The 51,254-nt window shown below is 60.9% G+C and carries 43 protein-coding genes and 2 pseudogenes (1 of these 45 only partly in view); 23 read left to right on the forward strand and 22 right to left on the reverse strand.

Annotated features, from left to right (window positions below; translation table 11 throughout):
* The 8 genes from dbpA to betI all read right to left on the reverse strand — a co-directional run.
* On the reverse strand, nt 1–998 hold the 5' portion of the coding sequence (gene dbpA / locus F2S13_RS13285) for an ATP-dependent RNA helicase DbpA (RefSeq protein WP_246237887.1). Its footprint begins 340 nt before the window's first position; the window shows 998 of its 1,338 coding nt (coding positions 1–998); its start codon is at nt 996–998; the stop codon falls past the left edge of the window.
* Nucleotides 999–1,103: 105 nt separating this feature from the next.
* On the reverse strand, nt 1,104–2,531 hold the full coding sequence (mdtD, locus tag F2S13_RS13290) for a multidrug transporter subunit MdtD (RefSeq protein WP_166361449.1): 1,428 nt from the start codon (nt 2,529–2,531) through the stop codon (nt 1,104–1,106).
* Nucleotides 2,532–2,673: 142 nt separating this feature from the next.
* Nucleotides 2,674–4,011: a TldD/PmbA family protein gene (locus tag F2S13_RS13295; RefSeq protein WP_166361451.1), complete on the reverse strand. Its 1,338-nt coding sequence runs from the start codon at nt 4,009–4,011 to the stop codon at nt 2,674–2,676.
* Nucleotides 4,011–5,453: a TldD/PmbA family protein gene (locus F2S13_RS13300; protein ID WP_166361453.1), complete on the reverse strand. Its 1,443-nt coding sequence runs from the start codon at nt 5,451–5,453 to the stop codon at nt 4,011–4,013. Before F2S13_RS13300 ends, F2S13_RS13295 begins: the two co-directional genes overlap by 1 nt.
* A 41-nt stretch (nt 5,454–5,494) precedes the next feature.
* Complete coding sequence (locus F2S13_RS13305) at nt 5,495–6,190, reverse strand: RraA family protein (protein WP_166361455.1); 696 nt, start codon at nt 6,188–6,190, stop codon at nt 5,495–5,497.
* Between the two features lie 207 nt (nt 6,191–6,397).
* Entirely contained in the window at nt 6,398–8,101 is a 1,704-nt protein-coding gene (betA, locus tag F2S13_RS13310; RefSeq protein ID WP_166361457.1) for a choline dehydrogenase, read from the reverse strand.
* A 151-nt stretch (nt 8,102–8,252) separates the two neighbouring features.
* A complete protein-coding gene (gene betB / locus F2S13_RS13315; protein WP_166361459.1) occupies nt 8,253–9,725 on the reverse strand; it encodes a betaine-aldehyde dehydrogenase in 1,473 nt (490 codons plus the stop codon).
* 31 nt (nt 9,726–9,756) lie between these two features.
* Entirely contained in the window at nt 9,757–10,425 is a 669-nt protein-coding gene (gene betI / locus F2S13_RS13320) for a transcriptional regulator BetI (RefSeq protein WP_166361461.1), read from the reverse strand.
* A 367-nt stretch (nt 10,426–10,792) separates the two neighbouring features.
* Between betI and F2S13_RS13325 the strand changes: the two genes are divergently transcribed.
* Nucleotides 10,793–12,415: a BCCT family transporter gene (locus F2S13_RS13325; protein WP_178119011.1), complete on the forward strand. Its 1,623-nt coding sequence runs from the start codon at nt 10,793–10,795 to the stop codon at nt 12,413–12,415.
* 274 nt (nt 12,416–12,689) lie between these two features.
* Here F2S13_RS13325 and choV read toward each other — a convergent pair whose 3' ends face one another.
* From choV to F2S13_RS13340, 3 genes are all read right to left on the reverse strand, one after another.
* Complete coding sequence (gene choV / locus F2S13_RS13330) at nt 12,690–13,868, reverse strand: choline ABC transporter ATP-binding protein (protein ID WP_166361465.1); 1,179 nt, start codon at nt 13,866–13,868, stop codon at nt 12,690–12,692.
* Nucleotides 13,865–14,713, reverse strand: coding sequence for a choline ABC transporter permease subunit (choW, locus tag F2S13_RS13335; protein ID WP_178119012.1), 849 nt, complete (start codon nt 14,711–14,713; stop codon nt 13,865–13,867). The genes choV and choW overlap by 4 nt, the downstream gene beginning before the upstream one ends.
* A gap of 67 nt (nt 14,714–14,780) precedes the next feature.
* On the reverse strand, nt 14,781–15,728 hold the full coding sequence (locus F2S13_RS13340) for a choline ABC transporter substrate-binding protein (protein ID WP_166361469.1): 948 nt from the start codon (nt 15,726–15,728) through the stop codon (nt 14,781–14,783).
* Nucleotides 15,729–16,186: 458 nt separating this feature from the next.
* Between F2S13_RS13340 and F2S13_RS13345 the strand changes: the two genes are divergently transcribed.
* Nucleotides 16,187–17,563: an L-serine ammonia-lyase gene (locus F2S13_RS13345; RefSeq protein WP_166361471.1), complete on the forward strand. Its 1,377-nt coding sequence runs from the start codon at nt 16,187–16,189 to the stop codon at nt 17,561–17,563.
* Nucleotides 17,564–17,987: 424 nt separating this feature from the next.
* Nucleotides 17,988–19,091, forward strand: coding sequence for a choline metabolism transcriptional regulator GbdR (gbdR, locus tag F2S13_RS13350; RefSeq protein WP_166361473.1), 1,104 nt, complete (start codon nt 17,988–17,990; stop codon nt 19,089–19,091).
* Between the two features lie 128 nt (nt 19,092–19,219).
* Here gbdR and F2S13_RS13355 read toward each other — a convergent pair whose 3' ends face one another.
* The 5 genes from F2S13_RS13355 to choX form a co-directional block, all read right to left on the reverse strand.
* Nucleotides 19,220–19,483 carry a hypothetical protein gene (locus F2S13_RS13355; protein WP_166361475.1) on the reverse strand — a complete coding sequence of 88 codons (264 nt, stop codon included), beginning with the start codon at nt 19,481–19,483 and terminating at the stop codon, nt 19,220–19,222.
* A gap of 408 nt (nt 19,484–19,891) precedes the next feature.
* The gene (locus F2S13_RS13360; RefSeq protein WP_166361477.1) at nt 19,892–20,362 is read right to left on the reverse strand and encodes a thioesterase family protein; all 471 of its coding nucleotides are present in this window, start codon (nt 20,360–20,362) and stop codon (nt 19,892–19,894) included.
* A gap of 14 nt (nt 20,363–20,376) precedes the next feature.
* Nucleotides 20,377–21,342 (reverse strand): L-carnitine dehydrogenase, encoded by a 966-nt coding sequence (locus tag F2S13_RS13365; RefSeq protein ID WP_166361479.1) that lies wholly within the window; start codon nt 21,340–21,342, stop codon nt 20,377–20,379.
* Between the two features lie 30 nt (nt 21,343–21,372).
* Entirely contained in the window at nt 21,373–22,257 is an 885-nt protein-coding gene (gene cdhC / locus F2S13_RS13370) for a 3-dehydrocarnitine:acetyl-CoA trimethylamine transferase CdhC (RefSeq protein WP_166361481.1), read from the reverse strand.
* Nucleotides 22,258–22,342: 85 nt separating this feature from the next.
* On the reverse strand, nt 22,343–23,290 hold the full coding sequence (gene choX, locus F2S13_RS13375) for a choline ABC transporter substrate-binding protein (protein ID WP_166361483.1): 948 nt from the start codon (nt 23,288–23,290) through the stop codon (nt 22,343–22,345).
* A 187-nt stretch (nt 23,291–23,477) separates the two neighbouring features.
* Between choX and F2S13_RS13380 the strand changes: the two genes are divergently transcribed.
* Nucleotides 23,478–24,434: a GlxA family transcriptional regulator gene (locus F2S13_RS13380; RefSeq protein WP_166361485.1), complete on the forward strand. Its 957-nt coding sequence runs from the start codon at nt 23,478–23,480 to the stop codon at nt 24,432–24,434.
* 262 nt (nt 24,435–24,696) lie between these two features.
* Nucleotides 24,697–26,340 (forward strand): ArnT family glycosyltransferase, encoded by a 1,644-nt coding sequence (locus tag F2S13_RS13385; protein ID WP_166361487.1) that lies wholly within the window; start codon nt 24,697–24,699, stop codon nt 26,338–26,340.
* Between the two features lie 26 nt (nt 26,341–26,366).
* Here the strand turns inward: F2S13_RS13385 and rloA3 are convergent, their stop codons facing one another.
* Entirely contained in the window at nt 26,367–26,894 is a 528-nt protein-coding gene (rloA3, locus tag F2S13_RS13390) for a retropepsin-like aspartic peptidase RloA3 (protein ID WP_218583908.1), read from the reverse strand.
* A gap of 188 nt (nt 26,895–27,082) precedes the next feature.
* Here rloA3 and F2S13_RS13395 point away from each other — a divergent pair, with 188 nt between their 5' ends.
* A complete protein-coding gene (locus F2S13_RS13395; RefSeq protein ID WP_166361489.1) occupies nt 27,083–28,690 on the forward strand; it encodes a methyl-accepting chemotaxis protein in 1,608 nt (535 codons plus the stop codon).
* Nucleotides 28,691–28,700: 10 nt separating this feature from the next.
* Here F2S13_RS13395 and F2S13_RS13400 read toward each other — a convergent pair whose 3' ends face one another.
* From F2S13_RS13400 to F2S13_RS13410, 3 genes are all read right to left on the reverse strand, one after another.
* Nucleotides 28,701–29,117, reverse strand: coding sequence for a DUF3010 family protein (locus F2S13_RS13400; RefSeq protein ID WP_166361491.1), 417 nt, complete (start codon nt 29,115–29,117; stop codon nt 28,701–28,703).
* 74 nt (nt 29,118–29,191) lie between these two features.
* Nucleotides 29,192–30,016 carry a bestrophin-like domain gene (locus F2S13_RS13405; protein WP_166361493.1) on the reverse strand — a complete coding sequence of 275 codons (825 nt, stop codon included), beginning with the start codon at nt 30,014–30,016 and terminating at the stop codon, nt 29,192–29,194.
* Between the two features lie 104 nt (nt 30,017–30,120).
* Nucleotides 30,121–30,534: a lysozyme inhibitor LprI family protein gene (locus F2S13_RS13410; RefSeq protein ID WP_246237884.1), complete on the reverse strand. Its 414-nt coding sequence runs from the start codon at nt 30,532–30,534 to the stop codon at nt 30,121–30,123.
* Nucleotides 30,535–30,771: 237 nt separating this feature from the next.
* Here F2S13_RS13410 and F2S13_RS13415 point away from each other — a divergent pair, with 237 nt between their 5' ends.
* From F2S13_RS13415 to F2S13_RS13445, 7 genes are all read left to right on the forward strand, one after another.
* The gene (locus tag F2S13_RS13415; RefSeq protein ID WP_166361542.1) at nt 30,772–31,749 is read left to right on the forward strand and encodes a dipeptidase; all 978 of its coding nucleotides are present in this window, start codon (nt 30,772–30,774) and stop codon (nt 31,747–31,749) included.
* Between the two features lie 109 nt (nt 31,750–31,858).
* A complete protein-coding gene (locus F2S13_RS13420; RefSeq protein ID WP_166361495.1) occupies nt 31,859–32,389 on the forward strand; it encodes a DUF5943 domain-containing protein in 531 nt (176 codons plus the stop codon).
* A 15-nt stretch (nt 32,390–32,404) separates the two neighbouring features.
* Complete coding sequence (gene dgcA / locus F2S13_RS13425) at nt 32,405–34,465, forward strand: dimethylglycine demethylation protein DgcA (protein WP_166361497.1); 2,061 nt, start codon at nt 32,405–32,407, stop codon at nt 34,463–34,465.
* Between the two features lie 147 nt (nt 34,466–34,612).
* Nucleotides 34,613–36,574: a dimethylglycine demethylation protein DgcB gene (gene dgcB, locus F2S13_RS13430; RefSeq protein WP_166361499.1), complete on the forward strand. Its 1,962-nt coding sequence runs from the start codon at nt 34,613–34,615 to the stop codon at nt 36,572–36,574.
* On the forward strand, nt 36,574–37,794 hold the full coding sequence (etfA, locus tag F2S13_RS13435; RefSeq protein WP_166361501.1) for an electron transfer flavoprotein subunit alpha: 1,221 nt from the start codon (nt 36,574–36,576) through the stop codon (nt 37,792–37,794). The genes dgcB and etfA overlap by 1 nt, the downstream gene beginning before the upstream one ends.
* 10 nt (nt 37,795–37,804) lie before the next feature.
* The gene (gene etfB, locus F2S13_RS13440) at nt 37,805–38,575 is read left to right on the forward strand and encodes an electron transfer flavoprotein subunit beta (RefSeq protein WP_166361503.1); all 771 of its coding nucleotides are present in this window, start codon (nt 37,805–37,807) and stop codon (nt 38,573–38,575) included.
* Between the two features lie 666 nt (nt 38,576–39,241).
* The gene (locus F2S13_RS13445; protein WP_166361505.1) at nt 39,242–40,321 is read left to right on the forward strand and encodes an RHS repeat-associated core domain-containing protein; all 1,080 of its coding nucleotides are present in this window, start codon (nt 39,242–39,244) and stop codon (nt 40,319–40,321) included.
* On the opposite strand, the gene gbcA is transcribed toward F2S13_RS13445, so the two are convergent.
* Complete coding sequence (gene gbcA, locus F2S13_RS13450; RefSeq protein ID WP_166361507.1) at nt 40,298–41,590, reverse strand: glycine-betaine demethylase subunit GbcA; 1,293 nt, start codon at nt 41,588–41,590, stop codon at nt 40,298–40,300. The genes F2S13_RS13445 and gbcA overlap by 24 nt on opposite strands.
* 289 nt (nt 41,591–41,879) lie before the next feature.
* On the opposite strand from gbcA, the gene gbcB reads away from it, so the two are divergent.
* From gbcB to F2S13_RS29815, 5 genes and pseudogenes are all read left to right on the forward strand, one after another.
* The gene (gene gbcB / locus F2S13_RS13455) at nt 41,880–42,977 is read left to right on the forward strand and encodes a glycine-betaine demethylase subunit GbcB (RefSeq protein WP_425500227.1); all 1,098 of its coding nucleotides are present in this window, start codon (nt 41,880–41,882) and stop codon (nt 42,975–42,977) included.
* A gap of 288 nt (nt 42,978–43,265) precedes the next feature.
* Nucleotides 43,266–43,496 carry a hypothetical protein gene (locus F2S13_RS13460; RefSeq protein ID WP_166361511.1) on the forward strand — a complete coding sequence of 77 codons (231 nt, stop codon included), beginning with the start codon at nt 43,266–43,268 and terminating at the stop codon, nt 43,494–43,496.
* Nucleotides 43,493–43,792 (forward strand): cell division protein ZapA, encoded by a 300-nt coding sequence (locus F2S13_RS13465; RefSeq protein ID WP_166361512.1) that lies wholly within the window; start codon nt 43,493–43,495, stop codon nt 43,790–43,792. The genes F2S13_RS13460 and F2S13_RS13465 overlap by 4 nt, the downstream gene beginning before the upstream one ends.
* A 354-nt stretch (nt 43,793–44,146) precedes the next feature.
* Nucleotides 44,147–45,058 (forward strand): annotated as a pseudogene (locus F2S13_RS29810) (HAMP domain-containing protein); the annotation flags it as partial.
* 135 nt (nt 45,059–45,193) lie between these two features.
* The gene (locus F2S13_RS29815) at nt 45,194–45,922 is read left to right on the forward strand and encodes a methyl-accepting chemotaxis protein (RefSeq protein ID WP_425500229.1); all 729 of its coding nucleotides are present in this window, start codon (nt 45,194–45,196) and stop codon (nt 45,920–45,922) included.
* Between the two features lie 113 nt (nt 45,923–46,035).
* Here the strand turns inward: F2S13_RS29815 and F2S13_RS13475 are convergent, their stop codons facing one another.
* Nucleotides 46,036–47,076, reverse strand: coding sequence for a threonine aldolase family protein (locus F2S13_RS13475; RefSeq protein WP_166361516.1), 1,041 nt, complete (start codon nt 47,074–47,076; stop codon nt 46,036–46,038).
* Nucleotides 47,077–47,164: 88 nt separating this feature from the next.
* Here F2S13_RS13475 and F2S13_RS13480 point away from each other — a divergent pair, with 88 nt between their 5' ends.
* From F2S13_RS13480 to F2S13_RS13500, 5 genes and pseudogenes are all read left to right on the forward strand, one after another.
* On the forward strand, nt 47,165–47,890 hold the full coding sequence (locus F2S13_RS13480) for a TraX family protein (RefSeq protein ID WP_166361518.1): 726 nt from the start codon (nt 47,165–47,167) through the stop codon (nt 47,888–47,890).
* A 203-nt stretch (nt 47,891–48,093) separates the two neighbouring features.
* Nucleotides 48,094–49,347: a serine hydroxymethyltransferase gene (gene glyA / locus F2S13_RS13485; protein ID WP_166361520.1), complete on the forward strand. Its 1,254-nt coding sequence runs from the start codon at nt 48,094–48,096 to the stop codon at nt 49,345–49,347.
* Between the two features lie 21 nt (nt 49,348–49,368).
* The gene (locus tag F2S13_RS13490) at nt 49,369–50,619 is read left to right on the forward strand and encodes a sarcosine oxidase subunit beta family protein (protein ID WP_166361522.1); all 1,251 of its coding nucleotides are present in this window, start codon (nt 49,369–49,371) and stop codon (nt 50,617–50,619) included.
* Nucleotides 50,620–50,633: 14 nt separating this feature from the next.
* A complete protein-coding gene (locus tag F2S13_RS13495) occupies nt 50,634–50,963 on the forward strand; it encodes a sarcosine oxidase subunit delta (RefSeq protein ID WP_166361524.1) in 330 nt (109 codons plus the stop codon).
* Nucleotides 50,960–51,184: pseudogene (locus F2S13_RS13500) on the forward strand ((2Fe-2S)-binding protein); the annotation flags it as partial. The gene F2S13_RS13495 and the pseudogene F2S13_RS13500, both read left to right, overlap by 4 nt.
* Nucleotides 51,185–51,254 lie beyond the last annotated feature (70 nt).

Consider the following 51,254-nt stretch of genomic DNA (forward strand, 5'->3'; position numbering starts at 1 on the left):
GCCACCAGGCTGACCGCCAGGCCTTTCTCGCCGGCACGGCCGGTGCGGCCAACGCGGTGCACGTGGATTTCCGAGTCGCGGGCCAGTTCGACGTTGATGACCATGTCCAATGCATCGATATCCAGGCCACGGGCAGCGACGTCGGTAGCTACCAGCACCGAGGTGCTGCGGTTGGCGAACATCGCCAGGACCTGGTCGCGATCGCGCTGTTCCAGGTCACCGTGCAGGGCCACGGCCGAAATGCCCTTGGCGACCAGATGGTCGACCACTTCCTGGCACTGCTGCTTGGTGAAGCAGAACGCCACGCACGACTGCGGACGGAAATGCGCGAGGGTCTTCACCACCGCTTCCATGCGCTGTTCGGGATCGATCTCGTAGAAACGCTGCTCGATCTGGGTGTCGTCATGCAGTGCTTCGGCCTTCACCTGCTGCGGGTTGCGCATGAACTTCGAAGACAGTTGCTTGATGCCCGCCGGGTAGGTGGCCGAGAACAGCAGGGTCTGACGGCGCTCCGGGGTTTGCTCGATGATATCGGCAATGGCATCGTAGAAGCCCATGTCGAGCATGCGGTCGGCTTCATCGAGGATCAGCGTATTGAGGCCGTCGAGCACCAGTGAACCCTTGCGCAGGTGCTGCTGGATGCGACCCGGGGTGCCGACGATGATGTGTGCGCCGTGTTCCAGCGAGCCGATCTGCGGGCCGAGGGACACGCCGCCACACAGGGTCAGGACCTTGATGTTGTCTTCGGCGCGGGCCAGCCGGCGGATTTCCTTGGCCACCTGGTCGGCCAGCTCGCGAGTCGGGCACAGGACCAGTGCCTGGCAGCCGAAAAAGCGCGGGTTGATCGGGTTCAGCAGGCCGATGCCGAAGGCGGCGGTCTTGCCGCTGCCGGTCTTGGCCTGGGCGATCAGGTCCATGCCCTTGAGGATCACCGGCAAGCTCTGCGCCTGGATCGGCGTCATCTGGGCATAACCGAGGGAGTCGAGGTTAGCCAGCATGGCGGCGGACAGCGGCAGAGTATTAAAAGCGGTGGCAATGGTGGTCACGAGACTGGCCTGCAAAACAAAATGTCGCGCAGTGTACCAGCCTCATGGCCTTTAGCCCTAAGCCTCCATCTCCGGTTCCGGACGGACAGCACGCCTTCCGTCTGTCCTGGACAACTGCAGGAAAATCGCCGCGGCCATCATGGACATCACACCAACGGTCAAAAAGGTCAGCTGGAAGGCCTCAAGTGTGGTGCTTACGCCTTCGCTTTCGCCTGCCGCGCTAAAGCCGCCGAGCAGGGCGCCAGCGCAAGCGACGCCGAGGCTCAGGGCCAGTTGTGCGACGACGGAAAGCAGACTGTTGCCGCTGCTGGCGCTGGCATCGTCGAGGTCGATCAGGGTCACCGCGTTCATTGCCGTGAACTGCAGTGAGTTGACCGCTCCCAGTACGGCGAGCTGAAACAGCAACAGGGCATAGGGTGTGTGCTCATCCACCAGGCCCAGGCTTGCCAGCAGCAGCCCCAGCAGCAAGGTGTTGCCGGTCAGCACGATGCGATAGCCGAAGCGTTCGATCAGTGGCCTGGCAACCGACTTGGCAACCATGGCTGCCGCGGCCAGAGGGATCATGCTCATTCCGGCCTGCGACGGTGAATAACCCAACGCGATTTGCAGCAGCAAGGGCACCAGAAACGGCAGGGCACCACTGCCCAGGCGGGCGAACACATTGCCGAGGATGCCCACGGCAAAGCTGCGCGTGCGGAACAACAGTGGCGAAAACAGCGGATTGTCGACCTGCCCTGCCCGCAGCCAATAGGCTGCCAGGCACGCCATGCCGGCAAACAACAGGAGCATGACCCGCAAATGCGGCATGTGCAGCTCGCCGAGCCCTTCCATGGCAATGGTGATCAGGACCATCGCTGCGCCGAACAGAACGAAGCCGAGGCTATCGAAACGGGTGCGCTCGCTGCCACGCAGGTCCGGAATGAACCGCCATACCGCGTAACAGCCCACCAGGCCGACCGGCAGGTTCAGCAGAAAGATCCAGTGCCAGCTCAAATACTCCACCAGCCAGCCACCCATGGTCGGGCCGAGCAGCGGGCCGAGCAGGCCGGGAATGGTGATGAAACCCATGATGCGCACCAGCTCCGAGCGTGGGTAGGCGCGCAGCACCACCAGCCTGCCGACCGGCAGCATAAGGGCACCGCCCAGGCCCTGGATCACCCGCGCCGCTACCAGCATGCTCAGGCTGCTGGACAGTGCGCAGAGCAGTGAGCCGAAGCTGAACAGCAGGATGGCACCGAAGAAGATGCGCTTGGTGCCGAAACGATCGGCGATCCAGCCTGAAGCCGGGATCAGAATGGCCACGGTGAGCATGTAGGCGATGATCACCGACTGCATGCGCAGCGGGTCTTCGGCCAGGTCCCGGGCCATGGCGGGCAGGGCGGTGTTGAGGATGGTGCCATCGAGCGACTGCATGAAAAAGGCAATCGCCACGACCCAGGGTATCCAGCGTGCGGTGATGGCATCGAGGGGCGGGCGGTTGGGCATGTCGGTCCTTGTTTTGTCAGTTATTCCGTGTTGCCTTCATCGTGGGCAAGCCCGCTCCCACAGGGGGTTCTGTGTCCAAAAATGGCCTGCCTGGCACGGGCCTCTGTGGGAGCTGGCTTGCCAGCGATAGCCGCACCTCGGTCTACAGGGTCAACGTCAACCGATTGATCAACGCCCCCGGCAAATGCGTCGAAGACGTCTGCCGTTCGCTGTACGTCCCCGTCGACAGAATCAACTCACGCTCCCGGGTCAACGCCTCCAGGTGCGTACCCAGCAGGCTGTAGACACTGTCATCGAAACGCATGGTACTGACCGGCGCCTGTATCTGGCCATTCTCCACCCAGAAGGTGGCAAAGCGCGTCAGGCCAGTCATTCGCGCGGCCGGCTGATCGGAGTAATTCAGGTACCACAGGTTGCTGATGTACAACCCAGTGCCGAGCTGCTGCAGGACTTCAGCCAGGGGCAGGTCGCCTGCCGTCATGCTCAGGGCGCTGGGCGATTCACCGGCGTCGGCCCCATTGCAGATCAGGCCATATTCGGCGGCGCTGCGCGAGTTGATCAACCGGTCCCGGGCTTTGCCGGCCTGTATCAAGGTCAGGTCCGATCGCGGGTAACCTTCCCCGGAAAACGCCGGGCTGAGTGAGCCACTGACCTGCTCGGCCATCGTCACCAGCGGGCTCAGGTGGGTATCGCCTCCATACAAGCGTTGCAGAGGGCTGTCCTTGTTGGCGATGGACTGCGCGGAAAAGCCGCCCCAACACAGCATGCCGATGATTTCGTCCAGCGCGGCCGGGGCCAGATAAGCTCGATATTGTCCCGGCGCCAGGGTTTTCAAAGGGCGGCCAAGGAACGCCAGTTGCTCGGTGGCACTGTTCAGGCGCTGGGCGAAGGCTTCGTTGCTCCAGTTCTCACCGGCATAGTTGGCCTTGACCGCCTCGCCGTTGGCGTGGAACAGGCTCCAGTCCAGGTTGAAGCTGTTGGCCTGGTGCCAGCCGAACGCGCCCCATGAGCTGGCGTAGCCGCGGCTTATGGGGCCGACGGCATAGATGCCGACCAGATCGAAACCCTGCGCGCCTTGGCGTATCTGCTCAAGGACCTGCGCGCTGTCCGGCAGTGGTTGTTCCTGCACGGCGTGGCTTTGCCAGGCGTCGGTGTTGAGTTGCAGATAAGGGTCCGGGGCAACCAGCGGCAGAATTTCGCGCAGCTGTTGCACAGCCTCGGCCAACCGTTGGTAGTCCACGTCGTATTCGCCGCTGAGGGTCAGATGCAGGTCGGCCTGGTGGCCCTCGCGGATCAACTTCAGGCTGACGCTGGCTTGCTGCACCTGCCCGGCCTGGCGCACCCTGGCATGGTTGAAGCGAATGAACTGCGACGCTTCGGCGTTGTAGCTCAGAGTGAAGTGCTCGGGCTCCTTGACGGCTTCGCGCAGCCAGTCGACCAGCGCTCGGAAGGTGTCGACGCTATTGAGGGCGGCAGGCATCAGGCATCTCCCCCGAATACGTCGATCTGGCTGAAAACACAGGCCGGTGAAGCGTGGCCGACGCGCACCACCTGGTTGGGTTCGCCTTTGCCGCAATTGGGCGTACCGAGAACCTGGAAGGTGCTGGCATCGCCCACCGCGCTGAGGTTGCGCCAGAAGTCTGCGGAAATACCGCGATAGTTCGGATTCTTGACCACGCCCTTGAGTTCTCCGTTCTCGATCAATTGGCCCCATTCGCAGCCGAACTGGAACTTGTTGCGGGCATCGTCGATGGACCAGGAGCGGTTGGTCGACATCAGTACGCCGTGTTCGATGCCAGCGATCAGCTGTGGCAGGCTCTTGTCGCCCGGTTCGATATTGAGGTTGGCCATGCGGTCGATCGGGGCGCGGTTCCAGCCGCAGGCGCGACTGTTGGCAACGCCGTCGAGCCCAGAGCGAAATTGCGAAAGCGCACCACCCAGCGGACGGATCAGCAGGCCTTCGCGGATCAGGAATTGCTTGTGCGCCGCAGTGCCATCGTCGTCGTGGGAGTAGCTGGCCAGTTGTTCGGGGATATCCGGGTCAAAGGTGACATTGAGCAACCTGGAGCCGTACTGCAGGGTGCCGAAGTCGGTGGTTTTGACGAAACTGGTGCCGGCGTAATTGCGTTCATCGCCCAGGATGCGGTCCAGCTCCAGCGGGTGGCCGATGGATTCGTGGATCTGCAGCATCATCTGGTCCGGCATCAGCAGGATGTCTCGCCTGCCCTGAGGTGTATTGGGTGCCAGGAGCAATTGCAGGGCCTGGTCGGCGACCTTGGCCCCTGCGCCGATCAAGCCACAACGGCTGATCACGTCAGCGCCGCCTTGCTGGCCGAAGTTTTCCCGGCCCAGGCTGCGGGTCTGGCTGTCCTGACCGTCATAGGCCGTGACGCTCAGGCCTGGGAATACAAAGCGCTGGGCCTGGCGGTTCTCGGCGCCGGCGGTGTTCAGGTAGATCTGCTCGACAGTGCTCACCCCGAGGCTGACTTGCCAGTTCACCAGGCGTTCGTCATGGGGCACGGCGGCCGACTCCCGGCCCAGCAGTTCATAGCAATCGCCCAGAGACGGGAAGGGTTGTTCGAGGTTGGGCGAACAGTAATCGGCACGGCCCTGGGCCACTGGCTGGTTACGCAGGTCGAGCAGCGCATGGGCGCTTATCCGTTCGGCCAGATCTTCGGCCTGCTGCAAGGCCAGTTGCAGGCCTTGCTGCGAGAGGTCGCCGGTGGCGGCATAGGCTTCGACACCGTTCAGGCGCACCGTCAGCATTGCCCCTTCGTCACGGCTCAGGCTCGGTGGCTCGGCAACGTTCTTGCGCACGGACAGGTGCTGGCTGGACTGGCGAACATGGCGCAGCGAGAAGAACTCGGCGCGGCTGCGCAGGGCGGCGAAGCGCTGCTTCAGCAGGGTGGTGGTTTCGAACATGCGAACCTCCTTGTGAATGGCGGCGCCCGAAAGCAAACAACCTAAATCGGGCAACCTTTACTACGCAAAATCGCATCAAACCGATCCGGATCCAGCGTCCCGGCCTCGATGGCCGCCAAGGTCGCCTTCTCCCGTGCCAGCAGATCATGGCAACGCACCAGCAGCTCCGGCAATTCGGAGCGTGCAGCCGAAACGACACCATCACCGTCACCGATCATCAGATCCCCCGGCATCACCAGCATCCCCGCGCAGGAGATCGGCACGTTGATCTCGCCACCACCATCGGTACTCGGGCCGCGGTGCACGCCGTCGAGGGCATAGGCGGGCAGTTCGCCCGTTCGCCATTCGTCCAGATCACGCAGGGCGCCGTTGATCACCACGCCGACAATCCCGGCCTTGAGCGCCATGGCACGCATGATCCCGCCGAACACGGCGCGGGTCAGGTCGCCGCTGCCGTCGATGACCAGCACATCGCCAGGGCGGGCCATTTGCATGGCCTTGAGGATCATCAAGTTGTCACCGGGGCGAACCCGTACCGTCAGGGCGCTGCCGAGCATCGGTGCGCAGCCGTGGAAGGGCTTGAGGCCAAGACCGCCGACATTGCGGCCCAGGCAATCGCTGACGGCAGCGGCGGGGATCTGGCTGAATTCCTTCAGCCACTTGGGGTCGAGGGGTTCGGCGTTGGGGTTTATCAGATAGCCGGTGGGCCATTTGCTTGAAGAAACGACATCAAACATGAGATTGCCTCAAAGCCAGCGAGCGCCAGCGTGTCGGATGGGGGGGGAAGGTCTAGCTTAGGCTTGTGATGAGGGAGGGGGCAAGTGTGGACACTCGTTCCCACGCTCCGCGTGGGAATGCATCCGGCGATGCTCCGCGTCGCGCTGGCGACGCTGGAGCGTCTGTGTCGGCATTCCCACGCAGAGCGTGGGAACGAGGGGGTAAAATTACTGTGAAACTTGTTTCACATCACGCTGCGCCTTGCCTTTGACTGGCGCGCCATTGGCAACGTAGTACTTGGCGGTGCTGCGCGGCAGGGGCTTGCGGCCACGGATCTTGTCGGCGATTTTCTCGGCCATCATGATCGTTGGCGCGTTGAGGTTGCCTGTCGGGATTAGTGGCATGATCGAGGCATCGACCACTCGCAGGCCCTGCATGCCATGCACGCGGCCCTGGCTGTCGACCACCGCCATTTCATCGGTGCCCATCTTGCACGAGCAGGACGGATGGAAGGCGGTTTCGGCGTGTTCACGGATGAACTTGTCCAGTTGCTCGTCCGTCTGCACTTCGATACCCGGGCTGATCTCGCGACCGCGGTAGGCGTCCAGTGCCGGCTGGGCCATGATTTCGCGGGTCAGGCGGATGCCGTCGCGGAATTCCTGCCAGTCCTGCTCGGTTGCCATGTAGTTGAACAGAATGCTCGGGTGCTGGCGCGGGTCCTTGGACTTGACGCGGATGCGACCGCGGCTCGGCGAACGCATGGAGCCCATGTGTGCCTGGAAGCCGTGTTCCTGTACGCCATTGCTGCCGTTGTAGTTAATCGCAACGGGCAGGAAGTGGTACTGGATGTTCGGCCATTCGAACTCCGGACGGGTACGGATGAAGCCGCCGGCTTCGAACTGGTTGCTCGCGCCGATGCCCTTGCCGAGGAACAGCCACTCGGCACCGATGGCCGGCTGGTTGCGCAGCAGCAGTGAAGGGTACAGCGACACGGGCTGGGTGCAAGCGTACTGCAGGTACAGCTCAAGGTGGTCCTGCAGGTTTTCGCCGACGCCCGGCAGGTCGTGAACCACCGGAATGTCGAGCTCTTTGAGCAGTTTGGCCGGGCCGACGCCCGAGCGCTGCAGCAGTTGCGGAGAGGCAATGGCGCCGCTGCAGACGATGACTTCCTTGCGCGCACGGGCCTCGACGCGTTCTTCGCTGGCACCGACCAGGTAGGTCACGCCGATGGCGCGCTTGCCGTTGAACAGGACACGATCGGTCAGGGCGTGGGTGACGATGGTCAGGGTTTCGCGTTGCTTGGCCTGGTCCAGGTAGCCGCGAGCGGTGCTGGAGCGACGGCCTTTGGGCGTCACGGTACGGTCCATCGGGCCGAAACCTTCCTGCTGGTAGCCGTTCAGGTCTTCGGTACGCGGGTAGCCGGCCTGTACGCCGGCTTCGACCATGGCGTGGAATAGTGGGTTGTTGCCGGCCTTGGGCGTGGTCACGCTGACCGGGCCTTCGCCGCCGTGGTAGTCGTTCGGGCCGATGTCGCGGGTTTCCGCCTTGCGGAAGTACGGCAGGCAGTCCAGGTAGGTCCAGTCTTCCAGGCCTGGCAGTTTCGCCCAGCCGTCGTAGTCCATGGCGTTGCCACGGATGTAGCACATGCCGTTGATCAGCGAGGAGCCGCCCAGGCCCTTGCCGCGGCCGCATTCCATCCGGCGGTTGTCCATGTACGGTTCCGGGTCGGTCTCGTAGGCCCAGTTGTAGCGACGACCCTGCAGCGGGAATGCCAGCGCAGCGGGCATTTGGGTACGGAAGTCGAGGCGGTAGTCGGGGCCGCCGGCTTCGAGCAGCAGAACGGTGACGCCCGGGTCTTCGGTCAGACGGGTCGCCAGGGTGTTACCGGCAGAGCCGGCACCCACGATGATGTAGTCGAATTCTTGGGACATTGAATGCACCCTCTTTGAATGTGGTCAGGGGGCCGTTTTGCGAGTGCTTTGCACTCGATCGCTGGCAAGCCAGCTCCCACATGGGCAGCGCATACCGCTGTGGGAGCGGGCTTGCCCGCGATGACGGCTTCGCGGGCGAAAGAGGGCTTTCTTAGAAAACCGAACCGTAGTTGCCCAGCTCGACCTGTACCGATTTGATGCGAGTGTACTGAGCCAGCGAGCTGATGCCGTTTTCACGGCCGACACCGGACTGCTTGTAGCCGCCGACCGGCATTTCTGCCGGCGACTCGCCCCAGGCGTTGATCCAGCAGATACCGGCTTCCAGTTGATGGATGACGCGGTGAGCGCGGGTCAGGTCGTTGGTGACGATACCGGCGGCCAGGCCGAATTCGGTGTCGTTGGCGCGACGGATGACTTCTTCCTCGCTGTCGTAGCTGAGGATGCTCATTACCGGGCCGAAGATTTCTTCGCGCACGATGGTCATGTCATCGGTGCAATCGGTGAAGACGGTCGGTGCGACGAAGGCGCCCTTGGCGAATTCACCTTCGGTCACACGCTCGCCGCCGCACAGTACGCGTGCGCCTTCTTCCTTGCCCTTGGCGATGTAACCCAGCACGTTTTCCATGTGGGCGAAGCTGACCAGTGGGCCGAAGTTGGTGTTCTCGTCCTGCGGATTGCCGATGCGGATGCGTGCAACACGCTCGGCGATCTTGGCTTCCAGTGCGGCCTTGAGTGCGGTCGGCACGAATACACGGGTACCGTTGGTGCAGACCTGACCGGAGCTGTAGAAGTTGGCCATCATGGCGATGTCGGCAGCGCGATCCAGGTCCGCGTCTTCGAAGATGATCAGTGGCGACTTGCCGCCCAGTTCCATGGTGACTTCCTTGAGCGAAGAGCTCGAGGCGCTGGCCATGACCTTCTTGCCGGTGTCGGTGCCGCCGGTGAAGGAGATTTTCTCGATGCGCGGGTGCTCGGTCAGCCAGGTGCCGACTTCGCGGCCGCTGCCGGTCAGGACGTTGAACACGCCATCGGGCAGGCCGGCTTCGGTGTAGATCTCGGCCAGTTTCAGGGTGGTCAGCGAGGTGACTTCACTTGGCTTGAAGATCATTGCGTTGCCAGCGGCCAGGGCCGGGGCGGATTTCCACAGGGCGATCTGGATCGGGTAGTTCCAGGCGCCGATACCGACAGTCACGCCCAGCGGCTCGCGGCGGGTGTAGACGAACGAAGTGGTGCGCAGCGGGATCTGCTCGCCTTCGATGGCCGGTACCAGGCCTGCATAGTATTCCAGCACGTCGGCGCCGGTGACGATGTCGACGTAGCGGGTTTCGGAGTAGGACTTGCCGGTGTCCAGGGTTTCCAGCATGGCCAGTTCGTCATTGCGCTCGCGCAGGATTTCCACGGCGCGGCGCAGGATGCGCGAGCGCTGCATGGCGGTCATTGCGGCCCAGACTTTCTGGCCTTTTTCGGCGCTGACGACAGCGCGCTCGACGTCTTCTTTCGACGCACGTTGCACCTGTGCAAGAACTTCGCCGTTGGCCGGGTTGATGGCTTCAAATGTGGCGTCGCTGGACGCGTCCACGTAACCACCATCGATGTAGAGTTTTTGCAGTTCGAAACGGGCCATAGTGTCCTCGCAAGTGCATTGTGGTTGGCGGTTACCGCCGCATCGATGCCTCTGTCTGTTGGGCGACCTTTGCGCGCGGCTGTTCAGGGGCGTGGCTCTGTATGCCTGGGCTCGCCTGTTTTGCCAGTTGTAGATCCATGTATTCGTAAGCGATTTGCAGGGCCTGGTCGACGTCGAAAGCATCTCCCGACAGCGCACCGCGCAACCACAAACCATCAATCAACGCCGCCAGGCCACGCGCCGCGCTGCGTGCTTCGTGCAACGGCAGGGCACGGCGGAACTCGCAGCACAGGTTGGAATACAAGCGGTGATCGTTGATCCGCTGCAACCGGTGCAGTGACGGCTGGTGCATGCTGGCGGCCCAGAAGGCCAGCCAGGTTTTCATTGCCGGGCCATTGACCTGGCTCGCGTCGAAGTTGCCTTCGATGATGACCTGCAGGTGAGCCCGCGGGCTGTCATCTCCGAGCGCCAGTCGGCGCGCTACGACGTTTTCACTCAAAGCACTCATCAGGTAACGCATGGTCGCTGCGATCAGGCCGTTCTTGTCCTGAAAGTAGTGACTGATGATGCCGTTCGACACGCCGGCGAGTCGGGCGATCAGTGCAATGCTTGCATCCCCCATTCCGACCTGGTCGATGGCCATCAACGTGGCTTCGATCAATTGCTGGCGGCGTATGGGCTGCATACCGACCTTGGGCATTTGTAAATCTCCTCAGGCCTGCGACCAGTCGTCGCAATGACGACCCGGCGAAAGCCAGTCTATTTTGTTTTGATTGAACGTTCAATCAACAAAGAATAAGCTCTGCGACAAATTGTGCCATTGACATGCTTTTCGGCGCGTCGAGCTGGCACAAATTGGCACCTGGATACGTGCGAAACCCAGTGTTTGCTGGGATCGCGATTGTTCGAGGTGCTTTTATATCACTCGTAGCTGTGTGGCTATTGCACCATTTGCTCGGGTGATGCGTTTGATTGTGTCTTTCTCTCGCACTGCCTGGAGCATCTGTGCAATGAGTTCTGCCTCCCTGATGAAGACCCCTCCCGAGAGGGTCCGGCTCAACGGGGTCGTGTTCTATACATCGACCGTGTTGATTTTGTTGCTGACTGCGTTGCTGATTGCAGTCCCCGAAACCGCAGGCCTCGTACTGGGCCAGGCCCAGGAATGGCTGTCGCGAAGTTTCGGCTGGTATTACATGGTGGTGATCGGCGGCTATCTGCTGTTTGTCCTGGTCCTGGCGTTTTCGTCCTATGGCAAGCTCAAGCTGGGCAGCAAGGATGACACCCCGGACTTCAGCTACGGTGCCTGGGCGGGGATGCTGTTCTCCTCCGGTATCGGCATCTCGCTGCTGTACTTCGGTGCCTCCGAACCCCTGGATCACTACTTCAACCCGCCTGAAGGCGCGTCGGCGACCAACCTGGCAGCGCGCCAGGGCTTGCAACTGACGTTCCTGCACTGGGGCCTGCACGGCTGGGCGATCTATGCGCTGGTCGGTCTGGCCGTGGCCTACTTCGCTTACCGCCATAATCAGCCGCTGGCCTTGCGTTCGGCGCTGTACCCGCTGGTTGGCGAGCGTTGGGTCAAGGGCGCGGCCGGCCATGCGGTGGACGGTTTCGGCATGTTCGTGACCCTGCTGGGTCTGGTGACCAACCTCGGTATCGGCGCCATGCAGGTGTCTTCCGGGCTGGAGTACCTGTTCGGCATGGAGCACAGCAATACCAACCTGCTGATAGTGATCCTGGTCATGAGCACCGTGGCGACCATTGCTGCGGTGTCGGGTGTGGAGAACGGTATTCGCCGCCTGTCCAACCTGAACATCCTGCTGTTCAGCGGCCTGCTGCTGTTCGTGCTGTTCAACGGCCCGACCCTGCACCTGCTCAACAGCTTCGTCCAGAACATCGGTGACTACCTCAACGGCGCGGTGTTGAAGACCTTCGACCTGTACGTTTATGAAGGCGACGAGGCCAAGTCCGAGCACTGGCTGGGCCTGTGGACCGTGTTCTACTGGGCCTGGTGGATTTCCTGGGCACCGTTCGTAGGCATGTTCATCGCACGTATCTCCCGTGGTCGTACCGTGCGTGAACTGGTTGCTGGCGTACTACTGATTCCGTTGGGTTTCACCCTGGCGTGGCTGTCGATCTTCGGTAACACCGCACTGGACCTGGTGATGAACCATGGCGCCGTGGAGCTGGGACGCACGGCGCTCGAGCAACCATCGATGTCGATTTACCAACTGCTGGAGCATTACCCGGCGTCGAAGATCGTGGTCGGTGTGGCGATTTTTGTTGGCTTCGTGCTGTTCCTGACCCCGGCGGATTCGGGTGCAGTGATGATGGCCAACCTGTCATGCAAAGGCGGCCAGGTCGATGAAGATGCCCCGCACTGGCTGCGCATCCTCTGGTCGGTGGTGATCACTCTGGTGACGATCGGCCTGTTGTTCGCCGGTAACTTCGCCGCGATGCAGACCATGGTGGTACTGGCCGGTCTGCCGTTCTCGCTGGTGCTGGTGGTGTTCATGTTCGGCCTGTACAAGGCCATGAAGCAGGACACCCAGCTCGAGCAGGAACAAGCCGAGCTGGCAGCGCAAGTTCATCGTGATTTCGTCGAGCGTATGAGTCTGGTGGAGCTGCCATCTTTGGCTGCGCAACAGCGCTCAGGGGCACGATCTGCTGCGCGTCACGCCGAAGCGTGATCATCTGATAGCTGAGTGAAAGGGGGCCCTGTCGTTATGCGACAGGGCCCTTTTTCTTTGTGTTGTTTGTTCGGGCCCCATCGCTGGCAAGCCAGCTCCCACAGGGTTCAGCTGTGCTCCAACCATTGCCAGACACGACGTAACCTCTGTGGGAGCGGGCTTGCCCGCGATAAGGTCCGAAGGACCTTCCTGCAACCTCGAATCCAACCCAAATCCCAGGCACAAAAAAGGGGGATCGCAATCCAGTGCGATCCCCCTCCGAGAGTATATGGGCTTAACCGAGATTCTTGCCCAGCAACGCGTGATACAGCTCGCTGTCGCCCAGTATCCCGACAACACGGTTGTTGTCTTGCAGGACCAGCTTGTTGCCGGTCTGGTAGCGGATCTGCAGTGCGTCGCGCATGCCGATGTTGGAGTCCACCAGGGTAGGACGACGACCGAGGCCTTCGACAGCCTGGCCTGGTACCCAGTTCTGCAGATCGAGGCTGTCGCCGCCCTGGCGTGCACCCTTGATGGTCTGGTCTTTGGTCAGGTCCAGCCAGGAGTCGACGCCCGGGTCGATGCAGACCGAACCATTGATGCGTTTGCAGTTGTCCAGCGTGCGCATCAGGCTGCGGCCGCACAGCACGTTCAGTGGGTTGGTGTGGGCAACGAAAGTGCGGACATATTCGTCGGCCGGGTTGAGCACGATTTCTTCGGGCTTGCTGTACTGGATGATCCGGCCGTCTTTCATGATGGCGATCCGGGTGCCCAGTTTCAGGGCCTCATCGAGGTCATGGCTAACGAAAACGATGGTCTTTTGCAGCTTGCGTTGCAGTTCCAGCAATTCGTCCTGCAGACCCTGGCGGATCAGTGGGTCGAGTGCCGAGAAGGGTTCGTCCATCAGCAGGATATCGGCGTCCATCGCCAGAGCACGGGCCAGGCCGACCCGTTGTTGCATGCCGCCGGAGAGCTCATCGGGTTTCTTGTTGCGCCATTGGGTCAGGCCAACCAGTTCGAGTTTTTCATCCACCAGTCGACGTCGCTCATCGGCTGGGCGGCCCTGCATTTCCAGGCCGAAGCTGATGTTCTCGCGAACAGTCAGCCAAGGCATCAGGGCGAACTTCTGGAACACCATGGCGATACGCTTGGTGCGCATCATTTTCAGTTCTGCCGGTGTGCACGAGGCGATGTTGATCTGCGATCCTTCATGTTCGACGAACAGCTTGCCACGGCTGACCGTGTTCAGGCCGTTGATGCAGCGCAGCAGGCTCGACTTGCCCGAGCCGGACAGGCCCATCAGTACGCAGATTTCGCCTTTGTTAATGTCCAGGCTGGCTTTTTCCACGCCAACCACCAGGCCGGTCTTCTTCAGAATCTGTTCACGCGTGAGGCCCTGGTCGAGCAGGCTCAGGGCCTCACGCGGTTTGTTGGAGAAGATTACGTCCACCTCTTCGAAGCGAATAATGCTCATGCTTCACCCCTCACCTGTACATCGGGTTGTTTGCAGATTCGGTCGAGCATGATCGCCAGCAATACGATCGCCAGGCCTGCTTCGAAGCCCAGGGCGATATCGGCAGTGTTCAGTGCATTGACCACGGGTTTGCCCAGACCATCGGCACCCACCAGCGCCGCGATGACCACCATCGACAGCGACAGCATGATGCATTGCGTGACACCGGCAGCGATGCTGGGCATGGCATGGGGCAGTTCGATACGTGACAGCAGTTGCCGGCGCGAGCAGCCAAAGGCCTTGCCGGCGTCCAGCAGCTCTTGCGGTACGTCGCAGATGCCCAGGTAGGTCAGGCGGATCGGTGCGGCGATGGCGAAGACCACCGTCGAGATCAGGCCAGGTACCACACCCAGGCCGAACAGGGTCAGGGTCGGGATCAGATAGACGAAGGTGGGTACGGTCTGCATCAAGTCCAGGACCGGACGCATCATTGTGTAGAACATCGGCTTGTGCGCCGCGACAATGCCTAGCGGCACGCCGATGGCGACGCAGACAAAGGTTGCAAACATCACCTGGGCCAGCGTCTCCATGGTTTCTTGCCAGTATCCCAGGTTGAAGATCAGCAGAAACGACAGCACGCAAAAAAGGGTCAGACCCCATTTACGCTGAATGAAGTGGGCGATCACCGCGATCAGGCCGATCAGGACGAAGGGGTTGAACCAGGTCAGGGCGCCGGTGACGCCGTGAATCATAAATTCCAGTCCTTGCGCGATGGCATCGAAGTAATTGGCGCCGTTTTGCGTCAACCATTCAACGAATCCCGCGATGTACTGGCCCAGAGGTATTTTTTGATCGATCAGCATGATAGTGAACGTCCACATGCGAGAAGATGGATTACGGATCCAGGCGGGTGACCCCGCCTGGAGTCAGTGTTTACTGCGAAAGCTTGGCTTTGACGGCCTCCAGGCCCGGTTTGCCATCAATGGTCGTGACGCCCGCCAGCCAGGTATCGAGCACCTGCGGGTTCTTTTTCAGCCAGGCCTTGGCTGCAGCGTCGGGCTTCATCTTGTCGTCCAGGATGTTGCCCATCAGTGAGCTTTCCATGTTCAGGGTGAATGACAGGTTTTTCAGCAATTGGCCTACGTTGCTGCATTCCTGGGTATAGCCCTTGCGGGTATTGGTGTAGACAGTCGCCTGACCGAAGTTGGGGCCGAAATAGTCATCGCCGCCGGTCAGGTACTGCATCTTGAAGCGGGTGTTCATCGGGTGCGGTTCCCAGCCCAGGAAAACCACGTCTGTGCCACGGCGGGCGGCACGGTCTACCTGCGAGAGCATGCCGGCTTCGCTGGACTCGACGACCTTGAAACCTGCCGTCTTCAATCCGAAAGCATCTTTATCAATCATACTCTGGATCATGCGGTTGCCGTCGTTACCCGGCTCGATACCGTAGATCTTGCCGTCGAGTTCTTTCTTGAATTTGGCGATGTCGGCGAAGTCATGCAGTCCCTTGTCGTACAGCGCCTGCGGAACGGCGAGGGTGTACTTGGCGTTTTCCAGGTTGGCGCGCACGGTTTCCACGGTGCCGGCATCGCGGTACTGCTTGATGTCGTTTTCCATGGTGGGCATCCAGTTACCGAGGAACACATCCATGTTTTTGCCGTCAGCCAGGGACTTGTAGGTCACCGGGACAGAAATCATGGTGGTCCTGGCCTTGTAGCCGAGGGATTCGAGCACGACGCTGGTCACTGCCGTGGTAGCGGTGATGTCGGTCCAGCCGACATCGGAAAAGTTTACGGTGCTGCATTGTTCCGGCTCGGCGGCCTGGGACAGCACCGGCAGACTCAGCACTGCGGCCAACAACAACGAGGGTGAACCTTTCATGAATTGACTCCTTGGTGTTTTTTTTGGCGGCTCTCCCGAAGGCTGCCGCACTTATATTTGGTTGCGGTTGGAGGCGAGGCAGAGCAGTTGGATAACTGCACTGGGCAGGTGCCTTGCAATCGAGTCGAGACTGATCATGTAACAGGGAAAATCAAACGCCTACAGGGTGCGTCGTATCCAGTACAGACAGAGTCGCATCCAGTGTCGGTGAGGTCGTTTACAGCTTTTTTGCACGCTGCAAACGCGATTCCTGGCCATCTGTACCGCCTGAAAACGGCCAAAAAACGCCGCAACGACTGGGCGGCGTTAGTGGGCAAGAGTGAGTCGGTTGCAGACGTAAGGCACCGCGACAAAAGACTGATGATGCGCGCATCCCGGCGGATTGCTCTTTCAGCGTAGCAGCTCCGTCACCCGGTGCTGCGGCGCCGGGAGTCAGTCTATTCAGGAGGTTCGCGGTAATGGCCATCAGCGTGTTTGACCTGTTCAAAATCGGCATCGGCCCTTCCAGTTCGCACACCGTCGGGCCCATGCGCGCTGCTGCGCTGTTCGTCCAGGGGCTGCGCGAACGCGATGAGTTGAATCGCGTACGTCGCATCGAAGTGCGCCTGTACGGCTCGCTGTCAGCCACCGGCATCGGCCATGGCAGCGACAATGCCGTGATCATGGGCCTGATGGGCGAGTGGCCCGACTCCATCGACCCGACGACGATCGGCCTGCACATCGCTACCCTGCGTGAAACCGACACCTTGCAACTCGATGGCCGCCTGCCGGTGCCCTTCGTCTGGCAGCGTGACATGCTCCTGCTCGACGAAAACCTGCCTTACCATCCCAATGCCATGACCCTGATCGCCGAAGGCGAAGAGGGTGAGCTGCACCGCGATACCTACTATTCGGTCGGCGGCGGCTTTGTCGTCGATGAGGCCCAGGCTGCCAGCGGCGTGCTGGACGCGGACAACACCGTGCTGCCCTACGACTTCAACAGCGCGGTCGAATTGCTTGAGCTCTGCCAGCGCCACAATCTGCGCATCTCGGAACTGATGCTGGCCAATGAAAAAGTCTGGCGTAGCGAGGCAGAAATCCGCGCGGGTCTGATGACGCTCTGGCGGGCAATGCAGGACTGTGTCGAGCACGGCTTGAGGCACGAAGGCATTCTCCCGGGCGGGCTGCATGTTCGGCGCCGCGCAGCGAAGTTGCACCGCAGCCTGCAGGAGCTGAACAAGCCCAACGTGATCGGATCGACCCTCAGTGCCATGGAATGGGTCAACCTGTTCGCCCTGGCCGTCAACGAAGAAAACGCTGCCGGAGGGCGCATGGTTACCGCACCCACCAATGGTGCGGCAGGCATCATCCCGGCGGTGCTGCACTACTATATGAAGTTCAGCGACGAGGTCAGTGAAGCCAATGTCGTCGACTTCTTCCTGGGCGCGGCGGCGGTCGGCATCCTCTGCAAGAAGAACGCGTCGATTTCAGGTGCCGAGGTGGGCTGTCAGGGCGAAGTCGGTTCGGCCTGCGCCATGGCTGCAGCGGGCCTTGCCGAGGTGCTCGGAGCTACCCCTGAGCAAGTGGAGAACGCAGCGGAAATCGGCCTGGAGCATAACCTGGGACTGACCTGTGATCCTGTGGGCGGCCTGGTGCAGGTGCCGTGCATCGAGCGCAATGCGATTGCGGCGGTCAAGGCCATCAACGCTGCGCAGATGGCCTTGCGCGGTGACGGCAATCACTTCATCTCGCTGGATAGGGTGATCCGCACCATGCGCGACACCGGCGCCGACATGCACGACAAATACAAGGAAACCTCACGTGGAGGCTTGGCGGTCAGCGCCATCGAGTGCTGACAGGCGCATAGCACTCCCTGCGCCTTTATTGCCCACATTGCGATGAGCGCGCTGCCTTTTGGCGCGTTTGATCGACTGACCCTTCCCCGTCAGCGGTTGGTCGCTTCCAGTGCGACCGACCGTTGATCCCCGTGCCAGGGGTGACACTCGCGCATGTCGTTTCCTGACATCGTACACACAAGTGCTACCGAACTGCCCATCTCCTTGCTGCAAGCCGACTGGCCCGCGCCTTTGAGCGCGGAAGCGACATCCTGTGTCGTGCCCAATCAGACGCCGCGCGACGTCGTTTTCAGGAGTTATTGAATGCCCATTCAAATTTAGGCATGGCATTTGCGTTGTGTTTGCAAAGCCCGCTTACAAAAGAGGGCAATAACAAGAGCCTGCGCCTGAGGCCATCACCTGCTTTGTGTGAGGAGATACCGCGATGACGTCGTACAACTCCGGGGCCCAACCCCAGAACCGCACGCCACAATCCATCGGCTTTCTGCTGCTGGATAATTTCACGCTGATTTCCCTGGCCTCGGCGGTCGAACCGCTACGGATGGCCAACCAGTTGTCCGGCCGTGAGTTGTATCGCTGGACGACCCTGAGCGTGGACGGCGGTCAGGTCTGGGCCAGCGACGGTCTGCAGATCACCCCGGATGCGTCCATGCACAAAGCCCCGGCCATGGACACCGTGATTGTCTGCGGCGGCATCGGCATTCAACGCACCGTAACCCGCGAACATGTGACCTGGCTGCAGAGCCAGGCGCGCCAGTCCCGTCGCCTGGGCGCGGTGTGCACCGGCAGTTGGGCATTGGCCTGTGCCGGCCTGCTCGACGGATTCGATTGCAGCGTGCACTGGGAATGTCTGGCGGCCATGCAGGAAGCTTTCCCGCGGGTGGCCATGAGCACTCGGTTGTTCACCCTCGATCGCAACCGTTTCACCAGCTCCGGCGGTACTGCTCCGCTGGACATGATGCTGCACCTGATCAGCCGTGATCACGGTCGTGAGCTGTCGGCGGCCATCTCGGAAATGTTCGTCTATGAGCGCATTCGTAACGAACAGGATCACCAGCGTGTTCCGCTCAAGCACATGCTGGGCACCAACCAGCCGAAGCTGCAGGAAATCGTCGCGCTGATGGAAGCCAACCTTGAAGAGCCGATCGACCTGGATGAATTGGCCGTGTATGTCTCGGTTTCGCGTCGCCAGCTCGAGCGTCTGTTCCAGAAATACCTGCACTGCTCGCCATCGCGCTACTACTTGAAACTGCGCTTGGTCCGGGCGCGGCAATTGCTCAAGCAGACACCAATGTCGATCATCGAAGTGGCTTCGGTGTGTGGCTTCGTTTCCACCCCGCACTTCTCCAAGTGCTACCGCGAGTATTTCGGTATTCCGCCACGGGATGAGCGCGTAGGTTCCAACACCGCGCAACAAGTGGCGATGATGCCGATTCCGCAGGCACTGGTGCTTTCGCCGCTTTCGGGGCCGATGTCGGCTTTGAGTCAGGCGCGCAACGAGTCGACTTTCGCCAGCGTTCGCCTCTGACTACTCGTTCCCACACTCTGCGTGGGAATGCATCCGCTGACGCTCCGCGTCGACGCTGGAGCGTCTTTCACGGCATTCCCACGCGGAGCGTGGGAACGAGGTGGCGATCGAGGGCGAAGCGCTCGTTCTCAGGCGCGCTTCTGTTGCTTGTACTGCGCCAGCGCCGGCAACAGCTGCCTATCAATCGCCTGGCGCACCGCCGGCAGGATCGTCGCATTACCGGTAAGCATCTGCTCAACCATACCCTTGAGTGCCTTGGCTCGAGCATCGCTCAACCCCCGCACTGCGCATTCGCAGGCCTGGTCAGCGGTGGCGCCTGCCGGCATTTCGAAACCCAGGGCTCTCAGTTGGCCGAGCAGGTCATCCTGGTCAATCAAATCCGCGTGCATCATGGCGCTTATCCTTGTTCAGGGAGGGAGGGCGTGGCTCGATTCTGGTGTCGCCCGGCGGTGTCGGCAAGGGCGAATTGTCGCAATGGCCGAGATACCTATGAACAGGTCGTTTTCGGCTAAATCGGTGGTCGGGCTTGGGTGCACACTGGCGTCAAGCATGTATCGAGAGGGTTTGGTCACCCACTCTGTGCGGCGTGAATTGCTCACACCTCGGCCTCGGTTTTGTCACGGCTTAACCGGGGTCTTTTTTTGCCTAAAAAAAGACATCGCCAGCAAGAGATAGCCCCTGTGGGAGACAACCACTGTGGGAGCTGGCTTGCCAGCGATGCAGGCGACGCGGTTTGTCCGATTCACCGAGGTGATGCTATCGCTGGCAAGTCGAGTCGTCGCACCGCAGCTCCCACAACATCAGGCAGGCAGTGCAATCACCCGACCAACGTATTCGGGTTTGGGCAGGTCGCTCTGCTCGGCAACAATGGTCGCCAAGCGCTCCAGCGCCACCTCGCCGAACGGTGCCGAACGCGGCCCCGCCAGGTCCACATGCAACAGCATCTGTTCATTGGCCGCCAAGGGCTCATCGAAACCTTTCAAGTGCAGACTGTGATACAGGTGCAGACGCTTGCGGTCATGGCCGATGACCTGGGTGCGCACTTCGACCTCGGTCCCCAGCTTCACCTCATGCAGGTAATTGAGGTGGCACTCCAGGGTGAACAGTGAATTGCCGCTGGCGCTGCGGTTGTCGCTGTCCAGGCCAATGCGATCCATGAAGGCATCGGTGGCATAGCTGAAAATCAACAGGTAGAAGGCATCGCGCAGATGCCCGTTATAGTCGACCCAGTCCTTCAGGACTGGGGTTTGGTAGGTGATCAGAGCAGGCATGTCGCAGGTCCGCCTTATTCGTTGAAGGCCATGCCGTGCTTGGCCTTGGTGGTTTTGACCGCTTCGAGCACGGCCATCAGGCAGTCGTCGCGATAGCGTTCCAGTGCGCTGATGCTGTGGCGGCCCAACTGTTCGCTGGTGCCGTCGACCACATCGTCGATCAGCTTGTCGGTCAGTTCCGGAGCCGGCAGGTAAGTCCAGGGTAGCTGCAACGCCGGGCCGAATTGCGCCATGAAATGGCGCATACCGGCGTCGCCTCCGGCCAGGGTGTAGGTCAGGAACGTCCCCATGAACGACCAGCGCAAGCCGGCGCCGAAACGGATCGCGTCATCGATTTCGCCGGTGGTGGCGACACCGTCATTGACCAGGTGCAGCGCCTCGCGCCAGAGCGCTTCGAGCAGGCGGTCGGCGATGAAGCCAGGTACTTCCTTGCGTACGTGCAAGGGGCGCATGCCCAGCGATTCGTAGACTTTGATCGCTGCCTGGATCGCCTCGGGGGCGGTCTGCTTGCCACCGACCACTTCGACCAGAGGCAGCAGGTAAACCGGGTTGAACGGGTGACCGACCACGCAACGTTCCGGGTGGGTCGCTCCCTCGTAGAACTCGCTTGGTAACAGCCCGGATGTGCTCGAGCCGATCAGTGCATCGGGCTTGGCCGCGGCGCTGATCTTGCTGTGCAATTCCAGCTTCAGCTCCAGGCGCTCCGGGGCGCTCTCCTGGATGAAATCCGCATCCTTCACGCACTCTTCGATGGTGGCGACAAAGCGCAGGCGATCCTGCGAAGCGCCGGGCGCCAACCCCTGTTTCTCCAGTGCACCCCAGGCATTGGCAACGCGTTTGCGTAAAGCGGCTTCAGCGCCAGGCGCCGGGTCCCAGGCCACCACGTCCAGGCCATGGGCGAGGGCGCGAGATACCCAGCCACTGCCGATTACGCCACTGCCCAGGGCTGCGAAGGTCTTGATCTCGGTGATAAAGGTCATCATGAATTCCTGAATGAGTAAGTGACGGGATCAGCGGCGGGTCAGGTTCATCTTGGTGCGGCCTTCGGCGGGCGTCAGGACGCGGGCACCCAGGCGGCTGAGGATTTCCGTGGCGCGTTCGACCAGTTGGCCATTGCTGGCCAGCACACCGCGATCGAGCCAGAGGTTGTCTTCCAGGCCAACCCTTACGTTACCGCCGAGCAATACCGCCTGGGCGGCCATTGGCATCTGCATGCGCCCGATACCGAAACCGGCCCAGGTCGCGCCCGCAGGCAGGTTGTCGACCATGGCTTTCATGGTGGTGGTGTCGGCCGGCGCGCCCCATGGGATGCCCAGGCACAGTTGGAACAGCGGGTCGTCGAGCAGGCCTTCCTTGATCATCTGTTTGGCGAACCACAGGTGACCGGTGTCGAAGATTTCCAGTTCGGCTTTCACGCCCAGTTCGGTGATGCGCTTGGCGCCGGCGCGCAGCTGTGCCGGGGTGGACACATAGATGGTGTCGCCGTCGCCGAAGTTCAGGGTGCCGCAGTCCAGGGTGCAGATTTCCGGGAGCAGTTCTTCGACGTGGGCCAGGCGGGTCAGCGGGCCGACCAGGTCGGTGTTGGGGCCGAATTCCATGGGGCTCTCGCCCGGGCCGATCTCCAGGTCGCCACCCATGCCGGCGGTCAGGTTGACGATGATGTCCACGTCGGACTCACGGATGCGTTCCATCACTTCGCGGTAGAGGGCGACGTCGCGGCTGAACTTGCCGGTCTCGGGGTCGCGGACATGGCAGTGCACAACGGTGGCGCCAGCCTTGGCGGCTTCCACCGCAGCGGCGGCGATTTGTTTGGGCGTGATCGGGACAAGATGACTTTTGCCCGTGGTATCGCCAGCACCGGTCAGTGCGCAGGTGATGATGACGTCGTGGTTCATGTTCGGGTTCCTTCAGGCTCGGTTTTCAGGGCGTACTTGTCCATTCCGCAGCCGAGGGTGGCTGCGGATGTGCGAAACGGTCGGCTTATGGGTTGGTTGTCAGATTCAGGTTTTCGGCTGCGGGCTTGCCGTCGAAGGTGGTCACGCCTTCAAGCCAGCGCTGCTTGTCCTGAGGGTGGTCCCTGAGCCACTGCTTGGCCGCTTCCAGCGCGTCCTTGTGGTCGAGCAGCGGTTGCATCATCCGGCTCTCGTCTTCGGCGGTGAAGCTAAGGTTAGTCAACAACTTGTTGGCGTTCGGGCAACGGCTGGCGTAATCCGGGGAGGTTACGGTCCAGACGGTGGCCATGCCTTCGTTCGGGCCCAGGGCATCGTCGCTGCCGGTGAGGTAAGTCATCTTCTGGTTGACGTTCATCGGGTGCGGCGCCCAGCCGAAGAAGACGATGGCTTCGTTGCGTTTCACGGCGCGGGTCACCGCCGAGAGCATGCCTGCTTCACTGGATTCGACCAGCTGGAACTTGCCGAGGCCAAACTGGTTCTTGGCGATCATTTCCTTGATCTGGGTATTGGCACCCGAACCCGGCTCGATGCCGTAGATCTTGCCGCCCAACTCTTTCTCGAACCTGGCGATGTCGGCAAAGGTCTTCAGGCCCTTGTCAGCCAGGTAAGTAGGGACCGCCAGGGTTGCACGGGCGTCCTTGAGGCTCGGTTCGGCAAGTACCTTGACTTGCTTCTGATCGACGAAGGGGGTGATGGTCTGGGTCATCAGCGGGTTCCAGTAGCCCAGGAACATGTCCAGGCGCTGGTCGCGGATGCCGGCGAAGATGATTTGCTGGGAAGCACTGGTTTGCTTGGTTTTGTACCCCAAGCCGTCGAGCAATACCTGGGTCATGGAGCTGGTGGCAATCACGTCGGTCCAGTTCACCACGCCGAGGCGTACATTCTGGCATTCGGCGGGTTCGGCGGCGACGGCGCTGTTGCTGAGGATCGTGGTACCGGTGAGCATCAGCAGACAGCAGCTGATCAGTCTTTTCATGATGGCTCCTCTAACGGCAGTTCTAATTGTTATAGGGGGATCGGTGTCTGAGCACCGTGAGGTCAAATTACGCAGTAAAAACGACAGGAAATCGCACTGCGGCGACCAGCACTTGCACAGTGGCGACCTGAGGGTTATTAACGGGAGTATTCCGTGCGCTCTGCAACGTCTTCAGCGAGTCCAGCGAATGTCTCAAGACTTCTACTTTCTGTTGCTGCCTGGCTTTTCGGCCATTGGTTTCATTTCCGCCGTGGAGCCGCTGCGCGTGGCCAACCGTTTTCGTGGCGAGCTGTACCGCTGGCATGTGCTGAGCCTCGATGGCGGGCCGGTACTGGCGAGCAATGGCATGTCGGTCAATGCCGATGCCGCACTGGAAAACCTGCAAAAAGGGGCGACCTTGCTGGTGGTCGCCGGATTCGAGCCGCTCAAGACGTATTCGCCCACACTGCATCATTGGTTGCGTCGCCTCGACCATGAAGGCGTGACCCTGGGCGGTATCGATACGGGCAGTTTCATACTGGCCGAGTCCGGGTTGCTCGATGGCTACCGGATGACCCTGCACTGGGAAGCATTGGATGCCTTCAAGGAGTCTTATCCGAAGCTGGAGGTCACGCAGGAACTCTTCGAAATCGATCGCCGTCGCATCACGTCGGCCGGAGGGACGGCCTCGATCGACTTGATGCTCAATCTGATCGACCAGGCCTACGGCCCTGAACTCGCGATCCAGGTCTCTGAACAATTCGTGCTGGGCCGTATCCGTCCGCGTCAGGACCACCAGCGCATGCAGGTGGCTTCACGCTATGGCATCAACAACAAGAAGCTGGTGCAGGTAATAGGCGAGATGGAGCAAAACACCGAGCCGCCGCTGAGCACCCTGGCCCTGGCCGAGTCGATCAATGTTACTCGGCGTCAACTTGAGCGGCTTTTCCAGCTGCACCTCAAGGACACCCCTCGCAACTTCTATTTGCGCCTGCGTCTTGAAAAGGCCAGGCAGTTATTGCGCCAGACGGACATGAGCGTGCTGGAAGTGAGCATCGCCTGCGGCTTCGAGTCGCCGTCCTATTTCACCCGCAGTTATCGGGCGCGGTATGCGCGATGCCCACGGGAGGACCGGCATCGGGAACGGGGGGAGGTCGTTGACTAACGTCATTGTATTTTTTGTTTTTTATAATTGTGCCCATGGAAAACGTTTGCGCACTCATGGAAGAAAGCGCTTTTAACGGGCTTTTCACCGGTTTTTGACGTTTGCTTCGTTACGGTTAAATCCGCTACAAGCGTTTAAAGTTTCATCTGAATTAAATTCAAGATGCTGGCGTTGTTATTAACACTGCCGGTCGCATGCTGTCGTCCGACATAAAGCAAAAAGACCGGTACCTCACTTTCGTTACATATGGATGAAAGTAACTTTGAGTAGTCTTTATTCTCGTGCAGGTCTCGTTCTGGTCTGGGCACTGCTCACTGTTGTAGCTCTGTGGACGCGCCCGCTGATTCCGATCGACGAAACTCGCTACGCGGCCGTCGCCTGGGAGATGTGGCTGCGTGGCGACTGGCTGGTGCCCTATATCAACGGCGAGCCCTACAGCCACAAGCCGCCAATGCTGTTCTGGCTGATCAATATCGGTTGGGCGGTTTTGGGGGTGAGTGACTGGGTGCCGCGCCTGGTCACGGCGCTGGCATCCCTTGCCGACCTGTTCCTGCTGGGGGCGCTGGCCCGCCGCTTGTGGCCGGATGATTCGCGTACAGCGCATCTCGTACCCTGGATGTTCTACGGGTGCCTGATCATTGCTCTGTTCGCCACGACCTTGATGTTCGACCTGCTGATGACGGTGACGATGTTGCTCGGTCTGCTCGGCGTGGTGGGCGCGTGGCGAGAGGGAAGCTGGAAAAACTGGGCGCTGTATGGACTGGGAATCGGCTTGGGCATTTTGACCAAGGGCCCGGCAATTCTGATCTATCTGTTGCCTGTTGCACTGCTGGCACCGTGGTGGATGGGCACTCGCTACCCGGGTGGTTGGGGGCGTTGGTACCGCAATACCGGTCTGGCGCTGCTGGCAGGCATCTGCCTGGCACTGTGCTGGGCAATTCCGGCAGTGATTCACGGCGGCGACCAATACCGCGAGATGATCTTGTGGGGGCAGACCGCGGGACGGATGGTCCAGTCCTTCGCCCATGCGCGGCCCTGGTGGTGGTACCTGCCGATTCTGCCGCTGCTGCTGTTGCCGTGGACGCTATGGTTGCCATTGTGGCGGAGCTTGCCGGCGCTGCGCTCAGAGTTCGGTGCTGGCGAGCGCTTTTGCCTGGCGTGGTTCGTACCGGGCTTTCTGGTCTTTTCGGTGGTCAGCGGCAAGCAGATCCACTACCTCCTGCCATTGCTCGCGGCGTTGATCCTGCTGTTGGCCCGAGTGCTGACACGGCGCCCGGATGCACAAGCGCCCAGCCGATTCGCCGTGGCCCTGGTGCTCTTGCCCTTTGTGCTGATCGGCGCCGCGGTTGCCATTGCTCCGCATCTTGCCGCACAGCGTAACTGGCCGGACTGGGTTGGGGCGTTGTCGCCGATCGCCGGGCTGGCGCTGATTGCCGTTGTGTTGCCATGGGCGTTCCTGTTGCGCAGGCCGGCGGCGAATGTCTGGCTCGCGGCTTTGCCGGCGGTTTTTCTGGCAGTACTGCATGTGACCGTATTGCGGGTCGCTTCACCGGCCTTCGAAATGCGCGAGCTCACTGCGGGTATCGCGGCATTGCAAGATCAGGGCAAGGTGGTTGCGCTGTCGTCGCAGTACCGGGACCAATACCCGTTTTCCCAGCGTATGAATCGGCCGCTCCAGCTGGTCCCCGAAGGGCAGGAGCTGGCATGGGCACGGGCCAATCCCGAGGGTGCGCTGGTGATCGACCACAAGGGGCTGACCGATGAACAGCGCAAGGCTGCGCAGGTTGTGCAGCGGGTTGGTCGGGAAGACAGTGTGCTCTGGTCGGCTGCAGCGCTTGTGGCGCATCCCGAGTACCTGGGCAGTGAACGCGTGGAGCGAAACAACGATCTCAGCGCAGCTGATTGAGTCTGAAGGTGAGCCGCCAGCCCGGGCTACTGGGGCGGCTCATCCTTGCTGCAGTCGGGTTTGACGGTGAAGGTACGGGACACATCCACCAACCCCAGGTTTTCCAGGGTTCTACGCCCGATAAGCACCGGATAGTTCATCTTGCTCCGATCCTTGAGTGAAAACTGCTCTTCGTAAACCTGATTGCCTATGCAGATCTGCATCAACACCACGGGGCGGTGTTCAATGCCTCCGGCACCGCGCACCCTGATATTGCGTTCGATACGGCGCAAGAACGGTGCACTGACTGTTGTGCCGGTGTCATTGTCTTTTGCCTCGATCTGAAAACGAACCCAATGTTCCCCGTTGATCTTGACGAGCTCCAGGTCCTTCGCATCCATGGAAGAGGTCAACGCACCGGTGTCCATCTTGATTTTGACCGGGATGTTTTCCGGCTGGATCAGACCTTCCTCGACCCAGCCAAAGACTTTCGGTTCTGTTTCTTGCGCCAATGCGCAGTTTGATGACAACGCAAGAACCAGCGGGACAATGAAATTCCAGTGGGTCGGGTTCAAGGCATGCCTCCGCGCAACAATGATGCGAACACTGTGTAGCGGGTGGTGTGAATATCTCGTCAAGCGATGTGCGAAGTCCGACGAAGTGCTTCAAGGAACGCTTTCACTAGCCGATGAGTAGTTATGTCCCGCGTCCGCGGATCCAAGCCTTCCCGTGCCCTCAGAGCCAAAACAAAAAAGGTAACGTCATGAACTTTCGCCAGAAAATGATGGGTTTTGCCATTGTCAGCGTGCTGGCTGCCGCTACCCTCGGCGGTATCGGCTATCTGGGGCAGGTTCGATTGGGTACGGCGCTGGCCGAGACCGAGCTCAATGCCAGCGCGCTGCGCAACCATCTTGAAGGCGACATGATGCACGATGCGCTGCGTGCCGACGTGTTGACTGCGTTCCTGACGGGCAATACCGATCCAGCGGGTGCAGAACAGACACGACGTGATCTGCGCGAGCACGCCGAGCGCTTTCAGCGTGTGTTGAATACCAACGCCAATCTGCCGCTGGATGCCGAAATCAAGCGCGAACTCGGTGCAGTGCAACCAACACTCACCGCTTACATCGGGCAGACCGAACGAATTGTCGAATTGGCCCTGAAAGATCCGACTGCCGCGCGTGCGGAACTGCCGGCCTTCGAGCGAGTGTTCAGCGAACTGGAAGAAAAGCAGGAGGCAATCAGCTCCCGTATCGAACAGCAAGTGGCCAAGACCCGTAGCGACAGCGATGCCAAGATAGAGCAATCGGTGTGGTGGCTGGTGATTGGCATACTGGTGGTCTGCGGCCTGCTTGGCCTGTTGAGCCGGCAATTGATGAAGGCGGTACTGCGACCGCTGGAGCAAAGCATAGCGGTGGCTCGTTCGATCGCCCGGGGGAATCTGGGCAATGAAATTGTTATCAACAGCAAAGATGAAGCCGGCCAACTCCAGCAGGCGTTGTCGGAGATGCAGAATTACCTGCGCCAGATGATCGAAACCATTCGAGCCGAGAGCGAGCAGCTGCGTCACACCGCCCATGCCTTGAACGACACCTCGCAAAGTATGGTGCAAGACACTGGCGAGCAATCCGATAGCGCCACCAGCATGGCCGCGGCGATGGAACAGATGATCACCAACATCGATCAGATCGCAGGCCATGCGCGCAGTGCACAGACCATTTCGGCGCAATCGGAGCAGTTGGCCGGCAGTGGCGGCCAGGTGATCCTGGGTGTGGTCGAGGGCATGAACCGGATCGCCCATGCGGTCAACGAGTCTTCGACAACCATTACTGCGCTCGGCCAGTCCTCGGAAGAGATCTATTCGATCATCCAGGTGATCAAGAGCATTGCGGAGCAGACCAATTTGCTGGCGCTCAACGCCGCCATCGAAGCGGCCCGTGCAGGTGAAGCCGGGCGGGGTTTTGCGGTGGTGGCCGATGAAGTCCGCAGCCTGGCTGCGCGTACCGCCCAGTCGACCCAGGAAATCACCGGGATGATCCAGCGCATTCGCGGCAGCACCGAGCAGGCGGTCAACAGCATGCAAACCGGTGTCAGCAGGGTCAACGATGGTGTCGATCTGGCACGTCAGGCCGGTGAGTCGATCAATGAAATTCGCGGCGGCGCCCAGCGGGCGGCGGCAGTGGTCGAAGAAATTTCCCAGACCATCAGCGAGCAGTCCAAGGCCAGCAGCGAGGTGGCGCAGCGGGTCGAGCAAATTGCCCAGATGTCGCAACACAACAACCGCGCCGCACGCGATCTGGCCCAGGCTGCTCAGCGTCTGGATAGCGTGGCCGCGACCATGCAGGCTTCCGTTTCGCTGTTCCGGACCTGACAGCGCAGCGTCAGGCTTTCATCAGGACCGCACAGGCCGTTTTAAAGGCTTCGTGCTGGTACTTGGTCAATGAAGCGGGCAGGGCGAAGTCGAACTTCTTGCTCTGCGCGCTGACGGTCTGCGGCGAAACCAGCATGACCTGACAATCGTTCAGCAACTGGAATACGCCTTCGATCTTGAACGTCGTCGGGCCACCGGCGAACTCGCCCTTCTTGCTGCGTTTCTTGATGGCAATTCGATCGATACCATTGTCCTTCACGAAGCGCTCGACGTGGCCCGCGAAGGCTTTGACGCTGGCAGACTCATCGTCGTCTTCCAGGGTGATTTTCCGGGTGCTGATGTTGAGGTGCTCGGGAACCTTGTCCTGGAGAGAGGCCACGGCGAAGATCGCTTCGCTGCCCTTGATTTCAATGCCGCAGATTTTCATTGGAGCGCCCTGTTTGAATCGTCAAGAGATGAACGGTTCGGAGCAAGGTACGCCATTCTCGCCGCTTGTCGTACTTACAGTGAAAATTTCGGCTGGTCAGGTAACAAGGCAACCGCGTTTTCTTCGTCCATGTTCTTGCGTTGATCCCGCATGAACTGGTCGAACTGATCGACACGAATAATGCCGCGTCGTGGAAACTCGAAATCGAGGATGACGTACATCACGCTGACCATGACCAGCGCATAGCCAAGGCCGTGCAGCCAATTGCGCCTGGCCGAACCGGCCATGCCAAAACCGATCAGCAGGGCGCTGACCAGCGTCAATGCGAGCAGCATCAGGTAGATCACCACTGGCGGGTGAGTTTTTTGCGCCACGCTGCGAGTGGTGGTGATATCGATCATTTCGTTGAGCGCTTGCAGCGCACTGATGCCGGGGGCAGGGCTGGACATCTGTTGCACGGCGGCAACGGCCTGTTTCCAGATCTGCAACTGCGCTGTCATGGCGCGCGTGTACTCTTTCGCCGCGGTTTCGTTGTCTGTCAGACCGCCGTAGTAAGCAATGCGGGCATCCACATAATCCCTGAACAGTGCGCGCAAGGCGGGCTGGCTGTCATCTGGAAGCAAGTCCAGGCGCAACCAGGCCGTGCCGATGGCGTTGGTCTCTTCGGTGATCAGGGTGCGCCGTTGATCCATCCTGCTGGCGGCACCGGAAAAGGTAAACGCGATCAGTAATGCAAGCAGGCCGAAGACGGCGCCTTCAATCGCGCTGATACCGGTGCGTGCGCCGACAGGGTCCAGGCGCAATTGGCGTTCGCCTATGCGCCTGCCGACTTCGAGCAGTACAACGATGGCAGCAAAAATTGCCAAGGCATAAGTGGGGGCGGCGGCGAGCGATTGCATGATGCGATCCTTGCAGTCAGACAAGTAGTCCGCCAAGTTTCATTTATTGCCGGGTGCAGTTATAGCTGTCAGTTCTGATAGGTAGACAAACCTGGTTGAGGGTTTTATTCGGCACCGGAGTCCGAGTCCGAGAAAAGTGATTGCAGGTATTCCGAACGCTCATCGCTCTTTTGCGCTATGCAAGTGTTCTGGGCATTGTCGAATTCCCTGCCTTTCTTGGCCTGGGACGTTTCCACCGCACAATCGGCATCACGCAGCTTGGTCCACAGCCCCTGTGCAGCCTTGATCCTGGTCGAAATTTCATTGATTTGATCCGGGTGCCCGGCAAGTTGGGCTTTCACTCGATCGAGCAGTTCCTTGTTTGACGTGCTCAATTCGCTTTCCGCGGTTTGCTTGTTGTACACCACGCAGGCGTCCTCCTGCGCGAGGGTTTGCGGGTTGTCACAAGGGGTGGTTTCTTCTTCGGCTTGAGCACCGAACGCCAGCACTGCCAGCGCAATCATCATCATACGTCTCATTCGCGACACCCCTCGCTCGCTGTCAAAGAATCAGGATCCGATTCTCGCTTAGGTGCCTGACAAAGAACAGAGGGAAGCCTTGTATCGCGGTTCTGTAGAGCCCTTTGTCGCCCTTTGACGCTTTCGGCAATTCCCCTGTCGTTTTTGCACCCGGCTCCCTCGCCCCTCAGGCATATGCTGGCCCCAAAGCGCCGGCAGACGATTCGGCGCATGAATCGCCAACAAGGGGACAGCCTGATGAGCCCAGCCGAATTGCACGCAGACAGCATCGTTATCGACGGGCTGATTATTGCCAAGTGGAACCGTGAGCTGTTCGAAGACATGCGCAAGGGCGGGCTCACCGCTGCCAACTGCACCGTGTCGGTGTGGGAAGGCTTCCAGGCCACCGTCAACAACATTGCCGCCAGCCAGAAACTGATTCGCGAAAACAGCGACCTGGTGATGCCCGTGCGCACCACCGCCGATATCCGCAAGGCCAAGGAGCTGGGCAAGACCGGCATCCTCTTCGGCTTCCAGAATGCCCACGCCTATGAAGACCAGATCGGCTATGTCGATGTCTTCAAGCAGCTGGGCGTCGGTATCGTGCAGATGTGCTACAACACCCAGAACCTGGTCGGCACCGGTTGCTACGAGCGTGACGGCGGCCTGTCGGGCTTCGGTCGCGAGATCGTTGCCGAGATGAACCGCGTCGGCGTCATGTGCGACCTGTCCCACGTGGGTTCCAAGACTTCCGAAGAAGTGATCCTCGAGTCGAAGAAGCCGGTTTGCTACTCCCACTGCCTGCCGTCGGGGCTCAAGGAGCACCCGCGCAACAAGTCCGATGAAGAGCTGAAGTTCATCGCCGACCACGGTGGTTTCGTCGGCGTGACCATGTTCGCGCCGTTCCTGGCCAAGGGCATCGATTCGACCATCGACGACTACGCCGAAGCCATCGAATACACCATGAACATCGTCGGTGAAGACGCCATCGGTATCGGTACCGACTTCACCCAGGGCCACGGCCAGGAATTCTTTGAATACTTGACCCACGACAAGGGCTACGCCCGTCGCCTGACCAACTTCGGCAAGATCATCAACCCGCTGGGCATCCGCACCGTGGGCGAATTCCCCAACCTCACCGAGACCCTGCTCAAGCGCGGTCACTCTGAAAGGGTTGTGCGAAAAATCATGGGCGAAAACTGGGTCAACGTCTTGAAAGACGTCTGGGGCGAGTAACCCCTCCCAAGCCCACCACCGTCCGGCTCCCTCTCCCGTAGGAGAGAGGGCTGGGGTGAGGGGTGGCATGACGCCGAATCAATCAAAAATTTTCTGGAGTTAAGTTTCCATGGCCAAGATCGCCCCGCAATTGCCAATCGAAGTCGACAGCGAAACCGGTGTCTGGACCTCCGACGCCCTGCCGATGCTCTACGTGCCTCGCCATTTCTTCGTCAACAACCACATGGGCATCGAAGAAGTACTGGGCGCCGACGCCTACGCCGAGATCCTCTACAAGGCCGGCTACAAGTCCGCCTGGCACTGGTGTGAGAAAGAAGCCGAATGCCATGGCCTGGAAGGGGTCGCGGTGTTCGAACACTACATGAAACGCCTGTCGCAACGCGGCTGGGGCCTGTTCAAGATCCAGGACATCGATCTGGAGAAAGGCACCGCCAGCGTCAAGCTCGAGCACTCTGCATTCGTCTATGTGTACGGCAAGGTCGGGCGCAAGGTCGATTACATGTTCACGGGCTGGTTCGCCGGCGCCATGGACCAGATCCTGGCTGCCAAAGGCAGCTCGATCCGCACAGTCGCCGAGCAAGTCTACGGCGGTTCGGAAGAAGGCCACGACGACGGCCTGTTTATCGTCAAGCCGTTGTAAGTCGAGGAACCCGCCATGGCTTTCGAAGCAATGTTCCAGCCGATCCAGATCGGCAAACTGACCATCCGCAACCGCGTGCTCAGCACCGCGCACGCCGAGGTCTATGCCACCGACGGCGGTATGACCACCGATCGGTATGTGAAGTACTACGAAGAGAAAGCCAAGGGCGGGATCGGCCTGGCCATCTGCGGCGGTTCGTCGAGCGTTGCCATCGACAGCCCGCAAGGCTGGTGGAAGTCGGTCAACCTGGCCGACGATCGTATCATTCCGCACTTCCAGAATCTGGCTGATGCCATGCACAAGCATGGCGCCAAGATCATGATCCAGATTACCCACATGGGCCGCCGTTCCCGTTGGGACGGCGAGCACTGGCCAACCCTGCTGTCGCCATCGGGCATCCGCGAGCCGGTACACCGCGCGACCTGCAAGACCATCGAGCCGGAAGAAATCTGGCGGGTGATCGGCAACTACGCCACCGCAGCGGCGCGGGCCAAGGCCGGCGGCCTGGACGGCGTCGAACTGTCGGCCGTGCACCAGCACATGATCGACCAGTTCTGGAGCCCACGGGTCAACAAGCGCACCGATGAATGGGGTGGCAGCTTCGAGAACCGCATGCGTTTCGGCCTGGAAGTGATCAAGGCCGTGCGCAAGGAAGTCGGCCCTGACTTCTGTGTCGGTATCCGTATCTGTGGTGACGAATTCCACCCTGATGGCCTGAGCCATGAGGACATGAAGCAGATCGCCAAGTACTACGACGACACCGGCATGATCGACTTCATCGGTGTAGTCGGCTCGGGTTGTGATACCCACAACACCCTGGCCAACGTGATCCCGAACATGAGTTATCCACCGGAGCCGTTCCTGCACCTGGCTGCCGGCATCAAGGAAGTGGTCAAGGCGCCGGTTCTGCACGCGCAGAACATCAAGGACCCGAACCAGGCCACGCGCATTCTCGAGGGCGGTTACGTCGACATGGTCGGCATGACCCGTGCGCACATCGCCGACCCGCACCTGATCGCCAAGATCAAGATGGGCCAGGTCGACCAGATCAAGCAATGCGTCGGTGCCAACTACTGCATCGACCGTCAGTATCAGGGCTTGGATGTGCTGTGCATCCAGAACGCCGCGACCTCCCGTGAATACATGGGTGTGCCGCACATCATCGAGAAATCCACCGGGCCGAAACGCAAGGTGGTGGTGGTCGGTGCGGGGCCTGCCGGTATGGAGGCTGCCCGTGTGGCTGCCGAACGTGGCCACGACGTGACCCTGTTCGAGAAGAAAGACTTCATCGGCGGGCAGATCACTACGGCATCGAAGGCGCCGCAGCGCGACCAGATCGCCGGTATCACCCGCTGGTTCCAGCTGGAGCTGGCACGCTTGAAAGTCGACCTGCGCCTGGGTACCGCGGCCGATGCCGCAACCATCCTGGACCTGCGTCCGGACGTGGTGGTACTGGCGGTCGGCGGGCATCCGTTCCTGGAGCAGAACGAACACTGGGGCGCCGCCGAAGGGCTGGTGGTCAGCAGCTGGGACGTGCTCGACGGCAAGGTTGCGCCGGGCAAGAACGTGCTGGTCTACGACACCATCTGCGAGTTCACCGGGATGTCGGTTGCCGACTACCTGGCCGACAAGGGCAGCCAGGTCGAGATCGTCACCGACGACATCAAGCCGGGCGTGGCCATCGGCGGTACATCGTTCCCGACTTACTACCGCAGCATGTACCCCAAAGAAGTGATCATGACCGGCGACATGATGCTGGAAAAGGTCTACCGCGAGGGTGACAAGCTGATCGCAGTACTGGAGAACGAATACACCGGCGCCAAAGAAGAGCGGGTGGTCGACCAGGTGGTGGTGGAGAACGGTGTGCGGCCGGATGAAGAGCTCTACTACGGGCTCAAGGAGGGTTCGCGCAACAAGGGCCAGATCGACATCGATGCACTGTTCGCAATCAAGCCGCAGCCATGCCTGAGCCAGCCTGGCGACGGTTACCTGCTGTTCCGGATCGGCGACTGTGTGGCCCAGCGCAACACCCACGCCGCCATCTACGACGCACTGCGGTTGTGTAAAGACTTCTAAAGCACAGATGCGCGCCCTGTGGGAGCTGGCTTGCCAGCGATGAATACAACGCGATTTACCTGACGTACCGCGTTGCCTGAATCGCTGGCAAGCCAGCTCCCACAACCAGACCCTTGCAAGGCTTGATGAGCCTTTTGGGAGCCTCACATGTTGAACACCCTTCTTCCAATCCTGCTGTTCGCCGCCCTGGGCCTCGCGGTCCTCGGCGCATTGCGGCGGGTTTCGCTCTGGCGCCAGGGTCGGCCGTCCAAGGTCGACCTGATCGGCGGTCTGCTGGCGATGCCGCGGCGCTACATGGTCGACCTGCACCATGTGGTGGCGCGGGACAAATACATGGCCAACACCCACGTGGCCACCGCCGGTGGCTTCGTGCTGGCTGCGGTACTGGCGATCCTGGTGCATGGTTTCGGCCTGCATAACCGTATCCTCGGTTATGCCTTGCTGTTTGCTTCAGTGCTGATGTTCGTCGGTGCGCTGTTCGTCTACGCCCGTCGGCGCAACCCGCCTGCGCGCCTGTCGAAAGGGCCGTGGATGCGCCTGCCCAAGAGCCTGTTGGCGTTCTCGGTCAGCTTCTTCCTGGTCACCTTGCCGGTAGCCGGGATCTTGCCCGCCAATTTTGGCGGCTGGGTGATGGCGGTCATTCTTGGGGTTGGCGTGCTTTGGGGCGTGTCCGAGCTGTTCTTCGGCATGACCTGGGGCGGGCCGATGAAGCACGCCTTCGCCGGTGCCCTGCACCTGGCCTGGCACCGCCGTGCCGAGCGCTTTGGCGGTGGTCGTTCGACCGGCCTCAAGCCGCTGGACCTGGAAGACCCGCAAGCCTTGCTGGGCGTGGAAAAGCCCAAGGATTTCACCTGGAACCAATTGCTCGGTTTTGACGCCTGCGTACAGTGCGGTAAATGCGAAGCTGCCTGCCCGGCCTTCGCCGCCGGCCAGCCGCTGAACCCGAAAAAGCTGATCCAGGACATGGTCGTCGGCCTGGCCGGCGGCACGGATGCCAACTTCGCCGGGAGCCCTTACCCATCCCTTGACGGCAGTGGCAAGCCGATCGGTGAACACGGCGGCAATCCGCACCAGCCGATCGTCAACGGCCTGGTCGATGCCGAGACCCTGTGGTCGTGCACCACCTGCCGCGCCTGCGTGGAAGAGTGCCCGATGATGATCGAGCACGTCGATGCCATCGTCGACATGCGTCGTCACCTGACCCTGGAAAAGGGCGCGACGCCGAACAAGGGCGCCGAAGTTCTGGACAACCTGATCGCCACCGACAACCCGGGCGGCTTTGCCCCGGGCGGGCGGATGAACTGGGCGGCGGACCTGAACCTCAATCTGCTCAGCGACAAGAAAACCACCGACGTGCTGTTCTGGGTTGGTGACGGTGCCTTCGACATGCGCAACCAGCGCACCCTGCGCGCCTTCGTCAAGGTACTGAAAGCCGCCAAGGTCGACTTCGCCGTGCTGGGCCTGGAAGAACGCGACAGCGGTGACGTGGCCCGTCGCCTGGGTGATGAAGCGACCTTCCAACTGCTGGCCCGGCGCAATATCCAGACCCTGGCCAAGTACAGCTTCAAGCGCATCGTCACCTGCGATCCGCACAGTTTTCACGTGCTGAAAAACGAGTACGGCGCCTTCGACGGCAACTATGTCGTGCAGCATCACAGCACCTACATGGCCGAGCTGATCGAGTCGGGCAAGTTGAGCCTTGGTCAGCACAAGGGCGGCACTGTGACCTATCACGATCCGTGCTACCTGGGCCGCTACAACGGCGAATACCAGGCGCCGCGGGATGTACTCAATGCCCTGGGCATCGAGGTCAAGGAAATGCAGCGCTCCGGTTTCCGCTCACGCTGCTGCGGCGGCGGTGGCGGTGCGCCGATCACCGACATTCCCGGCAAGCAGCGGATTCCCGACATGCGCATGGAAGACATTCGCGAAACCAAGGCCGAGCTGGTGGCCGTGGGTTGTCCACAGTGCACCGCGATGCTCGAAGGTGTGGTTGAGCCGCGCCCATTGATCAAGGACATCGCCGAGCTTGTGGCCGACGCATTGATCGAAGAAGTGGTTGCCAGCCAACCGGCCCCGGCCAAACGTAAACCTGCGGAGGTGCACTGATGAGCGACATCATCCGTCGTGATCCACGCGCCGAATGGATCGCCCGCAACCGCCTGCATCCGCTGCACGCGGCCATGCAGCCGGCCCAGACCTCGTGGATGGGCCCTAACGGGATCATCCGCAAGAACCCCCATGGGGTCGGATTTATCGGCCCCAACGGCATCAAGCGCATCGACCGCAGTGGTGCGCAGCAGGGTGGTGCGGTCAAGCGCACGGCCGCGGCCGAGGTTCAGCTGCCACTGCATCAGGTGCTGCAGCCGGCGTTCTACATTGCCGTGGTGCCCGACATGGTCGGCGGCCGCTTGAGCAGCCATGACCGTGATTTGCTCGGCCTGGCCCACAGCCTGGCCGGAATCGATGGTGCGGTCATGGCCGTGGTATTCGGTGAACACAAGGAAACCGCTTTCGCCACTGCGGGTGTCGATCGCCTGCTGCTGCTTCAGGCCAACGAATTCGAAGGTTATTCACCGGAGCAACGTGTCCAGGGCCTGCGGGCTGTGGATAACCAGTTCAGCCCGCGTCACTGGCTATTGCCAGACAGCCGTAGCGGCGGTGCCGAACTGGGTCGTCGTTTCGCCGCCAACATCGGCGAGCGTCCGGCCACACGGGTCTGGCAGGTCAAGGATGGTCAGTGCACCGGCCGTGCCGGGGCCGGCCAGCAGGACCTGACGCGCAGCTTGCCGCGCTTGATCCTGGCCGCTGCCGAATGCGCGGAACCGGTCAGTGATACCCGGCATGAAGTGCTGCCGGTGGAGTTATCCACATCCCTGTTGATGCGTCAGCCACGCATCGAAGACCTCGGCGCCGTGGCGGTCGATCCGGCAGCCATCCCCATGGCCGAAGCCGAGTTCATCTTCTCCGGCGGCAACGGGGTCAAGGACTGGGTATTGTTCCATCAAACCGCCGCCGCACTCGGCGCGACCGAAGGCGCCTCGCGGGTGGCCGTGGACGATGGCTTCATGAGCCGTGATCGCCAGGTCGGCGCCAGCGGCACCTGGGTCACGGCCAGGGTCTATGTGGCTGTGGGTATCTCCGGGGCGATCCAGCACCTGCAGGGCATCGGCGCCTGCGACAAGGTGGTGGCGATCAACCTGGATCCGGGTTGCGACATGATCAAGCGTGCCGACCTGTCGGTGATCGGCGAAAGCGCCGAAATCCTCAAGGCGCTGATTGATGCTGTCGAAGCCTACCGTAACGAAGCCAAGCGCGATGCCGCTTAAGGGTCGAATCATGAACACAAAGGTCATCAGCCTGGTTTCGATTGGCGCCCACCCGACTTCCGGTCGGGCCCGGCGCGCTGAACAGGATGCCCGTGCGGTCGAACTGGGCCTGCAACTGGCTGGGGATAACTTGCAGGTGCTGCACGCCGGCGACTCGCAGGAGCCGGCCTTGCGCGCTTACCTGGGCATGGGCCTGGAACAACTGCATGTGCTCGAACAACCGGCCGGCGCCGATGCGCTGGGCGTGCTCGGCGATTACCTGCGCGATGCCGGTGCAGAACTGGTATTGACCGGCAGCCAGGCTGAAACCGGCGAAGGCTCGGGCATGCTGCCGTTCCTGCTGGCAGAACAACTGGGCTGGCCGCTGGTGGTGGGCCTGGCCGAGGTCGAGTCCATCAGCAATGGCGTGGCCCAGGTCCTCCAGGCCCTGCCACGCGGTCAGCGGCGCCGCCTGAAGGTGCGCCTGCCACTGCTGGCCACTGTGGATAACGCCGCGCCCAAACCACGCCAGAGCGCCTTTGGCCCGGCTCGCCGGGGTGTACTGGCGGCCCGGCAAGTGGAAATCGTCGAAGACGAGTTATTCACAGGCGCCGAACTGCAACCGGCCAAGCCACGGCCCAAGCGCCTCAAGGTGATCAAGGCCAAGAGCGGCGCTGATCGCATGAAAGCCGCGACCGCCAAGGCCAGTGGCGGCGGTGGGCAAGTGCTCAAGGACGTCAGTCCGCAGGCCGGTGCCGAGGCGATTCTCAAGCTGTTGATAGAAGAAGGTGTGGTCCGCTAGCAACTTGCGCACAATGTCTGTTGACGTGACTGTGGATAAGTTGTTTGCTGCTGGCTAGAGGGCACGTAAACCGTGCCCTCTAGCGCGTTGATCAATTAATGATCAAGCTAACCTGCGGTTTTTACTGGCTTTTCTGTGTGGATAAGAAAAACCGGTCCTCTCTTTTTGCCCACAATCCTTGTTGGCGTCTCTGTGGATAATCTGTTCGCGTATGGCTGGAGCACCCGGTCTGCATGGTCTCGTGACGTTTGATCAATTAATGATCAAGTGGGCGTTTCCAGGCTTGAGATTCCCCTTGAGTGCTGGTTTTACCTGACTGTCAGCCGTTTTCCACAGGTGCCGGCGGCAGTTTGCCGAGTTGCACACAAAGTCTGTTGGCGCTTCTGTGGATAAGGTGTTCGCCTTCGGCTACAGGCCACGGATTACGTTGCTTACAGAGTATTGATCAAATTTCGATCAGTCTCATTTCGAATTCACGAATCTGGATAAGTCACGGAATTTCTTGGATTTCTATAACTGGGTGAGGCCTTTTTCCACAAGGGCTGTGAGTAACTCTGTGGATAAGCTGTTCGTCGGGACAGACCTATCACTTCTGCTAGCTAGACAACCGGTGCCCTCAGGTTAATTCTGAAAGCCCCGTCGAAAGGCATTCAAGGAGTGAGCCCCATGCCTGCCACGCGTGAAAGCACAATCTGCCGCTACCATTACGATCCATTGGACCGTTTGGCAGCCCTCGGGCCTTCAACGGAGGTGGATGCCCGGCTGTTCTATCTGAAAGACAGGTTGTTCACAGAAGATCAGGGGGAGGTGAAGCACACTCTGTTTCAGCACGATAACCGGCTGTTGGCGCAACAACGGCGCGACAATAATGCTGTCAGCACGAAGCTGCTGGCTACTGACCTGCAACGGTCAGTGCTGCGCGCACTCGATGCCACTCGCATTCATCCGCTGGCTTACACCCCGTATGGGCATCACTCGCCAGACAGTGGCCTGCTCAGCCTGCCTGGGTTCAATGGCGAACGTCGTGATCCGGTTACCGGGCACTATCTGTTGGGTAATGGCTATCGGGCGTTCAATCCGGTGTTGATGCGTTTCAACAGCGCGGACCGATTGAGTCCTTTTGATAAGGGAGGAATGAATTCATACGCCTATTGTGCGGGCTCGCCCATGACCCGGGTTGATCCATCTGGCGCGTCGTGGTTGGCCCTGCTTGGACAAGGTGTCGGTACGGCGTTGAATGTGATCTTTGCTGGGGCGGCAATAAACAGGGCGGCAGCTGCAATCGTCTCTGGCGCACAGCAATCGATACTTACCCGGGTTGGAAATGTGGGAAGTTTCTTGGGAGGTGCTGCGAGCTTGCCGTCACGGATGTTGGGTATACCTGGTGCTGTGAACGCTGCGGTGCCTACCAGCGTGCCAACGCTTGCATCGAATTTGGGCGTTATTGGGGGGCAGGTTCTGACCGGTGCGGGAGCACTGGCACAAAATTACGTCATTGCTCAGAAATGGTGGGCGGCAGCTGGCGCAAATGGACAGTCCAGAGGACGCGTATTATGGGAAGCGCTCAAGGAGGCGAGTGGTTGGAATCTGCTCAGGAGGCAACCTCCTGGTAAGGTTTCGGGTAGGAGTTCCGACGTGTCTTTACAGCAAGTCGTAACACCCCCCTCTCCGAGCCCTGATACAAGAGATCCGCTGGGCCAGCAAGCCCAGCGGAGTGCTCATTTACTGCGCCGCAACACCCTTTAGATAAGGCGCAGGCGCCGCACCCAGGTTGTTGAGCATCCGCTCGCTGTACCAATCCACAAAGTTCACCACACCAAACTCATAAGTCTTCGAGTACGGGCCTGGCTCGTAAGCAGTAGAGTTGATCCCCCGCTGGTTCTCTTCCGCCAGACGACGGTCCTGGTCGTTGGTGGCATCCCAGACCTGGCGCATGCGCTCCACGTCGTAGTCGACGCCTTCGACTGCATCCTTGTGCACCAGCCACTTGGTGGTGACCATGGTTTCCTGGGCGCTGATCGGCCACACGGTGAAGACGATGATGTGGTCGCCCATGCAGTGGTTCCAGGAGTGCGGCAGGTGCAGGATACGCATCGAGCCCAGGTCCGGGTTCTTGATGCGGCCCATGAGCTTGGCGCAGCCCTGCTTGCCGTCCATGGTCATCGACACGGTGCCCTTGAGCAGCGGCATGCGCACGATGCGGTTACGCAGGCCGAAGCTGGCGTGGGCGTAAGGGATCTTCTCGGCTTCCCAGGCGGCGGCGGAGGCGGCCACGTGGTCCTTGAAGGCCTGGTCGGCGCGGGGGTCGGTGACGTCGTCCCACTCAAGCAGGGTTTTCAGCAGTTCCGGGTGCGAACCGCCGCAGTGGTAGCACTCGCGGTTGTTTTCCAGCACCAGCTTCCAGTTGGCTTTCTCCATCAAGGTGGTTTGCACCGCCACCTTGGTGTTCTCCATGTCGTAGGGTTCCATGTAATGGTTCAGCGTCGACAGAAAGTCATCGATGGCCGGTGGGTTTTCCGCCAGGCTGATGAAGATGTAGCCGCCGGAGGTCTTCACGTTCACAGGCTTGAGGCCGTACTGCTTCATGTCGAAGTCGGCGCCCATTTCGGTGCCGGCGAACAGCAGGCGGCCGTCCAGTTCGTACGTCCACTGGTGGTAGTGGCAGACCAGCTTGGCGACCTTGCCTTTTTCGCTGGTGCACAGGCGCGAGCCACGGTGGCGGCAGACGTTATGGAAGGCGTGTACCTGGCCTTCGGCGCCACGGATGACGATGATCGGGTTCTTGCCGACCTGCAGAGTCAGGAAGTTGCCCTTGGCCGGGATCTCGCAGGTCATGCCGGCGATCAGCCATTCCTTCTGGAAGATCTCCTGCATGTCGATATCGAACAGGCGCTCGTCGCTATAGAAAGGTTGCGGCAGCGAGTAGGTGCGCTCGCGGTTCTGCAGCATCTCGGCGGTAGCCTTGCGTGCGGGTTCCAGTGGATCGCCCAGGCTCAGGGTTTGGGTGACGTCCATCGTTTTATCCTCATGGGCCAATCAGGTGGCCGGCGAAAGGTGGCTAATCGTTTTTATGTGCGACGCAAGGCTGATGTAAACAGCAGATCATTTGCGATGGAGTGTGCGTTCGCGCGGCAGTCGGACCTTATCCATGGGCGACATGATCGAATCCGTTTCCGACGCGCAAGCCCTTGCAGCAGGCGGCTGGTCGCGATAAGCACGTCAATGTCGTAGATAGGTAAGTGCAGCCACGGCAGCTTGAGCAGAATCGCAATCATGAGGCCGACAGTCGGCCGTGGAGATGAGCATGAACAGTTTCCTCAACCCGGTAACAACCCAGACATGGGCCAATGGCCGACACATTGTCCGTTGCGTCAAAGTGATCCAGGAAACCTGGGACGTGCGCACCTTCTGCTTCATGGCCGACCAACCAATGGTGTTCTTCTTCAAGCCCGGGCAGTTCGTGACCCTGGAGCTGGAGATCGACGGCGTCCAGGTGATGCGTTCCTATACCATCTCCAGCTCGCCGTCGGTGCCTTACAGTTTTTCCCTGACCATCAAGCGCGTACCCGGGGGCAAGGTTTCCAACTGGCTGCACGACAACCTGCAGGAAGGCCACGAATTGGCGGTGCACGGCCCGGTAGGGCTGTTCAACGCCATGGACTTCCAGGCGCCTAAAGTGCTTTATCTCAGCGGCGGTGTCGGCATCACGCCGGTGATGTCCATGGCGCGCTGGTTCTACGACACCAACGGCAATGTCGACATGGTGTTCGTCCACAGCGCCCGCTCGCCGAAAGACATCATCTATCGTCGTGAACTGGAGCACATGACCTCGCGGATCGAGAACTTCAATCTGCACATCATTTGCGAGAAGTACGGCCAGGGTGACCCGTGGGCGGGCTACCGTGGCTACCTCAACCAGAAACTGCTGGAACTGATCGCGCCGGACTTCATGGAGCGTGAGATCTTCTGCTGCGGTCCGACCCCTTACATGAGCGCGGTCAAGCGTTTGCTCGAAGCCGTTGGCTTTGACATGCGCCGCTATCACGAAGAATCGTTCGGGGCGACGCCGCCCGAGGCCAAGGCCGACGCCATCGAGCACGCCGATCAGGCTGCCGATGCGCCGCAAATCGATTCCGCCGATCTGCACCAGGTCGAGTTCACCGCCACCGGCAAGAGCATTCGCGTTGCCCCGGGCGAGACCGTGCACGCGGCGGCGGCGAAGCTTGGCCTGATGATCCCCAAGGCCTGCGGCATGGGCATTTGCGGAACCTGCAAGGTGATGAAGCTGGGTGGTGAAGTGGAGATGGAGCACAACGGCGGGATTACCGACGACGATGTGGCCGAGGGGTACATCCTGTCGTGCTGCAGCGTGCCGAAAGGGGATGTGCGGATCGAGTATTAAGAAACACCTCGTTCCCACGCTCTTGTCCCTCGTTCCCACGCTCCCGCGTGGGAATGCATCCAGCGACGCTCTGCCTCGCGTCTGAAGGCATCGACGCTGGAGCGTCTGGCACCGCATTCCCACGCAGAGCGTGGGAACGAGGGGCACCGAGATTTCCGGAATTGACGAAGGGTCGGAACCCAACGCTCATCGAAGGGTCAATCAAACCCAATGCACAGGATAACCCTGGCTTGCCGGGAGACTTTTCTTTATCGTGTGCGCCCTTCGAAAATCCCTCGAGAAATCATCATGTTGGAAACATCCCTCAGCCAATTGGAACAACTCGTCGGCGATCTGGTACAACAGAACCATGCCCTGACCGCCACCAATGCTCAACTGAGTGCCGAACTGGCCCAGGCCAAGGACGAAAACGAAAGCCTGCAACTGTCCCTGATGGAACAGGAAGAAAAGCAGGGTGCCACCGCTGCCCGTATCCAGGCCCTGGTTGAGCGCGCCAGCGCCGGTGCCGTGAGCGCATGAGCAGCAGAGAGGCGATCAACGTCATCTCGATTCTGGGCAGCGACTATTCGATCAAGGCCCCGGTGGGCGAAGAGCAGACCTTGCTCAATGCCACCCGCATGCTCAATGCGACGCTGGCCGATACCAAGCGCAAATACCCGACGCTGATCGGTGACAAGCTGCTGGTACTGGCTGCCTTGAACCTGTGCTCACAACAGCTCGAAATGAAGCAGCGTCACCAGGAAGAACTCGACCGTTATCAAGAGCAAGTCAACGCCACGGTTGATGTGATCTCGCGGACCATCGGCAAGAACTGATTGCCGGGCTTGTCCTGAAAGGGGGCGAATCCGCCCGACCTCCCCAGTTATTTTCGCCCACTGATTGTTTCCGATCAGTGGGCGGATTTTCTGCTTCTGCGAATTACAGATTGTCCAACAATCGCCGATAGAACTGTACACAATCGGTATGGCTGTTGCGGCTTCACAGCCTCTAATCTTGCGGGGTTCTCCATGCAGTTCTGGCGGCGCAGTATTCAATGGCAATTGATCTTGAGCATGGGCACGGCCCTGCTGGTCAGCATTCTGATCGTGGTCGGTATCTACACCCTGGTGGTCAACCGCCTCACTGAGCGTTATCTGCTCGACACGGCGTTGCCCGCCAGCATCGAAGCGATGCGCAACGACATTGAACGGATTCTGGTCAAGCCACTGACGGCGGCAACCGACATCGCCAACAACAGCATGGTGCGTCAATGGTTGGTAGAAGGCGAGGACAGCGCACAGCTGCCTCGCTTTGTCACTTACCTGGAGGAACTGCGGCGCGAGCACAAGGCGTTTACCGCGCTGATCGCCGATGCCGACACCAGCCACTACTACAACGAAAAAGGCCTGGATCGGACCTTGAGCCGAAGCAATCCCGCCGATGCCTGGTTCTACCGGTTTCTCGACAGCGGCCAGCCACGAACCCTGAATATCGACAACGATGCCAGCACGGGTGAGCTGGCGCTGTTCATCGACCTGCGCATGGAGCACGCCGGGAAAACCGTAGGCATCGCGGGGCTGGGCCTGAGCATGCGTGAGCTGTCGGAACTCATCCACAACTACAGCTTCGGTGAACACGGGAAAGTGTTTCTGGTGCGTTCCGATGGTTTGATCCAGGTGCATCCGCAGGCCGAGTTCAGTGGGAAGCGGCGATTGGCCGAGCAGATCGGCGATTCGGCGGCGCAGGCGGTGCTGGCGTCCAGGGATGGCTTGGTCAGCAGTCGATTCGAGCGCGAGGGTGAGGGCTTCATGGCGCTCAGCCTGCCGTTGCGTGACCTGAACTGGACGCTTGTGGCGGAAGTACCGGAGTCGCAGATCTATGCCCAGGCGCGCCAGGCCTTGTGGATGACCAGCTTGATCGGTGCTGCGGTGGCATTGGTCTGCCTGCTTCTGGTGGTGCTATTGGCGCGTGGGTTGGTGCGGCCTATCCGTCAGGTGACGGCGGCACTGGTGGCCATCGGCAGCGGTGGCGGCGATCTCAGTCACCGGCTCGACGATTCGCGCGCCGATGAACTGGGTGATCTGGCCCGTGGCTTCAATCGCTTCCTGCAGAGCCAGCGCGACCTGATCGGCGAAGTGCTGACCACCAGCGAGCGATTGCGAACAGCGGTCGGTCAAGTGGCCAAAGTGGTAGATAACACCGCCGATCGTGCCGGCAGACAGCAGGAAATGACTGACATGGTCGCCACCGCCGTGCACGAGATGGGCCTGACCGTGCAGGACATTGCGCAGAACGCCGGCAACGCTGCCCTGGCCTCGCAAACGGCAAGGGATGAAGCCTTGCAAGCCCGTGAGGTTGTGCAGCGCTCCATTGTTCATATCGAGAGCATGTCTTCTGAAATCGGTGTTGCAGCTGGAGCGGTGGGTGAATTGGCCAGCGAGGTCGCCTCGATCGATCAGGTGCTGGCAGTGATTCGCAGTATTTCCGAGCAGACCAACCTGCTGGCCTTGAACGCCGCCATCGAAGCGGCGCGGGCAGGGGAGATGGGCCGTGGATTTGCAGTGGTCGCCGATGAAGTGCGAACCCTGGCGCAGCGTACCCAGGTGTCGACCAACGAGATCCAGCAGATGATCCAGCGCCTCAAGCACGGCGCGGAAAATGCCGTACAGTCCATGCAGGCAGGGCAGGCGGCGACGGGTACCGGTGTTGAATCGAGCCAGCGCACCGGCGTGTCGCTGACGGCGATTACCGGTCAAGTGGAGCACATCAGTGACATGAACCATCAGGTGGCGACGGCGACGGAAGAACAGTCGGCGGTGACAGAAGAGATCAACCGCAATGTGCAGGGGATTTCCGATCTGGCGCGGGCGACGGCGGGGGAGGTGTTGGGTTGCCGGGATGATTGCCAGACCTTGCGGGGGTTGGCGGATGACCTGGCGCGGCAGATGGGGGGGTTCAAGCTTTAGACCGAGGTACTGCTATCGCTGGCAAGCCAGCTCCCACAGGTTTGATGTCTTTCACAAAATTGTGAATACACATCGATCCAATGAGGGAGCTGGCTTGCCAGCGATGAGGCCCATCAGGCCCCCATCACCTCACGAATATCCGCCGCCAATTCCCGCACCCGCTCCTCCTCGGTATCCCACGAGCACATGAACCGCGCGCCACCGCTGCCGATAAAGGTGTAGAAGCGCCAGCCCTTGCCACGCAAGGCTTCCAGCGCCGGCTCCGACATCTGCAGGAACACGCCATTGGCCTCCACCGGGAACATCAGTTCCACACCGGGAATATCCTTGACCAGTTGGCTGAGCAGCTGTGCGCAATGGTTGGCATGGCCCGCATGCTTGAGCCAGGCCCCGTCTTCGAGCAAGCCGACCCAGGGCGCGGAGAGGAAGCGCATTTTCGACGCCAGCTGGCCGGCCTGTTTGCAGCGATAGTCAAAATCCACAGCCAGGTCGCGGTTGAAGAACAGGATCGCGTCACCGACCGCCATGCCATTCTTGGTACCGCCGAAGCACAGCACATCGACCCCGGACTTCCAGGTCAGTTCGGCCGGCGAGCAGCCGAGGAAGGCGCAGGCATTGGAGAAGCGCGCACCATCCATGTGCAGGTTCAGGCCCAGCTCCTTGCACGTGGCGCTGATCGCCCTGAGCTCTTCCGGGCGGTACACGCTGCCGACTTCGGTGGCCTGGGTCAGGGTGACCACGCGTGGCTTGGGATAGTGGATATCCTGGCGCTTGAGCGCCACTTCGCGAATCGACGCCGGGGTCAGCTTGCCGCTTTCGGTGCGGGCGGTGAGCAGCTTCGAGCCGTTGGAGAAGAACTCCGGCGCGCCGCATTCGTCGGTTTCGACGTGTGCGGTTTCCGAGCAGATCACGCTGTGGTAACTCTGGCACAGCGACGATAACGCCAGGGAGTTGGCGGCGGTACCGTTGAAGGCGAAGAACACTTCGCAGTCGGTTTCGAACAGTTTGCGAAAATAGTCAGAGGCCCGATCGGTCCACTGGTCGTCGCCATAGGCGCGCTCGTGGCCCTGGTTGGCCTTGGCCATGGCTGCCCAGGCCTCTGGGCAGATACCGGAATAGTTGTCGCTGGCGAATTGTTGGCTTTGATCTGTCATGACCGGGTCCTGTGATCGACTATGGTGCGAACTGTAACCAAGAAATATTCCCTGGTCTGTAGGAAGAATCGTCACCCAAGGTGAAAGTATGCACGCAACGGTCAATCGTATGCGCGACCCGGCACTGGATCTGCTCAAGTGGTTGGCGATGTTGTGCATGCTGCTCGATCACCTGCGCTACGCCGGGTGGCCGCAAGAGTGGCTGTATGTGCCTGGGCGCCTGGCATTTCCCTGGTTCTGCCTGGCAATTGCGGCCAATCTGGCGCGTCTTCGCGAACAGGCCGATGCAGGACGACGCTGGCGCTATCTGGGCTGGCTGCTGTTGTTCGCCGCTCTTTCGGAAATTCCCTACAGGTTGTTCCAGCCATATCCCGAGACCTTGAATGTGCTGCCGACACTGGCCCTTGGCCTGGTGCTGGCCAGTGCCTGGCAGGAGCACACCCGCAGTGCGGTGTGGGTCGGGCTTGGTGCGTTGGTGCTGGCTATCCTGTTGCGTCGGGAGCTGATGTTCGGTCTGCCCGGGGTGCTGTTGCCCCTGGTGACGCTGGTCGCGCTGTCGCGGCCGGGCTTTTGGGCCGTGCTTCCGGGTGCACTGTGCCTGGCTGGCAATGTCTGGCCGGAGTTGTTGTTCGCTGCCCGGCATGGCGATCCGGCGGCCTATGCCGGTATCGCTGCCTGCCTGTTCGGGCCCTGGCTCGGCATGATGTTGCTGAAAACGTCACCGCCGGTCGGTATTCCACCGATGCGACGGTGGGCCTATGCAATTTACCCACTGCATTTTTTGTTGCTGATCGGTCTGCGCAGACTGGTCTAGGGCCTTGGCGAGGGTTTTGGTCGAGCTTGCCTGGCGCTTATTTGTCCTTTCGCACCCACCTATGTCGTAAACGCACCTTTGTGTGGCGTCCATAGGCATTTGGCCTGTCTGCGCCGGTCATACCATCGCAACCAAAGGGCGTTGCCTGCAAGGCAGTACGCTCACCTAATGACAGGCACCACGCCGCTGCTGGGAGAACCGCGATGTTCAGCAAGCAAGACCAACTCCAGGGTTATGACGATGCACTGCTGGCGGCGATGAATGCCGAAGAGCTGCGTCAGGAAGATCACATCGAACTGATCGCCTCGGAGAACTACACCAGCAAGCGTGTCATGGAAGCCCAGGGCAGTGGCCTGACCAACAAGTACGCCGAAGGTTACCCGGGCAAGCGCTACTACGGCGGTTGCGAGCACGTGGACAAGGTCGAGCAACTGGCGATCGATCGTGCCAAGCAGCTGTTCGGCGCCGACTACGCCAACGTCCAGCCGCACTCCGGTTCCCAGGCCAACGCCGCGGTCTACCTGGCCCTGCTGCAGGCCGGCGATACCGTGCTGGGCATGAGCCTGGCCCACGGCGGACACCTGACCCACGGCGCCAAGGTCAGTTTCTCCGGCAAGCTGTACAACGCCGTGCAGTACGGCATCGACACCGCCACCGGCCTGATCGACTACGACGAAGTCGAGCGCCTGGCGGTCGAGCACCAGCCGAAGATGATCATCGCCGGCTTCTCGGCTTACTCCAAGACCCTGGATTTCCCGCGCTTCCGCCAGATCGCCGACAAGGTCGGTGCCTACCTGTTTGTGGACATGGCCCACGTTGCGGGGCTGGTCGCCGCCGGCCTGTACCCGAACCCGGTGCCGTACGCCGATGTCGTCACCACCACCACCCACAAGACCCTGCGCGGTCCGCGCGGTGGCCTGATCCTGGCCCGCGCCAACGAAGAGCTGGAAAAGAAACTCAACGCCGCGGTGTTCCCCGGTGGCCAGGGCGGCCCGCTGATGCATGTGATCGCGGCCAAGGCAGTGTGCTTCAAGGAAGCGCTGGAGCCGGGCTTCAAGGCCTACCAGCAGCAGGTCATCGACAACGCCCAGGCCATGGCCGGGGTGTTTATCGAGCGCGGCTATGACGTGGTCTCCGGCGGTACCGACAACCACCTGTTCCTGGTCAGCCTGATCCGTCAGGGCCTGACCGGCAAAGAGGCCGATGCCGCCCTGGGCCGCGCCCATATCACCGTGAACAAGAACGCCGTGCCGAACGATCCGCAGTCGCCGTTCGTGACCTCGGGCCTGCGCATCGGCACCCCGGCGGTGACCAGCCGTGGCTTCAACGTGGCCCAGTGCACGGCGCTGGCCGGCTGGATCTGCGACATCCTCGACAACCTCGGCGACGCCGATGTCGAGGCCGATGTGGCGAAGAACGTCGCCGCACTCTGTGCAGACTTCCCGGTTTACCGCTGAGCGGCTTGAGGAGTAATGACTATGCAACGCTACTCTGGCTTCGGCCTGTTCAAACACTCTCTGAGCCACCACGAAAACTGGCAGCGCATGTGGCGCACGCCAACGCCGAAGAAGGTCTATGACGTGGTCATCGTCGGCGGTGGCGGGCATGGCCTGGCGACCGCCTACTACCTGGCCAAGGAGCACGGCATCACCAACGTGGCCGTGGTCGAGAAGGGTTGGCTGGGCGGTGGCAACACCGCGCGCAACACCACCATCGTGCGTTCCAACTACCTGTGGGACGAGTCGGCGCAGTTGTACGAGCACGCGATGAAACTCTGGGAAGGCCTGTCCCAGGACATCAACTACAACGTGATGTTTTCCCAGCGCGGGGTCTACAACCTCTGCCACACCCTGCAGGACATCCGCGACTCCGAGCGCCGGGTCAGCGCCAACCGCCTCAATGGCGTGGACGGCGAGCTGCTCGACGCCCGCCAGGTCGCCGAGGAGATCCCGTACCTGGACTGCTCGAAGAACACCCGCTACCCGATCATCGGCGCCACCGTGCAACGGCGCGGCGGCGTGGCCCGTCACGACGCCGTGGCCTGGGGCTATGCCCGCGCCGCCGACGCCCTGGGCGTGGACCTGATCCAGCAGACCGAAGTGATCGGCTTTCGCAAGGAAAACGGCACCGTCATCGGCGTGGAGACCAACAATGGCTTCATCGGTGCCAAGCGCGTCGGCGTGGTCACCGCCGGTAACTCCGGGCACATGGCCAAGCTGGCGGGCTTTCGCCTGCCGATCGAATCGCACCCGCTGCAGGCGCTGGTGTCCGAGCCGATCAAGCCGGTGATCGACAGCGTGATCATGTCCAACGCCGTGCACGGCTACATCAGCCAGTCGGACAAGGGCGACCTGGTGATCGGCGCCGGCATCGACGGCTGGGTTGGCTATGGCCAGCGCGGTTCGTACCCGGTGATCGAGCACACCCTGCAGGCGATCGTGGAGATGTTCCCGATCCTCTCGCGGGTGCGCATGAACCGCCAGTGGGGCGGCATCGTCGACACCACCCCGGACGCCTGCCCGATCATTTCCAAGACCCCGGTCAAGAACATGTTCTTCAACTGCGGCTGGGGCACCGGCGGCTTCAAGGCGACCCCGGGATCGGGCAACGTCTTCGCCGCGAGCCTGGCCAAGGGCGAGATGCACCCGCTGGCCGAACCCTTTTCCATCGACCGTTTCTACAACGGTGCACTGATCGACGAACACGGCGCCGCCGCTGTCGCCCACTAACAGGAGAAATCCCTATGTTGCACATCTTCTGTCCCCATTGCGGCGAGCTGCGCTCCGAAGAAGAGTTTCACTCCTCGGGCCAGGCGCACATCGCGCGCCCGCTGGACCCGAACGCCTGCACCGATGAAGAGTGGGGCACCTACCTGTTCTTCCGCGACAACCCGCGCGGCCTGCACCACGAGCTGTGGATCCACGCCGCCGGTTGCCGCCAGTATTTCAACGCCACGCGTGACACCGTGACCTACGAGATCCTGGAAACCTACAAGATCGGCAGCAAGCCGCAAGTGACCGGTAAAAGCACCAGCCCGCAGTTGGCTGTCAGTGGCCAGGGAGCCAAGGTATGAGCCAGATCAATCGCCTGTCCAATGGCGGTCGCATCGACCGCAGCAAAGTGCTGAGTTTCAGCTTCAACGGCCAGAGCTACCAAGGCTATGCCGGTGACACCCTGGCCGCGGCGCTGCTGGCCAACGGCGTGGATATCGTCGGGCGCAGCTTCAAGTACTCGCGACCACGGGGCACAGCCGGCACCAGGGGCGAAGGGCGGCACACGGGGGTGTCGGTGGGGGGCGACTGAGTCACCCTCCACCCCCACGGTCGTGCCTGCCGACGGGAGAGGTGTGGGGGGGGTCGCGCGG

It is taken from the genome of Pseudomonas akapageensis (assembly GCF_011355085.1).
Taxonomy (GTDB): domain Bacteria; phylum Pseudomonadota; class Gammaproteobacteria; order Pseudomonadales; family Pseudomonadaceae; genus Aquipseudomonas; species Aquipseudomonas akapageensis.

Coding starts and splice junctions, on each gene's coding strand:
- F2S13_RS13495 (WP_166361524.1), top strand. CDS start 50,634: ATGTTGCACATCTTCTGTCCCCATTGCGGCGAGCTGCGCTCCGAAGAA.
- F2S13_RS13405 (WP_166361493.1), bottom strand. CDS start 30,016: ATGCAATCGCTCGCCGCCGCCCCCACTTATGCCTTGGCAATTTTTGCT.
- F2S13_RS13480 (WP_166361518.1), top strand. CDS start 47,165: ATGCACGCAACGGTCAATCGTATGCGCGACCCGGCACTGGATCTGCTC.
- F2S13_RS29815 (WP_425500229.1), top strand. CDS start 45,194: ATGGTCGCCACCGCCGTGCACGAGATGGGCCTGACCGTGCAGGACATT.
- betA (WP_166361457.1), bottom strand. CDS start 8,101: ATGTCCCAAGAATTCGACTACATCATCGTGGGTGCCGGCTCTGCCGGT.
- F2S13_RS13490 (WP_166361522.1), top strand. CDS start 49,369: ATGCAACGCTACTCTGGCTTCGGCCTGTTCAAACACTCTCTGAGCCAC.
- F2S13_RS13475 (WP_166361516.1), bottom strand. CDS start 47,076: ATGACAGATCAAAGCCAACAATTCGCCAGCGACAACTATTCCGGTATC.
- F2S13_RS13340 (WP_166361469.1), bottom strand. CDS start 15,728: ATGAAAGGTTCACCCTCGTTGTTGTTGGCCGCAGTGCTGAGTCTGCCG.
- choV (WP_166361465.1), bottom strand. CDS start 13,868: ATGAGCATTATTCGCTTCGAAGAGGTGGACGTAATCTTCTCCAACAAA.
- cdhC (WP_166361481.1), bottom strand. CDS start 22,257: ATGAACCACGACGTCATCATCACCTGCGCACTGACCGGTGCTGGCGAT.
- F2S13_RS13365 (WP_166361479.1), bottom strand. CDS start 21,342: ATGACCTTTATCACCGAGATCAAGACCTTCGCAGCCCTGGGCAGTGGC.
- F2S13_RS13300 (WP_166361453.1), bottom strand. CDS start 5,453: ATGTTCGAAACCACCACCCTGCTGAAGCAGCGCTTCGCCGCCCTGCGC.
- gbcA (WP_166361507.1), bottom strand. CDS start 41,590: ATGGACGTCACCCAAACCCTGAGCCTGGGCGATCCACTGGAACCCGCA.
- F2S13_RS13400 (WP_166361491.1), bottom strand. CDS start 29,117: ATGAAAATCTGCGGCATTGAAATCAAGGGCAGCGAAGCGATCTTCGCC.
- F2S13_RS13295 (WP_166361451.1), bottom strand. CDS start 4,011: ATGCCTGCCGCCCTCAATAGCGTCGACACCTTCCGAGCGCTGGTCGAC.
- etfB (WP_166361503.1), top strand. CDS start 37,805: ATGAACACAAAGGTCATCAGCCTGGTTTCGATTGGCGCCCACCCGACT.
- F2S13_RS13410 (WP_246237884.1), bottom strand. CDS start 30,534: ATGAGACGTATGATGATGATTGCGCTGGCAGTGCTGGCGTTCGGTGCT.
- F2S13_RS13445 (WP_166361505.1), top strand. CDS start 39,242: ATGCCTGCCACGCGTGAAAGCACAATCTGCCGCTACCATTACGATCCA.
- F2S13_RS13460 (WP_166361511.1), top strand. CDS start 43,266: ATGTTGGAAACATCCCTCAGCCAATTGGAACAACTCGTCGGCGATCTG.
- choX (WP_166361483.1), bottom strand. CDS start 23,290: ATGAAAAGACTGATCAGCTGCTGTCTGCTGATGCTCACCGGTACCACG.
- F2S13_RS13395 (WP_166361489.1), top strand. CDS start 27,083: ATGAACTTTCGCCAGAAAATGATGGGTTTTGCCATTGTCAGCGTGCTG.
- F2S13_RS13305 (WP_166361455.1), bottom strand. CDS start 6,190: ATGTTTGATGTCGTTTCTTCAAGCAAATGGCCCACCGGCTATCTGATA.
- F2S13_RS13345 (WP_166361471.1), top strand. CDS start 16,187: ATGGCCATCAGCGTGTTTGACCTGTTCAAAATCGGCATCGGCCCTTCC.
- F2S13_RS13465 (WP_166361512.1), top strand. CDS start 43,493: ATGAGCAGCAGAGAGGCGATCAACGTCATCTCGATTCTGGGCAGCGAC.
- F2S13_RS13415 (WP_166361542.1), top strand. CDS start 30,772: ATGAGCCCAGCCGAATTGCACGCAGACAGCATCGTTATCGACGGGCTG.
- dgcA (WP_166361497.1), top strand. CDS start 32,405: ATGGCTTTCGAAGCAATGTTCCAGCCGATCCAGATCGGCAAACTGACC.
- gbcB (WP_425500227.1), top strand. CDS start 41,880: ATGAACAGTTTCCTCAACCCGGTAACAACCCAGACATGGGCCAATGGC.
- etfA (WP_166361501.1), top strand. CDS start 36,574: ATGAGCGACATCATCCGTCGTGATCCACGCGCCGAATGGATCGCCCGC.
- mdtD (WP_166361449.1), bottom strand. CDS start 2,531: ATGCCCAACCGCCCGCCCCTCGATGCCATCACCGCACGCTGGATACCC.
- F2S13_RS13380 (WP_166361485.1), top strand. CDS start 23,478: ATGTCTCAAGACTTCTACTTTCTGTTGCTGCCTGGCTTTTCGGCCATT.
- F2S13_RS13360 (WP_166361477.1), bottom strand. CDS start 20,362: ATGCCTGCTCTGATCACCTACCAAACCCCAGTCCTGAAGGACTGGGTC.
- F2S13_RS13420 (WP_166361495.1), top strand. CDS start 31,859: ATGGCCAAGATCGCCCCGCAATTGCCAATCGAAGTCGACAGCGAAACC.
- betB (WP_166361459.1), bottom strand. CDS start 9,725: ATGGCCCGTTTCGAACTGCAAAAACTCTACATCGATGGTGGTTACGTG.
- dgcB (WP_166361499.1), top strand. CDS start 34,613: ATGTTGAACACCCTTCTTCCAATCCTGCTGTTCGCCGCCCTGGGCCTC.
- betI (WP_166361461.1), bottom strand. CDS start 10,425: ATGCCCAAGGTCGGTATGCAGCCCATACGCCGCCAGCAATTGATCGAA.
- glyA (WP_166361520.1), top strand. CDS start 48,094: ATGTTCAGCAAGCAAGACCAACTCCAGGGTTATGACGATGCACTGCTG.
- F2S13_RS13355 (WP_166361475.1), bottom strand. CDS start 19,483: ATGATGCACGCGGATTTGATTGACCAGGATGACCTGCTCGGCCAACTG.
- gbdR (WP_166361473.1), top strand. CDS start 17,988: ATGACGTCGTACAACTCCGGGGCCCAACCCCAGAACCGCACGCCACAA.